Source organism: Defluviimonas sp. SAOS-178_SWC (assembly GCF_039830135.1).
Classification (GTDB): Bacteria; Pseudomonadota; Alphaproteobacteria; order Rhodobacterales; family Rhodobacteraceae; genus Albidovulum.
The window spans coordinates 167,869-222,799 of the sequence record NZ_CP156081.1; the positions used below are offsets into that span (position 1 = coordinate 167,869).

Sequence of the window (54,931 nt, forward strand, 5' to 3'; positions counted from 1 at the left end):
GGGGAATTACCAACAATCGTCACTACTTACACGTGCATATCACCACGACTCGGGGCGATTCCGATACCTGTCTTTTTAGACTAGTCCTTTTCGCCTGAAGGCGGGGAAATGCCTGCCGCGCGGCAGGCCAACCCGCGTTTCGCTCTTCCCGATTCGGCTTCCCCGACCGCACGGGATGCCGAATTTCAGGATCTGCGCGAAACACACCCCACTTTGTAACGAATTGAAAAGTCTAGGATACATTCACCGCAAACATCGCCAGCATGCCAAAGAGCGCGATCACCAAAAGCAACAGAAGCGTGTCGGCGGGAAGCGCTTCATCATCGAATTCCTCGGCGAGCGTAATCCGCCGCCGCAGGGACCGCATCCGAACATAGGCGATAAGAACGACGAGGGCGCCGGATATCAGCAGTGTCATTTCCGACCAGAAATTCGGCGGCCCGCCGCGAAGGCGCTCTGCCGCCAATCCGAAGCCCACGATGGCCACGGCTGTCCGGACCCAGGCGAGGAATGTGCGTTCATTCGCCGAATGGTCGGTATAGTTCCTGATCATTGTCCTTCTCCGTCCCGATGCCTGCATCGTCCGGGGCGCGATCCATTGCTCCGCGGCGGCCACCGCGCCCTGCGCCTTCCCATCAGGGCGCATTTCTCCCACAGTGGTCAATGCGCGACGGGCAGCCCGCGATTCCGGCTTGATCCGTGTCAACGCCTGATCGCGTGCATTGGCGCAAGAACGAAGGGTGTTCGAATCCCCGGCAATCGAAAGATCTCAGGATGGAGTCCCGACACAGGTGCAACCTCGGGCGTTATCTGCCTCGCGGGGTAGCGTCAAAATGACGCCGCCCGCCGCGACAAGGATCGGCCCGCGGGGCGACGCGACGTCCCAGGGACGTGTAACGGCCGTCCGCGGCCCGGTTCTGGACATCGCCTTCGAGGGTCAAAAGCCGGACCTGCGCGAAGCGGTTCTGATCCATGCGGACGACGGGCAGATCGTCACAGAGGTTCAGGCGCATCTCGATGACCGGACGGTCCGGGTCATCGCGATGCGGCCAACGCAGGGCATCTGGCGCGGTGCAGCGGCAGAGCGGACGGGAAAGCCGATCATGGCGCCGGTTGGCGACGGTATTCTCGGGCGGCTCGTCAACATGATGGGCCAGCCTGCCGACAACGGCGCGGCTTTTCCCGCCGGTACGCCGCTTCGCCCGATCCATCGCGACGCCCCGCCGATGTCGCGGCAAAGCGCAGCGACCGAGATTTTCGCGACCGGGATCAAGGTCATCGACCTGCTGGCCCCGCTCGCCCAGGGCGGCAAGGCCGCGATGTTCGGCGGCGCGGGCGTCGGCAAGACCGTTCTGGTGATGGAACTGATCCACGCGATGGTTGCCGGATACAACGGCATCTCGGTCTTCGCCGGCGTCGGGGAACGTTGCCGCGAAGGCCACGAGATGCTGAACGAGATGAAGGCGTCGGGCGTCCTCGACCAGACCGTGCTGGTCTATGGCCAGATGAACGAACCGCCGGGCGCTCGATGGCGCGTCCCGCTCACGGCCATGACCATCGCCGAATACTTCCGCGACGAAGAGGCGCGGAACGTCCTTCTGCTGATGGACAACGTCTACCGGTTCGTTCAGGCGGGGGCCGAGGTTTCGGGCCTGCTTGGCCGGAAACCGTCGCGGGTCGGGTATCAGCCGACGCTTGAAACCGAGGTCGCCGATCTTCAGGAGCGTATCGCCTCCGTCGGCAAGGCCTCCGTCACCGCGATCGAAGCAGTCTATGTCCCGGCCGACGATTTCACGGACCCGGCGGTTGGGGCGATCAGCAGCCATGTCGACAGCATGGTTGTCCTGTCGCGCCAGCTTGCCGCCGAAGGGATATATCCCGCCATCGACCCGATCTCGACAACGTCGGTTCTGCTTGATCCGCTCGTGGTGGGACAGGAGCATGCCGATATTGCCGGAAGGGTCCGCGAAGCGATCGAGCACTATATCGAGCTCAAGGACGTCATCGCCCTTCTCGGCGTGGAGGAACTCGGCACCGGGGAGCGCCTGTCGGTCGGCCGTGCGCGTCGTTTGCAGCGGTTCCTGACCCAGCCCTTCTTCGTCGCGTCGGCGTTCTCGGGGATGGAGGGGCGGTCGGTGCCGATAAAGGACACCATCGCCGGATGCCGAGCGATCCTTGAAGGGGAGTGCGACGACTGGGAGGAAAGCGCCCTCTATATGGTCGGCACCCTGGACGAGGCGCGGCAGAAACAGGCGGCGATGCACCATGCCCCCCAGAAGGCTGAGAAGGTGGGCGCATGACGGGTTCAACGCTGACCCTCGTCATCTCCACGCCGCTCGACGTGATCTTTCGCGCCGACGACGTGTATTCTGTCCGCGCCGAGGATGAAAGCGGCGGGTTTGGAATCCTGCCGAGGCATGTCCCGATGCTGGCGGTGCTGCCGGCTTGCGTACTGCGCTGGCGGCGGAAGACCGGCGACTGGTCCTTTTGTGCCCTGCGCGGCGGGGTCCTCAAGGTCGAGGGCGGGAAAGAAATTCGTGTGGCCTGCCGACAGGGAGTGCTTGGATCGGACCTGTCGACCCTGGAACGCGGGGTTCAGGAACACCTCGAAGCGGAAGACGAAGCGGCCCGCGCGGCGCGGGTCGAACAGGCCCGCATGCATGTCCGGGCGATCCGGCAGATCATGCTCCACATCTCGGACGGCGGAGGGATGGACATGGATGCGGCAATCGACGGTTTGATGCAATGACGGACGACCGGGAAGATCCGACGCTCGACGCCGCCGCGCGAGAGGCGGCCCGCCGCGCGACGCAGGCTGCGAACGATCCCGAGCCCTCGCTGGGCCGCCGGTTCGGACAGATCGGCGTGCTGGGATGGATGATCGTGGTTCCAACCTTGATCGGCGTGATCGCCGGGGGCTGGCTGGACCGGATGCTCGGCACCGGCATCACCCTGACGGCAGCGCTGACGATGGCGGGTGCCGCCCTCGGGCTCTGGCTGGCGTTCAGATGGATGCATGACCAATGACGGATATTTTCCAAACCATAGCCACGTTTCCCGGTGCCTGGCTGGTTCTTCCCCTTGTTGCATTCGGGATCGGCTACATCGCCGGGGCGGTCCATTTCCGGGCGCTCGAAGGGATCGCGCGCCGCATCGTCGCCGGCGATCTCCGCGCCATTGCCTTGCAGGTCGGGCGGATGGTCCTTCTCGGCGCCATGCTTGCAGTCCTGGCGCTGATCGGTGCGCCGACGCTGATCGCCGGCGCGGCCGGTGTCCTCTTGGCGCGGGCGCGGGTGCTTTCGCGGACCAGGGGGGCCGGATGACGGATTCCCCGCTCTCGTCCCAGATCGCCTTCAGCGTCGGGCAGGTTCCGGTCGCGACGCTGGTTGTCGTCACCTGGGGAATCATGCTGGTTCTGGCTCTGGCCGGCTTCATTCTCACCCGCCGGCTCAAGCTCGACGCCGGGCCGGCGCAAACGGTCCTCGAACTCATCGTGACGACGCTCGACGCGCAGATCGAGGCGACGTTGCAGCGCGACCCTGCCCCCTATCGCAAGCTGATCGGCACACTCTTCCTCTTCATCCTCGCGGCGAACTGGGCCTCGCTCGTCCCTGGTGTCGAACCGCCCACGGCGCACCTCGAAACCGACGCGGCGCTGGCCTTCGTCGTCTTCGTCGCGACGATCTACTATGGCGTCCGGTCGAACGGAGCGCTCGGCTACCTCAAGACATTCGCCGAACCGTCCTGGGTCATGATCCCGCTCAACCTCGTGGAGCAGATCACGCGCACCTTCTCCCTGATGGTGCGTCTTTTCGGGAATGTGATGAGCGGGGTTTTCGTGATCGGCATCGTCCTGTCGCTCGCCGGGCTCCTGGTGCCGATCCCGCTCATGGCGCTCGACCTGCTGACCGGGGCGGTCCAGGCCTACATCTTCGCCGTTCTGTCCACCGTCTTCATCGCCTCTGCTGTTGGTGACGCGAAACCGAAAGCCGCGTCATCCGCCGGCGCGGCCCCTGCTCAGAAAGGAAGCTGACTTATGGACTACATAAAACTCGCGAGCATCATCTGCGCCACGCTCGCCGTTTCGTTCGGGGCGATCGGCCCCGCCCTCGCCGAGGGTCGGGCAATCGCCGCGGCGATGGATGCGATCTCGCGGCAGCCTGAAGCCTCCGGCACCATTTCCCGAACGCTTTTCGTCGGTTTGGCGATGATCGAGACGATGGCGATCTACTGTCTTGTCGTCGCGCTGCTCCTGCTTTTCGCCAATCCCTACGCACTCTGAAAGGCGGCGCGCCCAATGCAATTCGACTGGTGGACATTCGCGTTTCAGGTCGTGAACGTCGTGATCCTGATCTGGCTTCTGAGCCATTTCATGTTCCGGCCGGTGGCGAAGATCATCGCCGACCGCCGCGCGGACACCAGCCGGGCACTGGAAGCGGCCGAGGTGGCCAAGCGCAAGGCGGACGAGGCGGAAGCGGCGGCGCGCGCCGAGAAGGAGAAGAACGCCGCCGAACGTTTGACGATCATCGAGGCGGCGCGAGAGGAGGCGGAGGGCCAGAAGAATGCCATTCTGGAAGATGCGCGAAAGGAGGCCGTCGAGACGCTACGCAAGGCGAAGGCGGATGCCGCCCAGGCGGCCGAAGAGGAGCGCAAGGCGCGGGTCAGAAAGGCGGCCGACCTCGCCGTCGTGATCGCGCGTCGGCTGTTGGGGAACCTGCCCGAAGATGGGCGGATTGCCGGCTACCCGAAACGCTTGCAGGCGGCGCTGGCATCGCTTGATGCCGAGCAGCGCGAGGCTCTGGGCGCCGAGACGGGAGCTTTGCGGCTCCGCGCGCCGCGACCTTTGACGAAGGCGGAGCTCGCGGCGGCTGGCAAGGCAATCCGCGCGGCACTTCCGGAGGCGCCGGAGCCTGAAGTCGATGTGGATGACACGCTGATCGCGGGGCTCGAACTGACCAGCCGGCATGGCGTCATCCACAACTCTCTCAACTACGATCTGGGGCGGATCACCGAGGCGCTGGAGAACGATGGCGAGGTCTGATCGCGAACTGCCCGCTGGAAGCACCGATATCGACAGCCTTACGGGGATCGTCGGCAAAGTGGAACTTGGCACCGAGGCCGAAGCGCTCGGCCGCGTGACCGAGATCGCTGACGGCCTCGCGCATGTATCGGGCCTCGGCGCGGCCCGGCTGGGCGAACTCCTGGAATTCGAAGGCGGCAAGCGTGGCTTCGTGCTGAACCTCGAACCCGACTTGCTTCAGGCCGTCCTTCTGGACCACAACGACGGGATCGTGGCCGGGTCGGCGGTCCGGCACACGGGAAAGCTGGCCAGCGTTCCGGTCGGTGAAGGATTGCTCGGCCGTGTGGTCGACCCGCTTGGCCGGCCGCTGGACGAGGGCGGGCCGATCGTCGCCGAGGACTGGCGCCTGGTCGAACAGCCCGCACCGGAAATCATCGACCGCGATTTCGTGAGTGAGCCGGTCGAGACGGGGCTTCTGGTCGTCGATGCGCTTTTTGCTATCGGGCGGGGCCAGCGCGAGTTGATCATCGGGGAACGCGCGACCGGCAAGACCGCCATCGCGGTCGATACGATCATTAACCAGAAGGATTCCGATGTCGTCTGCGTCTATGTCGCCATCGGACAGCGAGCGACGGCGGTGCGCCGGGTAATCGACGCGGTGCGGGAGAAGGGCGATATCGACCGTTGCATCTTCGTCGTCGCCCCGGCCACGGCGGAGCCCGGTTTGCGCTGGCTCGCCCCGTTCGCCGGCACGACCATCGCCGAGTATTTCCGCGACAAGGGCGGCCACGCGCTGATCGTCTATGACGATCTGACCAAGCATGCGGCGACGCACCGCGAACTGTCGCTTCTGGCGCGCGCGCCGCCGGGGCGCGAGGCCTATCCCGGTGACATCTTCTTCCTGCATGCACGGCTTCTCGAACGGTCGGCGAAACTGTCGAAGGAAAAGGGCGGCGGGTCGCTCACCGCTCTGCCGATCGCCGAGATCGAGGAGGGCAACCTTTCCGCCTACATCCCCACCAACCTGATCTCGATTTCCGACGGTCAGATCGTGCTTTCGACAAAACTCTTTGCCGGAAACCAGCGGCCGGCGGTCGACGTCGGTCTCAGCGTCAGCCGCGTTGGCGGCAAGGCGCAGCTTGGTGCCCTCAAGGAGGTCGCGGGCCGGGTACGGCTGGACTATGCGCAGTACCTGGAACTGCGGATGTTCTCACGGTTCGGCGGGTTCGCGGATGCGGGGCTCAAGCGGCGGATCGACCACGGCGACCGGATCAGCGCGCTCCTCCATCAGGCGCGGTATGAACCGCTGCGGCCGATCGACCAGATCGCGCTTCTCGCGGCACTGAATGCCGGTGTGCTGGACGACGTGCCGCTGGACCGTATTCCGGCCATCAAGGCGCGGCTGCGCACCGTGATCGACAGCGAGCCGAAACTGGAGTCGGTCAGGGCGCGTCCGGTTGCGTTGTCAGAGGCTGAAAAGGCCGCGCTTCTCGGCTGCGTCAACCATGCGATCGCCGATACCGCGCCGGACGGGTCCTGATGCGTCGGCCGGAGGACATCAAGGCCCGGATGGGCAATATCGAACAGGTCGAGGGCGTCGTGGTCGCAATGCGGGCCTTGGCGGCGGCGCATGCGCAGGAGGCGAAAAAGCATCTGGTCGCGATCCGCGAGCAGGAAGCCACGGTCGCACGCGCCATGGTCGATGCGCTTGCGCTGCTCGACACCCCGCTGCACGCGCCCGCGGAACCGGCGACGGGCAAGCACCTCAGGATCGTTGTCGGAGCCGCGCAGGGGTTCAGCGGATCCTACAGCGAGCGCATCGTTTCCGGCGCGATGGCAGATGAAGGGACCGCGCCCTCCACGACGTATCTTCTGATCGGCCAGCGCTGCCTCTCCGAGTTCGAAAGCCGGGGTGTGTCGCCTGTCTGGTCCGCGCATATGGCCGCCCATGCCGCCGAAGTGCCGGCCCTGGCGAGCCGCGTCGTCGACGCCGCCTTCGCGCTGCTTGGCAAGGGTGCGTTCACGCATGTGAGCATCGTCTACGGCGAACCGGAGGGGTCCGGCCAGACGTTGACGATCCGGCAGCTCATGCCCTTCGACTTCACGCGGTTCGAAACGGCTTCCCGCCCGTTTCCGCCGCTGGTCACGATCGCGCCTGCGGTCCTCGTCACGCGACTGGTCGAGGAATACGTCTTCACCGAGATCTGCGAAGCCCTGATGCTGGGCTTTTCCGCCGAGAACGACGCCCGGATGACGGCCATGTCGCGGGCGCGGAGCAACGTGCGGCAGATCCGCGAGGAGCTGCGGCGAGAGTTCGCGCAGGCCCGGCAGGAGCAGACAACGACGGAAATCATCGAACTCTCGGACGACGCCGACTGACGCGCAGCACCACGCCAACCGCAGGCGGATGCTGAAGATCGTGTACGTCGACGACGCTAGAGTTCGACCGCGTCGTGAAGCGTGGGGCAATAGGGATCGAGGCCGCGCTTCGTCAGTTCCTTGCGCATCTTCTCCATGCCTTTCTCCTTGTCGCCATGAACGAGGAAGACCTTTTTCGGCGCCCCGGCCGGCGCGATCCAGTCGAGCAACTCCCTTTGGTCAGCATGGGCGGAAAAGCCGTTGATCGTGTGGATGCGCGCGTTCACCTGGATATCCTCTCCATAGATCCGGACCGACTTCGCGCCGTCGATGATCTTCCGCGCCAGCGTTCCCTCGGCGGCGAAGCCGACGAAGACGACGCTGGATTCCGGCCGCCAGAGATTGTGTTTCAGATGGTGCTGCACGCGCCCGCCGGTGCACATGCCCGACCCGGCCATGATCACCGCGCCGCCGCGGATATTGTTGATCGCCATGGAGTCCGCCACCTGCCGCGTGAACCGCAATCCGGGCAGTTTGAACGGATGCCGCCCCTCTCGCATCTCGTCGCGCAAGGCGGACCGGAAGCCTTCGGCATGGCGGCGGAAGATCTCGGTTGCCGACACCGCCATCGGGCTGTCAAGGAAGACGGGGAGGGCGGACGGAAGCTCGCCGTTCTCGATTGCGCGTTTCAGGTGGAACAGGATTTCCTGGGCGCGCTCCAACGCAAAGGTCGGAATTACGGTGTTTCCGCCGCTTGCGATGGTCTGTCGGATAGCATCGACAAGCTCTGCGACGGACTCGTCCAGATTCTTGTGAAGACGGTCGCCATAGGTCGTTTCCATCACGACGTAATCCGCTTCGGGCGGCGGCGTCGGATCCGCCAGAACCTCATGACCGCGATTCCCGAGATCGCCGGAAAAGACGATCCTCCGGCTTTCGCCGCTCTCCGTCGCGTCGATCACGATCGAGGCCGAACCGAGGATATGCCCCGCGTCTTCGAAGCGCGCGGTGACCTGGTCGCTCAAGTGAAGCACTTCGCCGTAGGCGACGACGCGCCCGAAATAATCGAGCGTCGTCAGAACATCGGGCACGTCGTAAAGCGGCTCTATCTGCTTGTTGCCACGCCTGCGCGCGCGCCGCGAGGCGTGGGTCGCGTCCTCTTCCTGGATATGGGCGGAGTCCATCATGATGAGCTTCGCGAGATCGCGGGTCGCGGCCGTGGTGATGATCTCGCCCTTGAACCCGCGTTTCACGAGCAGCGGGATACGCCCGCAATGGTCGAGATGGGCATGGGTCAGCAGGAGGAAGTCTATCTCGGCAGGGTCGAATCCGAATGGCTCTGTGTTATCTTCGTCGGCATGCCGGCTTCCCTGGAACATCCCGCAGTCGATCAGGATGCGAAGACCCGCGCAGGTCAGCAAATGGCAGGAGCCGGTGACATTTTGTGCAGCGCCGTGAAACGATAGCTCCATCTTGAAGGCTCCTTCTTTTCAGCTGTCCGGTATTGGCGGCAGGTTCATCGATCTTGGGCCGGCGCCCGAAATACAGATCTGCCGCTGGCGGCGTACCATCCGACGATCTGGTCGCGGATTTCGTCGGCCGTCTCCGCATAGGAGAACAGGTCTTCATCTTCGGGGTCGATCACGCCCTCGGCGACGAGGAACGGGAAATCGACCGCCCTTTCCCAGAATTCGCGCCCGACGAGAACAATCGGCAGGGGGTCGATCTTGCGCGTCTGCACCAGCGTCAGCGTCTCGAACAACTCGTCGAACGTGCCGTAGCCGCCGGGAAAGGCGACAAGGGCGCGGGCCCGGTGCAGAAAGTGCATCTTGCGGAGCGCGAAATAGTGAAACCGGAAGCAGAGACCGGGGGTGAGGTAGGGATTGGGGTATTGTTCGTGCGGCAACGTGATGTTCAGCCCTACGGATTTGGCGCCGACATCGAAGGCGCCCCGGTTGGCCGCCTCCATCAGGCCCGGCCCGCCGCCGGTCATGAGGGCGATGGTGCCGCCGTCCTGCGCGTCGAGGCAGCCGCTGATCCCGGCCGCGAATTCGCGTGCCACCGCGTAGTAGCGGCTCTTGTCGACGATCCGTTCTGCGATCGCATGCGCCTGCCGCAGCTTCGGATTGTCCGGATCGTCGGCCAGCCGCTTCCGCGCCGCCTCCTCTCGCGTCCGTGCAGCGGATGGTTCGGAGATGCGCGTGCTCCCGAACACCACGATGGTGTGACAGATATCATGCTGGTTCAGACCGTATTCTGCCTTGAGGAAGTCGAGTTGAAGACGGACGGAACGAACATCGTCCGACTGGAGGAACGAGACATCCTCGTCGGCCTGCCTGTATGCATCGCTGTCCATGATCGCCCGGATCCTGACGGCAGCGTTGGGATCGTCGGAATCCGGCTTCGGGGTTTGCCAAGGAAGCGGAACCTCTCGCGGGGCCGCCGCCTTCCGCATTTCAGGGCGGTCCGGATCGGTCTTCACCATCTGGCATCTCCCAAGACGACATGGGCAGGTCGGGCCATCCGCCCGGGGACCAGCATCCCTCAGAGAGCCGGCCTTCAAGCAAAATAGTCCGGCAACCGGGTGCGGGAGATGACCGAGATCAATCGCCCGTGCCGATCAGTGTCCGCTTGCCAAGCGACCGGCGCCGAGCAGTCGCTTGGTTGAGCGGGCGATCACGCATTCCTCGTCCGTTGGCAGGACAAGCACGTCGCAACGCGACCCGGCCTTGCCGATGCGCGTGGCATTTGCCGTATTGGCATCGGGATCGAGGCTGACGCCGAGCCAATCCAGCCGCTCGCAGATAAGACGCCGGATACGCGCCGAGTTCTCGCCGATGCCGGCTGTGAAGACGATGGCGTCAAGCCCGCCAAGCGCGGCGACCAGCCCGGCCAGGGTCATGGCGGCGCGATAGCAGAATAGGTCGATCGCCTCCCTGGCCTTTGGATCGTCGCTGTCCTCAAGCACGCGCATGTCCGGGCTGATACCGGAGACTCCGAGCAGGCCGGACTGCCTATAGAGAACATCCTCGATCTCGTCGGCGGACATTCCCATTTCGCGCTGCATGTAAAGCACGACACCGGCGTCGAGCGTTCCGCAGCGCCGCCCCATGACCAATCCGTCGAGCGCGGTGAAACCCATGCTGGTTGCGACGCTTTTCCGCCCATGCATCGCACACATGCTCGCCCCGTTGCCGAGATGCGCGACGACAACGCGTCCGTCGGCCCTATCGCCCAGATGGCGTGGCAGTTCCCCCGCGATGAATTCGTAGGACAGGCCGTGGAAGCCGTAACGCAAGACGCCACGCGCGGCGAAGCGGCGCGGCAAGGCGAAGAGCCGTGCGAGTTCACCTTGGCTTTGGTGGAAGGCCGTGTCGAAACAGGCGATCTGCGGCAGGTCGGGATGGCGGGCGGCGACCGCACGAATGGCGGCGAGGTTGAAGGGCTGATGGAGCGGTGCCAGCGGTTCGAGCGCGGCGAGGGTTTCGAGGACCCGCGCGTCAATGCGGACCGGCGCGGAAAATTCCGTTCCCCCATGGACGACGCGGTGACCGACGCCGACGACGGGACCGAGCGCTGTATCCGCATCCAGCCATCGCAGCAGCCGGACGGTCAGGTCTTCCTGCCCCGCATCGGCCGAGATCGGGCCGAACGTGGCGGCATCCATACCCGCTCCGGAAAGCGTAAACCGGGGATCGGTGCCGATCCCGGCAATCTTTCCGCGCAGCATCGGCGTTTCGTTCCCGCCGGCGGGATAGGCGGCGAACTTGATGCTCGACGAGCCGACATTGAGAACGAGGATGATGGATGTCATACCGCGCCTTTTGCCCGATAGGCGGTGTAAAGCTGCGCCATCGCGCAGGACGCGAGCCGTGACATCACGCCGTCCGCCCGGCTTGTCAGCACGATCGGCACCCGCGCGCCAAGGGCGATCCCAGCCGATTCGGCGCCGGCCAGATAGATGAGCTGCTTGGCGATCATGTTGCCGGCCTCGAGGTCGGGCACGACGAGAATATCGGCGTCGCCCGCCACTTCGGACCGGATGCCCTTCGCCTCGGCCGCCGTCCTGGACACGGCATTGTCGAAGGCGAGCGGCCCGTCGATGATCCCCCCGGTAAGCTGCCCACGGTCGAGCATCTTGCAAAGCGCGGCGGCCTCGATCGTCGACGGGATCTTCGGATAGACCGTCTCGACCGCCGACAGAATCGCCACCTTGGGCCGGGCGATGCCGAGCGCGTGGGCAAGGTCGATCGCGTTCTGGACGATGTCGCGCTTGGTATCGAGGTCAGGAAAGATGTTGATCGCCGCATCGGTGACGAAAAGCGGCTTGGGGTAATGCGGCACGTCGAGCGCGAAGATATGGCTTATCCGACGCTCGGTCCTGAGGCCGGTGTCGCGGTCTACGACTGGCGCCATGAGTTCGTCGGTGTGGAGCTTGCCCTTCATCAGCACGTCGGCCTTGCCCTCGCGGACAAGGGCCACGGCGCGCTCCGCCGCGGCATGGCTGTGCGGTGCGTCGACGATCTCGACGCCGTCGAGGTTCTGGCCCGCATCCTTCGCCACCGCCACGATCTTGTCGTGCGGTCCGACGAGGATGGGAACGACCATGCCCTGCGACGCCGCTTCCAGCGCGCCGGTCAGCGAAAGCGCGTCGCAGGGATGCACGACGGCCATCCGCACGGGCGGCAGGTCATGCGTCGCCGCGAGCAGGTCACGGTAGCGGGCGCCCTGTTCGTGCAGGTGCACCTCCGGAAGGACCGCGCGGGGCCGGCGCACCTTCTCGGTCGGCGCGATGACCACCGCTTGGCCCTCGATGACGATCTCACCCTTCTGGTTGGTGCAGCGACAATCGAGCGTGAGCTGCTTGCGCGCCGCGTCCTTCGCCGCGACGGTGACCCGCACCTCCACCGTGTCGCCGATCCCGACCGGGTGACGGAACTTCAGGTTCTGATCGAGATAGATCGTGCCCGGTCCCGGCAATTCGGTCCCGAGCACGGCGGAGATCAGGGCACCGCCCCACATGCCGTGGGCAATGACTTTGTGGAACATGTCAGAATGGGCGTATTCCTCATCGACATGGGCCGGGTTCACATCGCCGGACATCACCGCGAAAAGCTCGATGTCCTCGGGCTTCAACGTGCGGACGATCTGCGCCGTGTCGCCGATCCTGATCTCGTCGAAGGTCCGGTTCTCGATATACTGCATGCTTCTTTCCTGTTCGGCTCAGGCTTCGGTGCCGACCGGTGGGCACGGGTCCGGCCATCGACGCTATTGCTGGAATACGTAGGTGCCGGGCGCATCGCAGATCGCCGGTCCTATCGGCGGCGGTGCGACCGGATCGCCCGACCGCGCGGCGAGCCAGTCGGCGAGCGCCGGCCACCACGACCCATCCTTGGCGGGCGTCTCTTCGACCCACCGCTCGGGATCCACATACTTGGCGTCGTGGTCGCGGGTCTGGATCCGGAATCGGCGCCCGGGATGACCGGGTTCGGAGACGATGCCGGCATTATGCCCGCCGCTGGTGAGGACGAATGTCACCTCGGTGTCCGACAGAAGGTGGAACTTGTAGACCGAATGCCACGGCGCCACATGGTCACGCTCGGTCCCGACAAGGAAGACCGGCGCCCGGATGTCGATCATGGCGATCGGCTCATTGTCGACCAGATACCGCCCTTCGGCCAGGTCGTTGTCGAGAAAGAGATGCCGCAGATATTCGGAATGCATCCGGTAGGGCATCCGCGTCGCGTCGGCGTTCCAGGCCATCAGGTCGTTCATCCGCTCCGGCTCCCCCATGAGGTATTGCCGCACGATACGCGACCAGATCAGGTCGTTCGAGCGCAGGATCTGGAACGCCCCGGCCATCTGCTGGGTATCGAGGTAGCCTTTTTCCCACATCATGTCCTCGAGGAAGGCGATCTGGCTTTCGTTGATGAACAGCATCAGTTCGCCGGCCTCGGTGAAGTCGGTCTGGGTGGCGAGAAGCGTCACGCTTTTCAGACGGTCATCGCCATCCCGTGCCATCGCGGCGGCAGCGATCGACAGGAGCGTTCCACCAAGGCAGTAGCCCATCGCATGGACCTTTTCCGCGCCGCAGCCCTCGCCGATCGCGTCGAGGGCTGCCATGATCCCCAACTCGCGGTATTCCTCCATCCCGAGGTCGCGATCCTTTGCATCGGGGTTTCGCCACGAGATCATGAAGACGGTGAACCCCTGATCCGTCAGGTAGCGCACGAGCGAATTCTCCGGCGACAGATCGAGGATGTAATACTTCATGATCCAGGCTGGGACGATCAACACAGGTTCTGGGCGGACCTTCTCCGTCGTCGGCGCGTATTGAATAAGCTCGATCAACCGGTTGCGGAACACGACCTTTCCGGATGTCGCGGCAATCGTTTTGCCAACCACGTAGTCTTCGGCACCGGCAGGCTTCTCGCCACTGAGTCGGCGCTGCACGTCCGTGAGGAAGTTCTGCCAGCCGAGGACGAAGTTCATCCCCCCGGTCTCTTGCGTCCGCGCGACGACCTCGGGATTGGTCCACGGATAGTTCGACGGCGAGAAGACGTCGAGCATTTGCCGCGCAGCGAATTCCACCACGTTCTCATGCTGCTTGGTGACGCCGCGAACCCCCGTGGTCGCGTTGTGCCACCACTGCTGGTTCAGCAGGAAAGCCTGTGACATCACGTTGTGGGGCCATTTCTGCCAGGCCGGATCGCGGAACCGGCGGTCCTGCGGCAGGGGCTCGATACAGCAGTCCGCCTGACCCTTGTGCTTCGCGCAGGCTTCCAGGAATCCGGCCAGCCGCTGCGTCTTGCGGGCCGCCTTCGCTGTCAGGTGAAGCTGCTTGCCGGGCGATGTGGCAAGATGCAGCGCCCAGTCGGCCCAGGCATCCGCCAGCGCAATGGGCGATATGCCGGAGGTGACGCGCGCCGCCAGAGCCTTCAGGCCCTTGTCGTAATCCTCGAGCAGCGATTCCGCGGCTATGGACATGCCCGTCGGTGCATCCCCGTAGCTTGTATCAACCGGCGATTTCCGCGCCGGCCTGATGTCGTGGTCGTCGCGGCGGAGCGGTGTGACGGTGCTGGAAGTGTTCTGGCGAGCCATTCGGACCCTCCGTGACGGAATGAAAGTGTCGGCACCGCGCTTAGACCCGCCTGGTGTCGAAGACCTTGATGCGGATCAATCGACCTGTCGCTGGCATATAGGCGTCGTTGCCCGTGTGGACGAGCGTGCCAAGGATGAGTGGCCGGCGGCCGGTGACCTGGGCACCCGCCGACGTGGCGACCGGCAGCGGTTCGCCGGTAATCATCGACTCGTCGATCCAGCTCTCGCCCTCGATCACCTCGCCGTCGACCGGAACGCGTTCGCCCGGACGGACCTCGATGATATCGCCGGGGGCGACGTCCGCGACCTCGATTTCGATGACGCTAGTAGCGCGCCGCACGCGGGCAGTCTTGGCCTGCAGTCCGACGAGCCGCTTGATTGCCTCGGACGTCCGGCCCTTGGCGCGCGCTTCCAGAACCCGGCCCACGAGGACAAGCGAGACGATTACCGCGGCGGCTTCGTAGTAGACGTTGACCGTGCCCACGGGCAACAGGCCCGGCGCGAAGGTCGCGACAAGAGAAAAGGTGTAGGCCGCCAACGTACCGACGGCGACGAGGCTGTTCATGTCGGGTGCGGCGCGCAGGAGCGCCGGGATGCCTTTCTGGAAGAAGCGGATGCCGGGGAAGGCGAGCACGAGTGTCGTCAGCGCGAACTGGATCAGCCAGCTCGCAGTCATGCCGATGGTCGAGGCGATCAGGTGGTGCATCCCCGGAATGACATGGCTGCCCATTTCGAGCAGGAAGACTGGCGCCGTCAGAGCCGCTGCGACCCCCAGGTCGCGTGAGAGGACGCGGCGCTCTTCCTTCTGCGCCTCCGCCTCGGCACTGGCTGTATTACTCCGATCTACGAGGCGTGCCTCATAGCCGACTTCCGAAACCACCTTGATCAGCGTGGCGGCATCGACGCTACCCTTCACGGTCGCCCGTTCGGTGGCAAGGTTCACGGTGGCGTCGGTGACACCCGGCGCGGAGCGCAACGCGCGCTCAACGCGACCGACACAGGAGGCGCAGGTCATGCCGTCGATCGCCAGTTCCGCGGTCGACGCCGTAACGGTGTATCCGGCATCCTCGACCGCACGGATCAGACAAGCACGCTAGACAGGCGCGGCAAGGCGGACGTCTGCGCGCGCGTGATCCTCTAAGCGAAACCGCGCAAAACCGGCTTCTGAGTGAGCCCGAAAAGATTCTGAAACTCCCCACTTGACCCTCCAATGCCGGGAATGCCCACGTCTTGTCTCGCCAAGCAAACAAAGGAGGCAAACATGCAATTCCACATCGAAAACATGACATGCTTCGGCTGCGCCCGGAGCGTGACCAAGGCGATCCAGCCTGTCGACAAGGGTGCGGTCATCAAGGCCGATCCCGAGAACCGCAAGGTCGAGGTCGAGACGTCGGCGGCACGCATCGAAATCGAGGCCGTTCTCGCCGAGACTGGTTACCCCGCCACACGCGAAGCCGCGTGACGGAGGTGCGCCATGCCACGTCTTTCTACCCTGTTTCTCGGAACCGCGTTTGCCGCCGCGTTCAGCCTGACGCGTCTTCAAGTCCGGACCACCGTGGCCGGGACTGGCGAGGACGATCGGCAGGATCAGACACAAGTCCAGACGACCGGGCATGGCGCAGGTCATCTGGGAAACTGATGCGGCGATGGATGGGCTACTCCAAGAACGAGTGGCCCATCCGAACGACAAACGGAGACTTGATTCCGTGTTGATCGCAAATGCCATAATACTGCTGCGATGAAGCGACTCTGGGTTCCGGCTCTATCAATTCTGCTGATGGCGACACTCGGGTCGGCACAGAGGGTTCATGCTCAACCGACGACTGCTGTGGAGCAGCACCTGGTCATGGATTGTGGGCATCATAACGCAGAATACGTCCAGGACGACACCGGGAAACACCGCGGAGTCATAGACTGCCAACTCTTCTGCGCCGCGATCGCGGGGTTTCATCCGGTTCGACCAATTCTCCTTCGGCGACTGTGGCGCGAGGACAGATTTGTCGTCGGCCTTGGTGTTCTACCGAGTGGAACGACGCCCGAAGCAGTTGAACGCCCTCCGAAACATGTCTTCGTCTGATCGGATGCGGTCGCAAGCGACCGGGCAAACCCAATTCATTCGGACCCTTTGAGGTCCAAGGAGACGAAGATGACGACATTCACGAGACGCGGCCTCCTGGCCGCAGGGGCCGCCGCCTGCGCGGTTTCCCAACTGCCCGCTATCGCGCGGGCCCAGACGTCAGCGCCGATCGCCCTTGCGGCGGCGCGCAGAACCATCGAGGTCGACGGCCGTTCAGCCAGCGTCTGGGGCCTCGTGCGCCCAGACGGAGGCCAGGGCCTCGTGCTGGACCCGGGCGCACGGTTTCATGTGGCGCTGACAAATGATCTCGACCAGCCCACGATCGTACATTGGCATGGACAGATCCCGCCCAATGCGCAGGACGGTGTGCCCGACATGCCCATGCCAGTGCTCGCGCCGGGCGAAATCCGCACCTACGACTTTTCCCCACGTTCGGGCACCCATTGGATGCACAGCCACATCCCTACGCAGGAAATGCGGTTACTGGCCGCGCCGCTGATCGTGCGCTCGGCCGAGGATGTCGCGGCGGACCGGCAGGAGGTCGTCCTGTTCCTGCACGATTTCTCGTTCAAGGAACCCGAAGAGGTTCTGTCCGAAATCACCGGCGGACATGCCGGAGGTGGACATGCCGCGCACGGCACGGCCCCGGCCACGCCCGCCGATCACACGGCGACGGGCCACGGCATGCCGGGGATGAAAATGGCTGGCATGTTGATGGGGAGCATGGACGGCATGGCAATGGATCTCAACGACCACGACTGGGACGCCTATCTCGCGAACGATCGCTCGCTGGCCGATCCGGAGGTGGTAACCGTCGAGCGCGGCGGGCGCGTCCGCTTGCGAGTGATCAATGCGGCCGCGGCGACCGTGTTCTGGATCGACACTGGCACGGCCGAGTCTCGCCTCGTGGCGGTGGACGGACACGCAGTAAGGCCGCTCTCCGGCGGCCGGTTCGGCCTGGCGATGGGGCAGCGGCTTGATCTCGAGATCGATCTGCCAGGCGAAGCCGGTGCCTGGCCGATCCTGGCCCTGCGGGAAGGCGCCCGGGAGCGCACCGGGCTCATACTGGCAACCGCGGGTGCCGAAGTCCGGCGGATCGTCTCTCTGGCCGAAGCTGAGGCACCGGCCTTCGACACCGATCTGGCGCAGGAGGCGCGCCTGATCGCCGAAGCCGGCTTGCCCGAGCGCCCGATCGACCGCAGCCGGATGCTGATGCTCGGCGGCACGATGCAGCCCTATGTCTGGACGATCGACGGGCAGACCTGGGGCAGTCATACACCCGTGCTTGCGAGACCCGGCGAGCGGGTGGAACTGATGTTCCACAACATGTCGATGATGGGTCACCCGATGCACCTGCACGGTCACGTCTTCCAGGTGGTCGAGATCAACGGCCGGCGCTTCGCAGGCGCCCTTCGCGACACCGTCTACGTGCCGCCGATGTCGATGGTGGCTGTTGCGCTCGACGCCGGAGAAGCCGCGCGCTGGATGCTCCACTGCCATCACATGCCGCATCTTGCCACGGGCATGATGACCGAGTTCCAGGTCACCGCATCGGCCTGAGAACGGCGGCGCAAAAGTCGGCCACTTTTGCCCTTTCTGGCGACAGGGAGGGCGGGAGGATTTTCACCGTGGACTTGTATCGGAAGGTGCGCCTGACTGAACATATGCACGATCCGATTGAACGAGCTTAACATTTCCACCGAAGTCGTCGGAAAGAGGACATTCGCTGCGCGCCGCATAAATGTCCGCTTGCGCCATCCGCCAGATATGCAACCTGCGTTCGCTTCATACCTCTACAGACGGGTGTAATAGATCCCCTGACAAAAGATCGTCCGGCATGTTCTGGTAGCAGACCGGTCTGAGGAACCTTCGGATGGATAGGGTTCCGACCGAGGTGGCGCCGAAATTGGTCGAGGCGGGGTAGGGTCCGCCGTGGACCATCGCGTCGCAAACCTCGACGCCCGTCGGAAAGCCGTTCGCCAGCACCCGGCCGGCTTTCCGTTCGAGAACGGGCATCAGCTTCTGGCCGAGCGCCGTGTCGCCGGCGTCGAGGTGCAGGGTGCAGGTGAGCTGTCCTTGCAGGCTTCGCGCAATCTCTTCCATCTCGGCGGCATCGGCGGCGCGCACGATCAGGCCCAGAGGCCCGAAGACCTCCTCTCCAAGCGCGTGGTTGGAAAGCCACTCCCGGCCGGTCGTCGCGAACAGGTAGGGCGTCGCGTTTCTCAGGTCGCACATCGAGGTCAGAACCTCCTGCACGCCCTGTGATCCCGCGATCCGGTCCCGCCCCTGCCGGTAAGCGGCGGCGATGCCGTCGGTCAGCATGACCTGCGCGCCGATGTGTGAAAGTGCCTCGGTCGCGGCGGTGGTGAAAGCGTCGGCGTCGGGTCCGTGGATGACGACGGCGATCCCGGGATTGGTGCAGAACTGGCCCGCGCCCATCGTCAGCGACCCGGCCCAGCCCCTGGCGATCTCCGGCCCCCGCGCCTTCAGCGCCGACGGCAGGAGGAACATCGGGTTGACGCTGCCGAGTTCGCCGAAGAACGGGATCGGGTCGGGACGGGAGGCGCAAAGGTCGAAAAGCGCGCGGCCGCCGGCGAGCGAGCCGGTGAAGCCCACGGCGCGGATGCGCGGATCGGTGACGAGCGCCTCGCCGACGTCGCGGCGGCCGCCCTGGATCAGCGAGAACACCCCGGCCGGCATTCCGGTCGTACGGATCGCGGCATGGATCGCCTCGGCCACGATCTCGCCGGTGCCGGGATGGGCGGAGTGGCCCTTGACCACCACCGGGCAACCGGCGGCGAGCGCTGCGGCGGTGTCGCCGCCCGCCGTCGAGAAGGCGAGCGGGAAGTTCGAGGCGCCGAAGACCGCGACCGGCCCGATGGGCCGCTGGATCATCCGCAAGTCGGGGCGCGGCAGGGGCTGGCGGTCGGGAAGCGCCGCGTCATGGCGGCGGTCGAGGTAATCGCCCTTGAGGATGTGGGACGCGAAGAGGCGAAGCTGGCCGGTGGTGCGCCCGCGTTCGCCGTTCAGACGCGCCTCGGGCAGGCCGGTCTCGGAGGTGCCGATTGCGGTGATCGCCTCGCTCCGCGCCTCGATCTCGTCGGCGATGGCGTTGAGGAACGCGGCGCGCTCCTCTCGCGTCGAATAGCCATAGGACCAGAACGCCTCCTCCGCGGCGGCGCAGGCCCGGGCGACAAGGTCCGGCGTGCCGACGGCGAAGGCGCGCGCGGCCCCGTGCGCGGGGGAGGAGGCGAAGGTCGCCGCACCTGCGGTCCAGTCGCCGGCAATCAGGTGACGCCCATGAGGGGTATAGGCCATATCGTCACTCCTCAGCGGCCGGTTTTCTTGCGCCACTCTTCGTATTTCTTTTGGTTCTCTTCCTTTGTGCAGGGATAGAGACCGATGATCGGCGCGCCCGCCAGAACCTCTTCCAGCACGAAATCCTCGAAGCTTTCCATGCCGGCGCAGACCTCGGCAATCTCGTCGGCAAGATGGGCCGGGATCACCATTACCCCGTCGCGGTCGCCGACCAGCACGTCGCCGGGAAACACCGCGACATCGCCGCACGCTACGGGGATGTTCAGGTCCAGCGCTTCGTGCTTCGTCAGGTTGGTCGGTGCGGACGGGCCGGCGCAATAGGCCGGCATGTTCAGCTTGCCGATCCCGTCCGCGTCGCGGAACCCGCCATCCGACACGACGCCGGCACAACCGCGCACGGCAAGCCGCGTGACCAGGATCGACCCCGCGGTCGCGGCCGAGGCGTCCTTGCGCGCATCCATTACGAGCACATGACCGGGCGGACAGGTTTCCACCGCGACCCGCTGCGGGTGATCGGCATTGCGAAAGACCTCGAGCGGGTTGCGGTCCTCGCGCGCCGGGATGTAGCGCAGGGTAAACGCCTGACCGACCATGTTCTCGCTCTTCGGCGCGACGGGGCGCACGCCCTGGATGAACTGGTTGCGCAGGCCGCGTTTGTATAGCTGCGTGGCGATGGACGCGGTGGAGACCCGCTTCAGCTTCGCGCGGGTCTCGTCGGAAAGGATGTAATCGGTCATGGTCTGGCCTCAGAAGATGTCGGGTTCGCCGGCGGTCTTGCCGAAATCGGATTGCAGAAAGTCGAAATCACAGCCCTGATCGGCCTGCGTGACATGGCGCGCGAACATGTAGCCGTAGCCGCGTTCATAGCGCGGTTTGGGTGCGCTCCATTCTGCGCGCCGGCGGGTGAGTTCGGCGTCTGCGACCAGCATGTCGAGGCGCCGGTTGGGCAGGTCGAGCCGCACGGTGTCGCCTGTCTGCAGAAGCGCGAGCGGCCCGCCGACGAAGCTTTCTGGCGCGACATGCAACACGCAGGCGCCATAGGACGTACCTGACATGCGGGCGTCCGAGATCCGCAGCATGTCGCGGTGGCCCTGCTTCAGAAGCGCCTTCGGAATCGGCAGCATGCCCCATTCCGGGAAACCCGGCCCGCCCTGCGGCCCGGCATTGCGCAGGACCATCACGGTATCGGGCGTGATCTCCAGATCCTCGTCGTCCACGGCCTTCTTCATTTCGGGATAGCTGTCGAAGACGAGGGCCGGGCCCTCATGCATCCAGAACTTCGGATCGCAGGCGGCGGGCTTGATGACCGCGCCGTCGGGGCAGAGATTGCCGCGCAACACGGCAAGCGAGCCCTCGGCATAGACCGGGTTCGAAAGCGGCCGGATCACGTCGTCATTGTAGACCTCCGCCCCTTCGAGGTTTTCGCGCAAAGTCTTGCCGGTCACGGTCAGGCAAGTGGTATCGAGCCTTCCTTCGATCTGCTTCATCAGGGCGCGCAGGCCGCCGGCGTAGAAGAAGTCCTCCATCAGATAGTCCTTGCCCGAGGGCCGAACATTGGCAATGAGCGGCGTTTCGCGCCCCAGGTCGTCAAGGTCGTCAAGCGTGAGATCGACTCCCGTACGCCGCGCCATGGCGATAAGGTGGACGACGGCATTCGTGGAACAGCCCGTCGCCATGGCGACGATCGCGGCGTTGCGGCAGGCGCCGTCGGTGATGATCCGGTCGGGCGTCAGGTCTTCCCAGACCATCTCGACGATGCGGCGGCCGCAGTCGGCCGACATCCGCTGGTGGCCGGAATCCACGGCCGGGATGGACGAGGCGCCGGGCAGCGTCAGCCCCATCGCGTCGGCGATCGCCGTCATGGTCGAGGCCGTCCCCATCGTCATGCAGGTGCCCGCGGACCGCGCGATCCCACCCTGCACGCCCAGCCACTCGGCGTCCGAAATGTTGCCCGCGCGCCGCTCGTCCCAGTATTTCCAGGCATCCGATCCAGAGCCGAGGATCTTGCCCGCGTAGTTGCCGCGCAGCATCGGACCGGCGGGGAGGTAGATCATCGGCACACCGGCCGAGATCGCGCCCATGACCAGCCCCGGCGTGGTCTTGTCGCATCCGCCCATCAGCACCACCCCGTCCAGGGGATGGGCGCGGACCATCTCCTCGGTCTCCATCGCGAGCATGTTGCGGTAGAGCATCGAGGTGGGTTTCAGGTAGCTTTCATCAAGCGACAGCGCCGGCATCTCGACTCCGAAACCTCCGGCCTGAAGGACGCCGCGCTTCACGTCCTGAACGCGCTCGCGGAAATGCGCGTGGCAGGTGTTCAACTCTGACCATGTGTTGAGAATCCCGATCACCGGTTTGTCGCGGAAATCCTCCTCGGCATAGCCGAGCTGCATCATTCGGCTGCGGTGGCCGAAGCTGCGCAGGTCGTCGGGGGCGAACCAGCGAGCCGAACGGAGGTCTTTGGGGTCTTTGCGGGTCATGCGATTATCCGGTCAATGCGAAGGTCAGCCAGAAAAGAAACGCGGTCAGCAAGAACCCGAATACCTCGGGCCAGTTGCCGAACTCGTGCTTGTCGCGCGTTTCTTCGGAGGCGAATTCAGGCGCGGAGATGTCCTCGTCCTGACGGGTGAACTTGTCGTCGGTCATCTTGAGGCCTCCTCAATCCAGAAGTGACGGCAACCAGAGGGCGAGGTCCGGGAAAAACAGCACCAGGAACAGCCCCGCCGCCTGAAGTGCCATGAAGGGCAGGACCGCGACGAAGATGTGCTGCAACTCGATCCCCTTCGGGGCGACCGATTTCAGGAAGAAACAGGCGGGACCGAAGGGCGGCGACAGGTAGTAGATCTGGATGTTCATCGCGAAGAGAACGCCGAACCAGACCGGATCGAAACCGAGGTCGATGACCACGGGGGCGAAGATCGGGACCGTGATGAAGATGATCGCGATCCATTCCAGGAAGGTGCCCAGCACCATAACGATCAGCATCATCACGATGATCACCATGATCGGCGGCACGTCGAGCCCGACGAGCATTCCGCGCAGGAAGTCCCCGCCACCGATACGGTTGTAGATCCCGATCAAGGACACGGCACCGAGCACGAGCCAGATGATCGAGCCGACGGTCAGCACGGTCTGGCGCATCGCGTCGCGCGCCATCGTCCAGGTCAACTCACGGCGGAGCCCGGCGACCACGACCGCTCCGACCGCTCCGATCGCCGCCGCCTCTGTCACCGTCGCCACGCCCGAATAAATGACGCCGAGCACCGCGCCGATCAGCAGGCCAGGCAGGATCACGCCGGAGAGGAACTTCAGGCGCTTGAGGAACGGCAGCCCGGTTTCGGGGATGTCGTAGATCGGCGCCATCGCGGGATTCAGCCGGACGCGTACGAGGATGTAGGCGATGTAGAGCGTGGCGAGGATGAGGCCGGGCACTGCCGAGGCCGCGAACAGCTTGGTGATCGAGACCTGGGCCGCGAGCCCGTAGATGATCAGCACCACCGAGGGCGGGATCAGCGTGGCAAGAGCACCGGCCGCGCAGATGATGCCGATCGACAGTTTCTTGTCATAGCCGAGGCGGAGCATCTGCGGCAGGGCGATCAGGCCGAGCATGACGATCTCGCCGCCCATGATACCCGACATCGCGGCCAGCACGACCGCCACGATGCAGGTCTGCACACCGACCGAGCCGCGGAAACGCCCGCCGAGAATGGCCATCGAGTCGAAGAGCGACTTCGCGATGCCCGATCTTTCGAGAACGTTCGCCATGAAGACGAAGAACGGCACCGCGATCAGTTCGTACTTGTGCAGAACTTCGCTGACATTTGCCGCGACGATGAAGAACCCGGCCCGCGTTCCGAAGTAGAGGATCGCCGTCGCAAGGGATACCGTCAAAGTGGTGATCCCGAGGGGAACGCCGATCGCCATCAGCGCCAGAAGCGAGACGACGATCAGAAGGGTGATGATCTCAATGCCCACCGGTCACGTCTCCCTCGGTATGCTGGACCCAGCGGATGATGTTGGCGGCGAGTTGCGCCATGTAGAGCAGACAGCCGACCACGATCAGGACCTTGAAGATCGTCGGCTGGATCGAATTGAAGGCGGTGCCGGAATATTCGGTTCGCGCCAGAACCTTGGCCGCTGGTCCCCAAAGCGCCATCGTCAGAACCAGGACCGCACAGAAGGCGACGACCATCTGGAGCAAGCGGAACAGGCGCCAGATGCGCGGACCGACGACAAGTTCGAGCATGGTGATCGAGATATGGCGATGGCGCTCGGTCACGAAGCCGACCGACAACACCCAGGCACTTGCGCAGAGGGTCATGGCGAGTTCGGTCGACCAGACGGTCGGGCGATCGAAACCGTAGCGCATCACCACCTCGAGGGCCGATATGATGACGCAAGCAAAGAACAGGACGGAGCAGCCCCGGCCGATGAAGACGCTCACGCTGTCCATGACATCGGCATATCGGGCCAGAAGGCTTTTCATCGCTTCCCCCGGGCAAGGTTGGAGGGCGCCGCCCCACCGCGTTCGGCGAGGCGGTGCCAGATGGCCGCGATCTTACTTGAAGAGGCCGATCTCGGTCATGTACGCGATGTTGGCGTCAAGCGCCTCTTTCGCCAGGGGCGACTTCTTGGCGTATTCTTCCCACTGCTGGCGGGCGACCTCGCGCAGCTGGTCGCGGTCTTCCTGGGCCCAGTTGATCACTTCGATCTTGTCGCCGGCATCGTCGCGGGCCGCGAGCTCGGCGTCCTGCTTGGCAACCTCGTCGGCCATGGCGAACATCGCCTCGTACCACCAGTCCCGCAGCGCCTTCTGGTCCTCGGGCGACAGTGAGTCCCACTTCTCCTTGTTGATGGTGAACTGCATCGACGGCATCGAGTGGATGCCCGGATAGAGCGGGTACGGTGCCACGTCGTGAAGGCCGGTGGCGTCGTTGTTCACATAGGCCGAGGCATCGGCGGCATCGACAATGCCCTTTTCCAGAGCGCCGAAAACTTCCGAAAACGGGATGGAAACGGGCGATGCGCCTGCAGCCTCGAACACCGCGGCAGCCAGACCCTCGGGCGAACGGATCTTCTTGCCTGCGAGATCCTCAAAGGTGCGGATTGGGGTGCGGGCCGGAAGCGCCTCGCGCGAATAGGGGCCGCAAGCCACGACATGCACTTCGCCGCCGGTCACGCTGTCGGCGGCCTTTTGCATCATTGCCTCGCCACCGCCGTCCTTGCAGAAGCCCAGCATCTGCTGGGGCGTGTCGTAGCCGGAGATGAGGTCGCCCATGATCGCGTAGGCGGGTTCGAGGCCGGCGAAGTAGTTCACCGACGTGAAGTCGCCATCCAGAACCCCGGCGGCCACCGCCTCGGGCGTTTCCTTCGCGGGCACGACGGAGCCGTTCGGCGTGAGCACGATCTCGATGCGGCCGCCCGTCATCTCGCTTATCTTGGGTAGCCAGTTTTCGGTCAGGTACTGGGTCGAAAAGTCACCAGCGTTGAACGAGGTCTGCACGTTGAATGTCTCGGCCGCCGCAATGCCGGCGGTCATTGAAACGGTCGCCGCCAGCAAGGCAGTCGTGGTGAGCTTCATTTGATCCTCCCAAAAAGTGTCGCGCGGGCATTTTCCCGCTCAAGTGATACACTAATATATTAGTGCATCGACTGCAAGTGTGTAGTATCGTCAAGCTCGGAAAGCAAAATGAAGCGTTCAGAGCATTGTAAATGAACAAGAAAGCCATAGACGTACTGGCGCCTTTCTCGGTTGAGCAGGCAGAGATTGTCCGCGAACAGATTCGCAAGACGAGCGTAAGCCAGCAGATTCACGACGCCCTTCGCCGCCGAATCCTGACGCTGGAGCTAGCCCCCGGTGAAAACCTCTCGCGGAACGAAATCGCGGTTTACTACGGCGTCAGCCAAACGCCCGTGCGCGATGCGCTGATGAAGCTCGAGGAAGAGGGACTCATTGATATCTTCCCGCAGTCCAAGACCGAAGTGTCACGAATAGACGTGGCTCAGGCGCGGGAGACCCAGTTCCTCCGCATGTCGCTCGAAATCGAGATTGCCAGAAGACTTGCCGCTGCGCGCGAGCCCGATCGCATTGCCGCTGCCAGCGCTATACTGGCGCGTCAGCGCACCGCACATGAGGCTGGAGATCTCACCTACTTCGCGGATCTCGACCGCACCTTTCACCGGGAGCTCTTCAAGGCCGTGGGCGTTGGAAATCTCTGGGAGCTTATCACAGATCGGTCGGGACACATCGATCGGCTTCGCAAACTGAACCTTCCCGATCCGGGTAAAGTGTCCGAGATCCTTGACTATCACGAGCGCATCCTGGGAGCGATTGCAGACGGAAAACCGGAGCTGGCGGAAAAGCTGGTACGCGAGCATCTTTCGGGGACCCTGGCGCAAGTCGAGCAGATCGTTGCGCGCCATCCGGAGTACTTCTGATCTTGGCCGACGTCTTTGTCTATTGACGAGGACGCCAGCCGCATGAAAGTCGCGGGTGAAAAGTCGGCTTCGGGCCGACAACAGTCTTGCCGATGCAAACGATTGCACACGCGATAGTTATGACGAAAGAATAAAGAACGAGTGCGTCGCAGTCATGCGGCGCAGTCAAGTCAGAGAGCGGCGTAGTCGCGCGGGGCGCTTTCATAGGTGAACTTGATCGGCACCGGCAGCGACGTGCGCCACACCTGCGCCGGCCCGCCGCCGATCAGCGACACAGCCCGGCCGTTATCGCAGACCGCGCCGTCGTAAAGCCGGTTCGCCATGTTCAGGACGGCAGTTTCGTGCATCGCCGGACTGCCCGACCCGCAGGCGTTCTTGACAAGGAGGATATGCGTTCCGCGCTCCACCCCGTCCTTCAAGGTCGCCGCGCCGCAGGCCGCGGACCAGCCGCCGCCGACGATCAGCCAATCGATGCCCCGCAGTTGCATCGCCTCGACGAAATCAGGCGAGGTGACCCGGCGCAGCTCGTGCCAGAGCCAGCCCGACATGGCTCCGGTTTCGAAGCCGATGCGTCGGGCCTGTGGTACTTTCTTCGCCAACAACGCAGCCAACGCGCCGGGATCCGACTTCGCCCGTCCCCGAAAGACCGGCTTGCCGTCCTGATCCACCACACAGACCGATCTCTCCTTCTGAGACACGTCCAATCCGACATACTGCTTCATCGGGGGGGGCTCCTCTGCCAGAACCTCCAGCTCAGTCTGCGCGCGTCTGGTCATGGGGACCAAGGGCCCTTGGACCTTGGGCGTATCCAGAGAACGCGAAAAGTCAAAAATCCCAATGACAAGTGGCTGTTGGGCGGATGAAAAGGTGGATTGAAAAACGCAAAAGCCGCCCAACTCACTGAGTTAGAACGGCTTTTTGAATTTAAGTGGTGCCCAGGAGAGGACTCGAACCTCCACGCCTTGCGGCACACGGACCTGAACCGTGCGCGTCTACCAATTCCGCCACCTGGGCAGGTGTCGTGACGGGCCATGTATAGCCGGCGCCCGGTACTGTCAACGGGGGTCCACGCGAATCCCGGCCCGCGCGCATTCGCGCCTTGTTCGATGGGCCACGGGGCGTTAATCAGGGCCCGAGAAAGCGATTGCCCGGAGGCTGCCCATGTCCAAGCTCGTCACCATCTACGGCGGTTCGGGATTCCTCGGGCGCTACATCGCACGGCGGATGGCGAAGGAGGGCTGGCGTGTCCGTGTCGCGGTCCGGCGCCCGAACGAGGCGCTTTTCGTCAAGCCCTACGGTTCCGTGGGCCAGGTCGAGCCGATCTTCTGCAATATCCGCGATGACGCCTCCGTGCGGGCGGCGATGACCGGGGCGGACGCGGTGGTGAACTGTGTCGGCACTTTCGACAAGCGCGGCCGCAACAATTTCGACGCCGTGCAGGCCGAAGGCGCGGGCCGCATTGCCCGCATCGCGGCCGAGACCGGGGTTGCCCGAATGGTTCATGTCTCCGCCATCGGCGCGGATGCGGCAAGCGACAGCGACTATGCCCGCACCAAGGCCGAGGGCGAGGCGGCAGTGGCGGCCGCATTTCCGGGCGCGATGATCCTGCGCCCCTCGGTCATGTTCGGGCCGGAAGACGGGTTCTTCAACCGTTTCGCCGGAATGTCGCGCATGGGGCCGGTTCTGCCGGTCGTGGGCGCCGGGACGAAGTTCCAGCCGGTCTATGTCGACGACGTGGCGCAGGCGGCCGTCAAGGGCGTGATGGGCGAGGCGGCCGGCACATATGAACTCGGCGGGCCCGACGCGGCGACGTTCCGCGCGTTGATGGGCGAGATGCTGAAGGTCATCAACCGCCGCCGGCTGGTCGTGAACATGCCGTTCTGGGTGGCCCGGATCATCGCCGGGCTTCTCGATTTCGGGTCGATGCTGACCGGCGGGCTGATCTCCAACACGATCCTGACCGGCGACCAGGTCAAGTCGCTGCGCCACGACAACATCGTCGCCGACGGTGCGCGCGGTCTTGCCGATCTCGGGATTGCGGCGACGCCGATGCATGCCGTGCTGCCGGACTATCTCTGGCGCTTCCGGCCGTCGGGCCAGTACGAGGCGATCAAGGCCTCTGCAAAGAACCTGCGCCGGCACGGTTGACCGACCCGGCTTGCCGCGATGCGGCATGGAGCTTAAAGCTGTGCCCGTCCCTGATCCCTTCAAGGAAGGCCGCCAGACATGAACGATGCGACGCTGAGTGCCCTGTTCCTCGGGCTCTTGGAAGGTTTGACCGAGTTCATTCCGGTCTCCTCGACAGGTCATATCCTGCTGGCCGGCCATTTCCTCGGCTTCGACAGCGCCGGCAAGACCTTCGAAGTGGTGATCCAGCTCGGTGCGGTTCTGGCGATCCTCGGGGTTTATGCCGCGAAGATCGGGCGGACCGTCGCGGGGCTGCCCAGCGACCCGCAGGCACGGCGGTTCGCGGGCTCTGTGCTCATCGCCTTCCTTCCGGCGGTGGTCGTCGGCGTTCTGGCGCATGATTTCATCAAAGACGTGCTGTTCGAAAGCCCGCGCCTCATCGCGTCCATGCTGATCATCGGCGGTATTGTGCTCCTGATCGTCGATCGTCTGCCGCTAACCCCCAGGCACCACGAGGCGGACCGTTTTCCGCTGCCGATGGCGCTCGGCATCGGCGTGATCCAGTGCCTGGCAATGATCCCCGGCGTGTCCCGGTCCGGCGCCACCATCGTCGGCGCGCTGGCCCTTGGCGCCGACAAGCGCGCGGCGGCGGAGTTTTCCTTCTTCCTGTCGATGCCGACAATGGCGGGGGCCTTCGCCTACGATCTGTACAAGAACCGCGACGTTCTTGACTGGAGCGCGCTGGGCGAGATCGCGATCGGTTTTGCCGCGGCCTTTGTCGCAGCGATTCTCGTGGTGCGCTGGCTACTCGGCTTTGTCAGCCAGCATGGATACGGGCTTTTCGGATGGTGGCGAATCATCGTCGGGTCTATCGTTCTGGCCGCCCTGAGTATGGGTTACTGACAAATAGGTATCTATTGCTGACCTAAATTTGGTCAAAAAGCCTGTCATAAATCCGAAACCAGGCAAAAATCTTGAAAATAGGTAAGCTATTCTGACTTTTATTTCCGACGAGCCGGGAGTAGCAATGCGCACCCTGATCTTCTGACGGAAAGACCACCCGATGGCACAGCAACGCATGCTTCAATTCGTGACCGTCTCGAAAGAGATGCCGGAGAAACGTGCGGCCACTGTGCGCGCGCAGGATTTCAACGAGATTTACCGCGAGTACGCCGAAGCGAAGGCGGAAGAGCAGGCGGGGCGGTGCAGCCAGTGCGGCGTGCCCTATTGCCAGAGCCATTGCCCGTTGCACAACAACATCCCCGACTGGCTGCGGATGACCGCAGAAGGCCGGGTTCAGGAAGCCTACGAGATCAGCCAGGCCACCAACACCTTCCCCGAGATCTGCGGCCGCATCTGCCCGCAGGACCGGCTGTGCGAGGGCAACTGCGTCATCGAGCAGTCCGGCCACGGCACCGTCACCATCGGCGCGATCGAGAAGTTCATCACCGACACGGCCTGGGACAACGGCTGGGTGAAGCCGATCAAGCCGGCGCGGGAGCGCACCGAAAGCGTCGGGATCATCGGCGCCGGTCCGGGCGGCCTTGCCGCCGCCGATCACCTGCGCCGTCAGGGCCTTCAGGTCACGGTCTACGACCGCTACGATCGCGCGGGCGGCCTTCTGACCTATGGCATCCCCGGCTTCAAGCTCGAGAAGGATGTCGTGATGCAGCGCATCAAGCAGCTCGAGGATGGCGGCGTACAGTTCGTCCTGAACTGCAACGTGGGCGAGGACATCACCTTCGACGCGATCCGGGGCAAGCACGACGCCGTCATCATCGCCACCGGCGTCTACAAGAGCCGTGATCTTGGCGGGCCCAACGCCACGGCCACGGGCATCGTGCGCGCCATCGACTACCTCACCGCCTCGAACCGCAAGTCTTTCGGCGACGACGTGCCGGAATACGACTCGGGCGAGCTGAATGCCGAGGGCAAGCGCGTCGTGGTGATCGGCGGCGGCGATACGGCGATGGACTGCGTCCGCACAGCGATCCGCCAGGGCGCGCAGTCGGTGAAGTGCCTGTACCGCCGCGACCGGGCAAATATGCCCGGCTCGCAACGCGAGGTCGCGAATGCCGAGGAAGAGGGCGTCGATTTCGTCTGGCTGACCGCGCCGAAAGGCTTCACCGCCGGAGATGCCGTCGAGGGCGTCCTGGTGCAACAGATGCGGCTTGGCGCGCCCGACGCGACCGGCCGGCAAAGCTCCGAGATCATCGAGGGCGCGGATTACGTCGAGGATGCGGACCTGGTAATCAAGGCGCTTGGGTTCGAGCCGGAGGAGCTGCCGAAGCTCTGGGGCGTCGACGGGCTGGACGTGACCCGCTGGGGCACCGTGAAGGCCGATTTCCGCAGCCATGCGACCAGCCTGCCGGGCGTCTTCGCCGTCGGCGACATCGTGCGCGGCGCGAGCCTTGTGGTCTGGGCGATCCGCGACGGGCGCGAGGCGGCAGACAGCATTCTCGACTACCTCGCCGAGGCGCAGTCGGTCGCGGCGGAATAGGGCCGGAATACAAGCGGAACGGCGTCGGTATGCCGTCCCGCACGCGTAGTACATCCGTAGCTACAGGCACCCTACGGGCAAGGCTGCCAGCACGGAGAAAGGGTCAGGGACGCTGACCTGGAGTATGAAGGAAGTCTGAACGTGTCATCGCAGCTTGGCCTCTTCAGCCTCTCGGCCGCCGCGCTTCTGGCGGCCCCTGCGCTTGCCGGCGGGAAATTCGCGCCGCCCGCCGGCTGCGCGGCCTTTGCCACCGTCCAGCTACGCAATTGCCAGGTATCGCAGCATTACCGCTGCGAACATGACGCGCCGGGCGACCAGTGGGCGGTCTACATGGATGGCGACGGTCCGTTCTACATGAGCCGGATCGACGCGGAAACAAGGTGGCTCGACAGCTTCGACCTCGTCACCGGAGAGCGCGACGCGCTTTTGTCGGAAACCGATCCGGCCTCCTTCACGACGTTGATTACCACGGGGCGCGACGACTACGACTTCACCACCGAAAGCAACACCGGCGAGGTCCGCCGCTACACCGGCTTCGACCAGTTGACCGGCGAAAAGACGGTGATCGACGGTGTCGTGCTGGAGCGCACGAAGTTCGATCTGACCGCCTGGACCGCGGAGGGCGAGATGATCTGGCGCCGGGTCGGGCGGCAGTTCATCCACCGCGACTGGCGGCTGTTCTGGGCCGATACCGAGGATTTCGAGAACGGGTTCGGCGACCGGGACACCGTGGTCGACACGCCGGTCGCCTTCGCGCAGCCGGGCGACAAGGGATTCCTGTCGTCCGAGCCGCTTTACGACTGCGACATGATGATGACCGATACGCCGCCACATGGCGAAAGGCCACGGTCATGACCGGGGCGAAGGCACTGAGCGGACAATGTCTTTGCGGCGCCGTCACGGTGACGATGGAGGCCAGGCAGCCTGAACTGCACGCCTGCCATTGTGACATGTGCCGGCGCTGGACCGGCTCGGCCTTCCTGGAGATCGACGCGGCACCCGGCACGATCAAGGCCATGGGGCCGGTCAAGGTGTTCACGTCGTCGGACTGGGCCGAGCGGGCGCATTGCGACACCTGCGGGACGCCCCTCTGGTATCACCTGACGGTTCCCGGCACGGACCATTACAGCGTGTCGGCGGGCCTCTTTGACAATCTCGGCGGCTTCGCGCTGACCAAGGAAATCTACGTGGATCAGAAGCCCAAGGGCTTCGCCTATGCGGGCGATCACCTCAGGCAAACGAAAGCGGAATTCATGGCGACCATCGCCCCCCAGATCGCGGGAGAGGAAAAATGAGCGGATTTGACTCTGACTGGCTCGCCTCGGAAGAGGCACGGCGCGCCTGGATGGCGGAAAACAGTCTCTATCGTGCCGAGGACGAACATTCGTCGTGCGGCGTCGGTCTGGTCGTGTCGATCAACGGCAAGGCCAGCCGCAAGGTGGTGGAGCACGGGATCGACGCCCTGAAGGCGGTCTGGCATAGGGGCGCGGTCGATGCCGACGGCAAGACCGGCGACGGGGCGGGCATCCATGTGCAGATCCCGGTGCCGTTCTTTTACGACCAGATCCGCCGCACCGGGCACGAGCCCGACATGAAGGCGCTGATCGCCGTCGGTCAGGTCTTCCTGCCGCGCACCGACTTCGGCGCGCAGGAGACGTGCCGCACGATCGTGGAGACCGAAGTCCTGCGCATGGGCTATTACATCTACGGTTGGCGCCACGTTCCGGTGAACACCGAGGTGCTGGGCGAGAAGGCCAACGCGACGCGGCCCGAGATCGAGCAGATCCTGATCAAGAACTCCAAGGGCGTCGACGAAGAGACGTTCGAGCGTGAGCTTTATGTTATCCGGCGGCGGATCGAGAAGGCGGCGGCGGCGGCCGGGATCGCGGGAATGTATCTTTGCACGCTCTCGTGCCGGTCGATCATCTACAAGGGGATGATGCTGGCCGAGCAGGTGGCGGAGTTCTATCCCGACCTGAAGGACGAACGCTTCGAAAGCGCGTTCGCGATCTATCACCAGCGCTATTCGACCAACACCTTCCCGCAATGGTGGCTGGCCCAGCCCTTCCGCACCCTCGCCCATAACGGCGAGATCAACACGCTGAAGGGCAACCTCAACTGGATGAAGAGCCACGAGATCCGCATGGCCTCGGCCACGTTCGGAGAGCAGGCGGGCGACATCAAGCCGATCGTGGCGCAGGGGTCGTCGGACTCCGCCGCGCTCGACGCGGTGTTCGAGGTGCTGGTGCGGGCCGGGCGGTCGGCGCCGATGGCCAAGACCATGCTGGTGCCCGAGGCCTGGTCCAAGTCGGCGGTGGAGATGCCGCAGGCCTGGCAGGACATGTACGCCTATTGCAACGCGGTGATGGAGCCCTGGGACGGGCCCGCCGCGCTCGCCATGACCGACGGGCGCTGGGTGTGCGGCGGGCTCGACCGCAACGGCCTGCGTCCCTTGCGCTATGTCGTGACCGGCGATGGCCTGCTGATCGCGGGATCGGAAGCCGGGATGGTGCCGGTCGACGAGGCCGTGGTGCGAGAGAAGGGCGCGCTGGGGCCGGGGCAGATGATCGCGGTCGATATGGCGGAGGGCAAGCTCTACCACGATGCCGAGATGAAGAACCGGCTCGCGGGCGCGCAGCCCTATGCCGACTGGCTGGCCAAGGTCGTCGACCTCAACGCGATCATGCGCGACGTGCCGGAAAAGGCGCTGTTCGAGGGCGGAGAACTTCGCAAGCGGCAGATCGCGGCGGGCTATACGCTGGAAGAGCTGGAACAGGTGCTCGCGCCGATGGCCGAGGACGGCAAGGAAATGATCGCGTCGATGGGCGACGACACGCCGGCCGCGGTGCTGTCGAAGCAGTATCGGCCGCTCAGCCACTTCTTCCGGCAGAACTTCAGCCAGGTCACGAACCCGCCGATCGACAGCTTGCGCGAAAGCCGGGTGATGAGCCTCAAGACCCGGTTCGGCAACCTCAAGAACGTGCTCGACGAGAACAGCTCCCAGACCGAGATCCTGGTCCTGGAAAGCCCGTTCATCGCCAATGCCGAGTTCGACGAGATGGTGCGGCAGTTCGGCAGCTCGGTCGCGATGATCGACTGCACCTTCGCGGGCGGCGAAGGCGAGGCGCTGCGGCTGGGGCTGGAGCGGATCCGGGCCGAGGCCGAGGATGCGGTGCGCTCCGGCGCCGGGCATATCGTCCTGACCGACCAGCACCAGTCGGCGGACAAGGTGCCGATGCCGATGATCCTCGCCACCTCGGCGGTGCATTCGTGGCTGACGCGCAAGGGGCTTCGGACCTTCTGTTCGCTGAACGTGCGGTCGGCCGAATGCATCGACCCGCATTACTTCGCGGTCCTGATTGGCTGCGGGGCGACCACGGTCAACGCCTACCTCGGGCAGGACAGCATCGCCGACCGCATCCGTCGCGGTCTGATCGAAGGCTCGCTCGTCGATGCAATGCGGCGGTACCGCGATGCCATCGACGCGGGGTTGCTGAAGATCATGTCGAAGATGGGGATCTCGGTCATTTCCTCTTATCGCGGGGGTCTGAACTTCGAGGCCGTGGGGCTTTCCCGCGCGATGGTCGCCGAGTATTTCCCCGGCATGCATTCCCGTATCTCCGGGATCGGGGTTTCCGGCATCCAGCACAAGCTGGAGGAGATCCACGCGAAGGGCTGGAAGGGCGGCACCGACGTCCTGCCGATCGGCGGCTTTTACAAGGCGCGGCGCTCTGGCGAGAAGCACGCCTGGGAAGCGCAGACGATGCACATGCTGCAATCGGCCTGCGACCGGGCGTCCTATGACCTGTGGAAGCAGTATTCGGCCGCGATGCGGGCGAATCCGCCGATCCACATCCGCGACCTTCTCGACATCAAGCCCTTGGGCAAGCCGGTGCCCATCGAGGAGGTGGAAAGCATCACCTCGATCCGCAAGCGGTTCGTGACGCCGGGCATGTCGCTCGGGGCACTCAGCCCCGAGGCGCACAAGACGCTGAACGTCGCGATGAACCGCATCGGCGCGAAGTCCGACTCGGGCGAGGGCGGCGAGGATCCGGCGCATTTCCTGCCGGAACCCAATGGCGACAACCCGTCGGCCAAGATCAAGCAGGTGGCGTCGGGCCGGTTCGGCGTGACGGCGGAATACCTGAACGCCTGCGAGGAGCTGGAAATCAAGGTCGCCCAGGGCGCCAAGCCCGGCGAGGGCGGCCAGCTGCCGGGGATGAAGGTCACGGCGCTGATCGCGCGGCTGCGCCATTCGACGCCGGGTGTGACGCTGATCAGCCCGCCGCCGCACCACGATATCTACAGTATCGAGGATCTGGCGCAGCTGATCTACGACCTCAAGCAGATCAACCCGCGCGCCAAGGTGACGGTCAAGCTGGTGTCGTCCTCGGGCGTCGGCACGATTGCGGCCGGTGTGGCGAAGGCCAAGGCCGACGTGATCCTGATTTCGGGTCACAACGGCGGCACGGGCGCGTCGCCTGCGACCAGCATCAAGTATGCCGGCCTGCCTTGGGAGATGGGCCTGACCGAGGCGCATCAGGTTCTGGCGATGAACAAGCTCCGCGAGCGGATCACGCTCAGGACCGACGGGGGTCTACGCACCGGGCGCGACATCGTCATCGCGGCGATGATGGGGGCCGAGGAATACGGCATCGGCACCGCCGCTCTGATCGCGATGGGCTGCATCATGGTGCGCCAGTGCCAGTCGAACACCTGCCCGGTGGGCGTCTGCACGCAGGACGAGGATCTTCGCAAGAAGTTCACCGGGTCGGCGGACAAGGTGGTGAACCTCATCACCTTCTACGCCCAGGAGGTGCGCGAGATCCTCAGCCAGATCGGGGCGCGGAGCCTTGACGAGGTGATCGGGCGCGCGGACCTTTTGAGCCAGGTCAGCAGGGGTTCGGCGCATCTCGACGACCTCGACCTCAACCCGCTTCTCATCACCGTCGATGGCGCCGACAAGATCGTCTACGACCGGTCGAAGCCGCGCAACGCGGTGCCGGATACGCTCGACGCGGAGATCATTCGCGACGGCGCGCGGTTCTTCGAGGACGGCGAGAAGATGCAGCTTTCCTATGCGGTGCGGAACACCCACCGCACCATCGGGACGCGGGCCTCTTCGCTGATCGTGAAGAATTTCGGCATGCGCAACGCGCTTCAGCCGGATCACCTGACCGTCAAGCTGACCGGCTCCTGCGGCCAGTCGCTCGGCGCGTTCGCGGCGCCGGGGCTGAAGCTCGAAGTGTCGGGCGATGCCAACGACTACGTGGGCAAGGGGCTGTCGGGGGGCACGATCGTCGTGCGGCCGCCCATGGTCTCGCCGCTGACCGCGTCGGAGAACACGATCATCGGCAACACCGTGCTTTACGGCGCGACCGACGGCTACCTCTTCGCCGCCGGCCGCGCGGGCGAGCGCTTCGCGGTGCGGAACTCGGGCGCCAAGGTGGTGATCGAGGGCTGCGGCTCCAACGGGTGTGAGTACATGACCGGCGGCGTCGCGGTCATCCTCGGCCGGATCGGGGCGAACTTCGGGGCCGGCATGACCGGGGGCATGGCCTATGTCTACGATCCCGACGGGACCGCCGAGGAGCTGATGAACCTCGAAACGCTCGTCACCTGCGCGGTGAACCACCCGCATTGGGAGGCGGAGCTGAAAGCGCTGGTCGAGCGGCACGCGAACGAGACCGGCAGCCTCAAGGCGAAAGGCATCCTGCAGCACTGGACGGCGGAGCGGGCGAATTTCCTGCAGATCTGCCCGAAGGAAATGCTGGTCCGCCTGCCGCATCCGCTGAGCGCGGATTCGGAGGCCGTTCCGGCGGAATAGAGCCGGACTCGGGCGAACGACAGACAAAGGGCCGGACGCCAGTTCGGCCCTTTGTCTTTGATACAGCCATACCCTGCGACAGCGGGCTTTTTGCCACGGTCGGTAGGGCACTTATCAGAACACGACTTTGCCTGTTTCTTGGTGCAAACCATCTGATAACGTACCGCGCAAACAAAGCACGAGGCAGGCATGGCGACTTATGAGCTAACCGCCCAAAAAGTGAACGGCGATCCGTTCCTTTCCGGCGGCAACATCGTCATCGTGAACAACTCGTTCACGTCGCTGGTCTTTCTGGAAGTCGACAACACGATCGATGACCCGCTTGCCGGTGAGTTTGTTTCGCTCGATGGCGGCCTGACCTGGCTGAGCTATGACTACCTGGGCAGCGGAGCGGTGCGCGGTGATCCGACCCAATCGGGCGCCTTCCTCCGCATCGACATGGGAAACGGCACGTTTCAGACCGTCGCGATCGACCTCAATGCGGACGGGGACGGCGTTCCCGACCTCAGCAACGGCAATACCCAGCTGACCGTTGCGGGACTGAATACCACCGCCCCGCAGCCATGGCCGGTGCCGCCCTGCTTCGTGGCGGGAACCCTGATCGCGGTCCCGGGCGGCGAGCGGCCCGCCGAGGAGATCGCGCCGGGCGATCTGGTGGAAACGCTGGATCACGGACCGCAGGTGGTGCGCTGGGCCGGGCGGCGGCGGGTCAGCGGTTTCGGACGCGTCGCGCCGATCCGCATCGCGGCGGGCGTGCTGGGCAACGACCGAACCCTTCTCGTTTCGCCGCAGCATCGGATGCTGGTCCGCGGCGGGCAGGCGGAGCTTCTGTTCGGAGAGCCGGAAGTGCTGGTCGCGGCGAAGCATCTGGTCGGGGTGCCGGGCATCGCGGAAGTGCCGGTCGCCCAGGTCGAATACGTCCATCTGATGTTTGACCGGCACGAGATCGTCTTTGCCGAGGGTGCTCCGAGCGAGAGTTTCCATCCGGGCAGCGCTCTCATGGAGCGTGACCGGGCCCTTCTGGACGAGATCCTGTCGATCTTCCCCGAATTCGCCGCTCTGGTGGAGGCGCGCGTTCCTGCGGCGCGGCGCATCCTGTCGGAGTGGGAAGCGCGGGCGCTCGCGGCCTGACGGGCGCCGGCGCGCAAGGCCTTGACCGCGGCCCGCGCCGCATGATTGATCTCGCGCGATGGCAAAGAGCAGAAAACCGGCAACGAGATCGAAGCGGAAACCCGCGGCGAAGCGCGACGGCTTCACGCTGCGCGATATCCTGCGCTGGAGCGGCCGCGGTCTGGCCGCTCTTGCCGGGGTCTGGTTTTTCTTCGTGCTTCTGTTCACCGTCGTGAATCCGGTCTTCACGCCCTACATGATCGCCGAAAGCTGGCGGCATGGCGGGATCAGCCGGGACTGGGTGGCGATCGAGGACGTGACGCCCGGGATGGCGCGGGCCGTGGTCGCGGCGGAGGATGCCAATTTCTGCCTGCACTGGGGCTTCGATATCCGCGCGATCCGCGCCGCGCTCGACGAAGGCGCCGGGCGCGGCGCCTCGACCCTCACCCAGCAGGTGGTGAAGAACGTCTTTCTCTGGCAGGGGCGGAGTTGGCCCCGGAAGGCGCTGGAGGCGCTGATGACGCCGGTCGTGGAACTCATCTGGTCGAAGCGGCGGATCGTCGAGGTCTATCTGAACGTGGCCGAAACCGGAAAAGGCGTCTTCGGCGTCGAGGCGGCGGCGCAGGCCTATTTCGAGAAGCCGGCCAGCGCGCTCTCGGCCACGCAGGCCGCGCTGATCGCGGCCGCGCTGCCCGATCCCAAGGGCCGCAACCCGGCGCGTCCGTCGGGCTTTCTGCGCCAGAAGGCCGCGCAGATCACCGACGGGGCGGCGACGATCCGCGCCGACGGGCGCGCCGCCTGTTTCGAGGATTGATCCCCATGGGCGGCGCCGGTATCACGGGTTCGCAGCCGCGACACGAGCCCGCATCCATGACCCGCCTCTATCACGTTCCGCTTTCGCCCTTCTGCCGCAAGGTTCGCCTGACGCTGGCCGAGAAGAAGATCGAGGTGGAACTGGTCGAGGAGCGGTACTGGGAACAGGGCCCGGAGTTCCTGCGCCGCAATCCGGCCGGGAAGATCCCGGTGATCCGCCTCAACGGCAAGGTCATGACCGAGAGCCAGGCGATCTGCGAATACCTTGACGAGACGGTGCCCGAGCCGAAGCTGATGCCGCGCGATGCCGAGGGCCGCTACGAGGTGCGCCGGCTCTGCGCCTGGTTCGACGACAAGTTCCACGACGAGGTGACCTCCAAGCTTCTCTACGAGCGGGTCAACAAGAAGATCACCGGCCAGGGATACCCGGACTCGAAGAACGTCAAGTTCGGGGCGAACCGAATCAAGTATCACCTCGACTATCTCAGCTGGCTGCTCGATCAGCGCCGCTGGATCGCGGGGAACGAGATGACGCTGGCCGATTTCGCGGCGGCGGCGCATCTGTCCTGCCTCGACTATATCTCGGACGTGGACTGGAACCGCAGCCAGAACGTCAAGGACTGGTACCAGAAGATCAAGTCGCGGCCGTCGTTCCGGTCGCTTCTGGCCGATCAGGTGCCCGGATTCCCGCCGCCGGCGCATTATGCCGATCTGGATTTCTGAACCGGGCCGGAGAACCGGGGGTTTCACACCCCCGGACCCCCGTGGAGTATTTCCGAACAGAAGAAGGCGGGGGGCATGAGCATGCCCGGCTTCAGGGAGCGTCTCGTGGAGAGGGCGCTGGCGGAGGGGTTTTCGGCGGTGGGCTTTTGCGCGCCGACGGCGATCCCCGAGGCGGCGGGACGGCTCGCGGCCTTCGTCGCGGCGGGGCGGCACGGACAGATGGGCTGGATGGCGGAGCGGATGGGCTGGCGCGGCGATCCGGCGGCGCTCTGGCCCGAGGCACGGACGGTGATCGTGCTGGCGGAGGTCTATACGCCGGAAACCGATCCGCTGGAGGTCCTGGCGCAGCGCGACCGGGGGGCGGTCAGCGTCTATGCCCAGGGAAAGGACTACCACGATCTGGTGAAGCGGCGGCTGAAGCGGGTCGGGCGGTGGCTGATCGAGGAGGCAAAAAAAGGCTCTGTTCCGGCGGAAATCAAGGTTTTCGTCGATACCGCACCGGTGATGGAAAAGCCCTTGGGCGAGGCGGCGGGTCTCGGCTGGCAGGGCAAGCATACCAACCTCGTCAGCCGCGACCTCGGGAGCTGGTTCTTCCTTGGCGCGATCTTCACGACGCTCGACCTGCCGAAGGACGCGGCCGAGACGGATCATTGCGGGTCGTGCCGGGCCTGTCTGGACATCTGCCCGACGAAGGCGTTCCCGGCACCCTATCAGCTCGACGCGCGGCGCTGTATTTCCTACCTCACCATCGAGCACAAGGGGCCCGTCGAGGAGGAGTTGCGGGCGCTGATGGGCAACCGGATCTACGGCTGTGACGATTGCCTCGCGGTCTGCCCGTGGAACAAGTTCGCGGTGGCCGCACACGAGGCGGGCTATGCCGCGCGGGTGGGCGCGCCACCCTTGGCGGAGCTTGCGACGCTTGACGATGCGGGGTTCCGGGAGCGGTTTTCGGGAAGTCCGATCAAACGGATCGGGCGGGACCGCTTCGTGCGCAACGTTCTTTACGCGATCGGAAATTCCGGCGACAGGGCGCTCCGGGACGTGGTTGCCGGGCTGGAAGGCGATCCCGATCCGGCCGTCGTGGATGCGGCGCGATGGGCGCTTCTTCGGCTGGCGGAGAGCGGCGGCGGCTGAGCCGATCAGCCCAAAGGGGTGGCATTCGTGGCGATTCGCCCCCATCTTTGAACCATCCCCGCGTCTGGATGCGGCTCATACAGAAGGAGGAGAAAACCATGGCCAAGGGCAAGACCGGCTCTGACAGCGCTGCCGATAACAGCCGTCTGAAGCATTTCGTGGAGGTCGAGAAGACCCATGGCGCAGAGGGCACTAATCCCGCCGCGAAGAAGGTGCACGAGCGTCCCGCGGAGCGCGACGAAGGCGCGCGGCTGCGCGAATACACCCGGATCGAGCGCGGCCGCACTGCCTGAGGCGGTGCCTGTCCGCTCAGGCCCGTTTTTCCCCAATCCGCGTTACGCCGAGCGTGTCGAGCACCTTGGCCTCGATGTCAGCGGCGTTCATGCCGGCGGTGGCATACATATCCTCGGGTGAGGACTGGTCGATGAAGGTATCGGGCAGGACCATCGAGCGGAACTTGAAGCCGCGGTCGAAGATTCCTTCCTCGGCCAGAAGCTGGGCGACGTGGGAGCCGAAGCCGCCGATGGCGCCCTCCTCGATGGTGATCAGGGCTTCGTGATCCGACACGAGCCGCAGGATCAGGTCGCGGTCGAGCGGCTTGGCGAAGCGCGCGTCGGCGACGGTCGGGGCAAGGCCGCGCTGGTTTAGGCTTTCACGGGCTTTCAGGACTTCCGCAAGACGGGTGCCGAACGAGAGGATCGCGACGCGGCCGCCTTCGGCGATGATGCGTCCCTTGCCGATCTCCAGCGGCTGGCCGCGCTCGGGCATCTCGACGCCGACACCGTCGCCGCGGGGGTAGCGGAAGGCCGAGGGGCGGTCGTCGATCGCCGCGGCAGTGGCGACCATGTGGACAAGCTCGGCCTCGTCGGCCGCCGCCATGACCACCATGTCGGGCAGGTTGGCGAGGAAGGCGATGTCGAAGGAACCGGCATGGGTGGCGCCATCGGCGCCGACGAGGCCTGCGCGGTCGATGGCGAAGCGGACGGGCAGGCGCTGGATCGCGACGTCGTGGACGACCTGGTCGTAGCCGCGCTGCAGGAAGGTCGAATAGAGCGCGCAGAACGGTTTCATCCCCCCGGCGGCGAGCCCGGCGGAGAAGGTCACGGCATGCTGCTCGGCGATGCCCACGTCGAAGCAGCGGCGCGGGAAGCGTTCGGCGAAGAGGTTGAGGCCGGTCCCGTCCGGCATCGCGGCGGTGACGGCGACGATCTTGTCGTCCGCCTCCGCCTCCCGGATCAGGCTTTGCGCGAAGACCTTGGTGTAGGAGGGGGCGTTCGATGGCGCCTTCTTCTGCTCGCCGGTGACGACATCGAACTTGGCCGTGGCGTGGCCCTTGTCCGCCGCCCGCTCGGCCGGGGCATAGCCCTTGCCCTTCTTGGTGAGGACGTGGATCAGCATCGGTCCGGTCGCACGGTCATGCGCGGTGCGCAGCACGGGCAGAAGCTGGTCGAGGTCGTGGCCGTCGATGGGGCCGACATAGGTGAAGCCGAGCTCTTCGAAGAGGGTGCCGCCGATGGTCATGCCTTTCAGCAGTTCCTTCGCCCGCCGCGCGCCTTCCTGGAAGGGCTCGGGCAGGAGGCTGACCGCGCCCTTGGCGGCGGCCTTGAATTCCTGGAACGGCGCGCCGGCATAGAGCCGCGAGAGATAGGCCGACATCGCGCCGACCGGGGGCGCGATCGACATCTCGTTGTCGTTGAGGATGACGAAGAGCCGCTTTTTCAGGTGCCCTGCGTTGTTGAGCGCCTCGTAAGCCATGCCGGCGCTCATCGACCCGTCGCCGATCACCGCGATGGCGTCGCCGGGTTCTCCGCCGAGATCGCGGGCGGCGGCGAAGCCGAGTGCCGCCGAGATCGAGGTGGAGCTGTGGGCGGCGCCGAAGGGGTCGTAGGGGCTTTCGGAGCGCTTTGTGAAGCCCGATAGGCCCCCCTTCATCCGCAGGGTGCGGATGCGGTCGCGCCGGCCGGTCAGGATCTTGTGCGGATAGCACTGGTGGCCGACGTCCCAGATGATCTTGTCGCGCGGCGCGTCGAAGACGGCATGAAGCGCGACGGTCAGTTCGACCACGCCGAGCCCGGCGCCCAGGTGACCGCCCGTCACCGATACCGCGCTGATCGTTTCGGCGCGCAGCTCGTCGGCAAGCTGACGCAGGTCACGGTCGCTCATCGCCTTCATGTCGGCGGGAGTCGTCACGCGGTCGAGCGTCGGCGTGTTCGGTCGGTCGGTCAAGCTTATCTTCCCGGTTTGAACCTGCGCCGGTTTAGTCGGAAACGCTGCCGGGAACAATGACCTTGGCCGGGCGGGGCCTGCGGACTATCCGCCGTAATGGGCGCGAAAGGCCGCGATGGCATGGGCAAGGCCCGCATCGTCGATGTCGCGGTGCAGGACCATGCGAATTTCACCCGACCCGCCGCCGATCAGAAGACCACGTTCCGAAAGCCTCTTGCGGAGGTGCGCGTTGGCGCCATCGGCGGGGGTGAAGAAGACCATGTTGGTTTCGCAACGGACCCTGCCCGCGCCGAGCGCGGCGAGCGCGTCGGCAAATGTCCTGGCGCGGGCATGGTCGGCGGCAAGGCCCGCGACGTGGTGGCGGAGCGCGTGGCGGCCTGCCGCCGCCAGTACGCCGGCCTGACGCATCCCGCCGCCGAGGATCTTGCGGTGCCGTCTGGCCCGATCGATCAGGCCGGCAGGCCCCGCGAGGACCGAGCCCACAGGCGCCCCGAGCCCCTTCGACAGGCAGACCGAGACGGTGTCGGCGAGACCGGCGAGATCGGTCGCGGGGCAGCCGAGTGCGGTGATCGCGTTGAAGAAGCGCGCGCCGTCGAGATGGACGGCGAGGCCCGCCTCACGCGCGGCCGCGGCGGAAGCGCGCATGTCGTCGAGCGGGATGGCCCGGCCACCGACGGTGTTCTCCAGGCTCAGGAGACGGCTGACCGGATAATGTGGATCGTCGGGGCGGAGCGCGCGCCGGATCGCGTCGGGCGCAAGCCCGCCGGTCGCGGTCAGCGGCAGCGGATGGAGCGCGACGCCCGCCAGCACCGAGGCGCCGGCCGCCTCGTCATGAAAGACGTGGTAGTCCGCGCCGACGATCACTTCGTCGCCGCGCCCGCAATGACACATGATGGCGACGAGATTGCCCTGGGTGCCCGACGGGACGAACAGCCCGGCCTCCTTGCCGAGCATCGCGGCCAGTTCGGCCTGAAGCAGGTTGACCTCGGGGTCGTCGCCATAGACGTCGTCGCCGACCTCGGCTGCCGCCATTGCCCGTCGCATCGCAGCGTCGGGCCGGGTGACGGTGTCGCTGCGCAGGTCGCACAGGATATTCGGGCGGGCGGCGGGGTCGGTCAGGCCGGAATAGACACTCATTTTGCCTCCTCAGGCGTCGCGGGCGATGACGTAGCGGGCTGCCGCGCGCAGAGTTTCGGCGCGCGCGCCATAGGGTGCGAGCGCGGCCTCGGCCCCGGCCACCAATTCGGCCGCGCGGGCGCGGGCTCCGTCGAGGCCGAGCAGCGACACGAAGGTGGCCTTGCCGGCCGCCGCGTCCTTTCCCAACCTCTTGCCGGCCTTCCCGGGGTCGCCCTCCACGTCGAGGATGTCGTCTGCGATCTGGAAGGCCAGGCCGAGAGCGCGGGCGTAGGCGGCGAGCGGTGCGGGATCGGCGCCCGCCAGAACCGGACCGGCGGTTGCGGCGAAGGCGATCAGGGCGCCGGTCTTGCCGGCCTGAAGCGCGGTGATCTCGTCGAGCGTCAGGGGCAGCGGCGCGGTTTCCGCCGCGATGTCGAGCGCCTGGCCAAGAACCATGCCCTCGGCGCCGGAGGCGAGGCTGAGGGTGCGGACAAGGGCGATGCGCCGCTCGGCGAGGCCAAGGACGGGGTCGGTCAGGAGTTCGAAGGCGAGGGTCTGGAGCGCGTCGCCGGCGAGGATCGCCGTCGCCTCGTCCCACTTCACGTGGCAGGTGGGCTGGCCGCGCCGCAAGTCGTCATCGTCCATCGCCGGCAGGTCGTCATGGACGAGCGAATAGGCGTGCAGCGCCTCCACCGCGGCGGCGGCGGGCATCGCCTGTCCGGCACCGATCCCGTGCAGGGCCGCGCTTTCGAGGACGAGGAAGGCCCGAAGCCGCTTGCCGCCGTTCAGCGCGTAGCGCATGGCGTGGACGACAGGCACTTCCGCCCGCGCGGCAAGCGCCGCGACGAGCGCCGCCTGGACGCCATCCTGCGCCGCTTTCAGCCGTTCGGGGAACACTAGAGACCTTCGACCGGAACCGTGCCGGTTGGGGCGCCATCCGGGCCGAGGGTGATCTTGGCGACCTTCTCCTCGGCTTCCTTCAGCTTCTTTTCGCAATGCGCCTTCAACTCGGCGCCGCGTTCGTAGAGGGAGATGGACTTTTCCAGCGCGACATTCCCGGATTCGAGATCGCGCACGACCTCTTCCAGCGCCTTCATGGCGTCCTCGAATGTCATCTTGGCAATCTCGCTCATGCGCCCCGCTCCATCAGCACCCGGATATGCGTGGCGACCGAGGCCGCCAGCGCGTCGAGATCATAGCCGCCTTCCAGGGCAGAGACCACCCGGCCGCCGCAGCTGTCGTCGGCAAGATCGCAGATCGCATGCGTGATCCAGGCGTAGTCGGATTCGGTCCAGTTCAGATTGGCCAGGGGGTCGTTGCGATGCGCGTCGAAGCCGGCCGAGACGAGGACCAGCTCGGGCCGGAACGCGGCGACGCGGGCGAGCGCCCCTTCCCACGCCTCGCGCATCTCGGCGCCGCCTGATCCGGGGGCAAGCGGAAGGTTGATCACCTGACCATGCGCGCCGGTTTCGTCCGCCGATCCGGTGCCGGGCCAGAGCGGCATCTGCTGGGAGGAGACGAACATCGCGCGCGCTTCGTCCCAGAGAAGAACCTGCGTGCCGTTGCCGTGATGGACGTCGAAATCGAGCACCGCGACACGGGCGAGCCCGTGGTGGTCGAGCGCGTATTTGGCGGCAATGGCGACGGTGCCGAACAGGCAGAATCCCATCGACCGGGCACGCTCGGCATGGTGCCCCGGCGGCCGCATGGCGACGAAGGCGTTCCTGGCGTCTTCGGCCAGAACCGCATCGACGGCGGCCTCGACCCCTCCGATCGCGCGCAAGGCGGCCTCCCACGAGCCGGGCGACATGTAGGTGTCGGGATCGAGCTGTTCCCAACCGGCTTCGGGCCGCGCGCGGCTGATTTCGGCGAGGTATTTTGGGCTGTGGCCGCGCAGCACCTCGGCCTCGTTGGCCAGAGGTGCGCTGCGGCGGTCGAGGGCCGCGAAATCATCCTTGCGAAGGGCGGCATAGATCGCCTCAAGCCGCTCCACCCGTTCGGGGTGGCCGGAGGGCGTGACATGCTGCAATGCGGAGGGGTGGGTGAGGAAAAGCGTGGTCATGGCCGGACCTTAGCGCAGCGCACGGCACACGCAAGGCCGGCAGATTCTTTCAATCCATTGATGCATATCAATTCTGGAATGTGTCTTCCAACGTAACGTTCCCTCCGGGCAATACATGCGAACGGAGGAAGGACAGCAATGCGCAAGTCAGGAATGATCATCAGTGCAGGGGTTTCGGCCCTGGCGGTCGCGGCCGTGGTCGGCTTTTCGAACGGGTCGGGTCCGACCGGTTTCGGCGTGACGGCCGCGATGGCGCAGCAATCGGGTGCACAACAGGGCAATCAAGGCGGCCAAGGCGATGGCAGCAAGGGCTCACAATCCGGCCAGGGCAACCAGGGCGGTGAGGGAACCGGCCAGGGCGGGCCGGGCCCGGATTCCGATTCCAAGGGTCCGCAGGCGGGAAGCCCGTCGTCCTCCGGTTCCGGCGGCGGCAAGCCGGTCTGGGCACAGGAGGGGATCCCGGAGGTCGAGCTTGGCCGCCTGAGCGTGGCGCGGTCGCCCGATCAGGTGTTGCAGCGCGCCTACGATGAGGCGCTGGCGAGCATTTCGCCCGAGATGGTCGATTTCTATTCGCTGTCGCTTAGCGAGATGATCCTCGAACTGTCGACCAATTTCGACAATGTCAGCTTCATCGACTCGCCGCTTCAGAACCTCGCGCTGTTCCAGGACGCGCTGGACGGCACCTCCACGCTGACATCGCTCGGTGTGACGAACACGACCGACACGCTTCTTGCCACCTTCCTCGGCGTGGCGTCGGACAAGACGGTTCCGATTTCGCCCGACACCGTGCTCGCGGTCTCGACCATTCTCGGGACGCCGATCACCGGTACTGCGGCCGATGACCTTGCCGCAGACGCGGAGGCGATCCGGATCGCGGTGCTGGCCGGTCACGGCTGACAGGGTCTGGCGGGGGCGGGGACCCGCCCAACCCCGGCGCACGAACCGGTGCGCCGGGGCATTTTCGCAAATGCGAAGATCGCGGGGGCGAACCATGGAGACAGGCAGAATGAAATTCGACACGACAACCACAGGCGCCGCATTTGCACGCGGCGTTTCCGTTCTGGCCCTCGGCGCCGTGGCGCTGGTGTTCTGGCCCGGCGCTCAGCCCGGCAGCTTCGGCGACGGCCCTGCCGCATGGGCCCAAACCCATACCGGCGGCTCTGGCGGTAGCGGCGGGCACGAAGAAGACCATGACGACCATAACGCCGATGACGGTCACTCGGGCGGCAAGGGCGGCAAGGGTGGCAGCGGCGGGCATGACGGCGAAGACGGAGAACACGAAGACGATGGCGGTCATTCGGGCGGCAAGGGCGGTCAGGGAGGCCACAAGGGCGGCAATCCCAATCCCGGATCCGGGCAGGGCGCGGGCCAGGGACAAGGGCAGGGTCGGGCCGGTTCCGCAGGCGGCAAGCCGGTCTGGGCGCAAGAAGGCATTCCCGAGGTCGAGCTTGGCCGCCTGAATGTCGCACGCTCGCCCGATCAGGTGTTGCAGCGCGCCTACGACGAGGCACTGGCCAGCCTGTCGCCCGAGATGGCGGATTTCTACTCGATGAATCTCAACGAGATGATCCTCGAACTGTCGACCAATTTCGACAATCTCAGCTATATCGATTCGCCGCTTCAGAACCTCGCGCTGTTCCAGGACGCGCTTGACGGGGCATCGGTCCTGACGAGTACCGGGGAAATCACCAACAGCACCGATACGCTGATGGCGGCGTTCCTTGGCGTCGCCTCGGACAAGAACCTGCCGATCAGCGCGGACACGGTGACGGCCGTTTCGACGATCCTCGGGGCCCCGGTCACCGGTTCCGCGGCCGCAGCGCTCGCCGCGGATGCCGAAGCGGTCCGGATTGCGGTGCTTGCCGGCCACGGTTGAGCGTTTTTCGCCGCCGGCCTGGCCCCAAGGGCAACCGGGCGGCGGTTTTCTGTGTCAAAATTGGCCGAATTCGAGCAAGACCGGCGGTCTGCCGGCAGTGAAGGAGAGGCAATGCGAACAGGATACGCGGTCGCGGCGGTATGTGCAGCCGGAATGTTCGCCACATCCGTCCATGCGGGCGACACGGCGGGAAACATTGTCGGCACGCTGTTCGGCAGGACATCGGCAAGCGTCACCTACGGGCCCTATCTGCGGTTCGAGGCCGGGCCGAGCGCGACCGACCTGTCGGATGCCAACTGGCTGCCGCCCGGGGGCTCCGACCCCAGGGTCTTTTTCGATTTTGCCGATCAGGATAGCGCGTTTGTCGGCGCTGCGGTCGGTTTCGACTGGATGAACGGGTTCCGCGCCGATGTCGGCCTCGTGTCGGCCGGTGAGGTCGATGCGACCGGACCGTGGAGCTACGCGGTGCCGGCCGATCCCGGCCCGCATGCCAGCATCACCGACGCGCGGGTGCGGACGACCGCGCTCATGGGCAACGTCTTCTATTCGCCGCTCGAGCAGCGCGGGGTGAATTCCAGGGTCCAGCCCTATGTCGTCGCCGGGCTCGGTTTCGCCAGGAACGAGATGAGCGACTGGACGCGCAGCAATCCGGCCTCCTCGAACCCGGTGCGGAGTTTCGCCGGCGACAGCTCCATCGACCTGGCCTGGTCGCTCGGCGCCGGCGTGTCGGTGCAGGTGACGCGGCCGGGGCAGCACCCCGTGCTGCTGGACCTGTCGCTGCGATACTATGACTTCGGCACGGCCGAGGGCGGCACCACGCCGATCGGTGGAGCGGGCAGCAGCGTCCCGCGCGAGGGATTGCAGGTCGATCGCAGCGATACCGTGGTGACGATCGGCGTGCGGGTTCCCCTGAAGCGGTACTGAGGCCTATTCCGGCGCGAGCATGTAGCCCGCGCCGCGCACCGTCTGAAGGTAGCGCGGTTGCTTCGGGTCCGTCTCGAACTTGCGGCGAAGGCGCGTGATCTGCACGTCCACGGCGCGCTCCTGCGCCTCGCCCCGCCCCGATCCCCGGCCGAGATCCTCGACCAGCTGGGTGCGGCTGATCGGTTCGCCGGGCTTCGCCGCGAAGATCCGCATCAGCGCCGCCTCGGTCGCGGTCAGGCGAACGAGATCGGTGCCGCGCCACATCTCGCCCCGGTCGACATCGTAGCGCACGGCGCCCATGTTCAGGACCTTCGGCAGCTTCGGCTCCGCCTTCGCCGGGGTCCGGCGCAGGATGGCGTTGATCCTGAGGAGAAGTTCCTTCGGTTCGAACGGCTTGGCAAGGTAGTCGTCCGCCCCCGCCTCCAGTCCCGCGATGCGATCGGCGGTTTCGCCCTTCGCGGTCAGAAGAAGGATCGGCGTTGTCATCCGCGCCCTGAGGTCGCGGGTCAGGCTGATCCCGTCCTCGCCCGGCATCATGACATCCATCACGATGAGGTCGAATTCCAGCCCGTCGAGCAGGCGCCGCGCATGCGCCCCGTCGCGGGCGGCGGTCACCCAGAACCCGTTGCGTATCAGGAATTTCTGGAGGAGCGAGCGGATCCGTTCGTCATCGTCGACGATCAGGAGGTGAACCTCGGGCTGGGCTGTCATGCGGTACCGTCCTTGATCGACTGGTAATGGCGGCGGATTTCCGGATCCATCATCGCCTCGAGCACCTGGCGGAACCCGGCGACCGCGGCCGGCCCGGCCGCGCGATAGGCGGCGCGCATCCGGGCGCGCTGGGCATCGCTGAGTTCCCGTTCCAGCGTGGCGCCCTTGTCGGTGAGGAAGAGGTTCCGCTCGCGCTTGTCCTTGCGGCCGACGCGCGCCTCCACCAGACCATCCTCCACGAGGGTCCTCAGCACCCGGTTCAACGATTGCTTGGTCACGCCGAGCATGGTCAGAAGCGTGTTCACCGTCAGCCCCGGCTGGCGGTTGATGAAGTGGATGGCGCGGTGATGGGCGCGGCCATATTCGTAGTTCTCGAGAATCCGGTCTGGATCGGACGTGAAGGCGCGGTAGGCGAAGAACATCGCCTCGATTCCCTTGCGCAACTGTTCGTCGGTCAGGAACAACAGGCTTTCGCCGCCCTGCGTTCCCGGGCTGCCTGCGGCCATACTCATGGTCCCTCGCTACCTTTACGCCTCGGTCCGGATTTTATGTCAGCCATGTTGACTTTCCAAGACTCAACTGTTAGCGATTGCCGGATTTCGCGCAATATTGTGTCCGATGTGGACTTTATTTGCGCAACATTTGCAAATCGGGTGCGCCCGGGGAGGATATGATGGCTGGTGCCTACGACGATCGCGACGGCAAGATCTGGATGGATGGCAAGCTGGTGGAGTGGCGCGATGCCAAGGTCCACATCCTGACCCATGCGCTGCACTACGCGTCGTCGGTCTTCGAAGGCGAGCGGTGCTACAACGGCAAGATCTTCAAGGGCCACGAACATTCCAAGCGGCTTCTGCGCTCGGGCGAGCTTCTGGACATGCCGATCCCCTATACCGCCGAGGAGATCGACGCCGCCAAGGACGCGATGTTGAAGGCCAACGGCTGGACCGACGCCTATGTCCGCGCGGTCGCCTGGCGCGGGTCCGGTGAGGACATGGGGGTTTCGGCCAAGCGCAACCCGGTCCGCCTTGCGGTCGCGGGCTGGGAATGGGGCAACTACTACGGCGACGCGAAGATGAAGGGCGCCAAGCTCGACATCGCGAAATGGAAGCGCCCGTCGCCCGAAACCATCCCGTCGGAGGCGAAGGCGGCCGGCCTTTACATGATCTGCACGATGTCGAAACACGCGGCCGAGGCGAAGGGCTGTTCGGACGCGATGATGTTCGACTTTCGCGGCTATGTCGCCGAGGCGACCGGTGCCAACATCTTCTTCGTGAAGAACGGCGAGGTGCATACGCCGCTCGCCGACTGCTTCCTCAACGGCCTGACCCGGCAGACGGTCATCGGGATGCTGAAGGACATGCAGATCAAGGTGCATGAGCGGCACATCCTGCCCGAAGAGCTGGAAAGCTTCGAACAGTGCTGGCTGACGGGCACCGCGGCCGAGGTCACGCCGGTTGGCCAGATCGGGGACTACATGTTCGAGGTCGGCGATCTGGCGAAGCGGGTCGTGACCGAATACGAAAAACTCGTGCGCAGCTGACCTGCGCACGAGTCCCCGAGATCGGGACGAGGCAACTCGTTACAAAAAAACAGCGCCCGCACTTACGGGCAAGGCGCGCGATAGGTCGCGCCGTTCGAATAGCGGTAAATGCACTGCTTCGGTTGGTTGGCAGCAGAAACGAGGCTGCCGACGGCCGCACCCGCAGCGCCGCCCAGAACCGCGCCTTCGAATTTGTCGCCGTCATCGGATGCAATCGCGCCGACGGCGGCACCGGTGAGGGCGCCGGTGGTGACGTTCTGGTCGGTCGTCGTTTCGCAGGCCGCAAGGCTGGCGGCGAGCGGCAGCATGAGCAGAATCTTGTTCATCGCGGTCTCCCGGTTTAGCGGAATGTCGCGATGACAACGCGGATGGGATGGGTTCGGTTCCGCCTCAATCCTCGGTGTCGAGAAGCGCGCGAAGGCCCGTCCGATAGTCCGGGTAGCCGAGCGTCACCCCGAGTGCATTCTTGATCCGGTCGTTCCGCACCCGCTTCGACTCGGCGTAGAAGCTGCGCGCGAGCGGCGTCATCTCGGCATCCTCGAAGGCGATCTCGGGCGGCAGCGGTAGACCGAGCAGGCGCGCGGCCTCGGCCAGAACGTCTTCGGGCGGCGAGGGGTCATCGTCGGCGACGTTGTAGATGGCGCCGGGATCGGGCCGGGCGATGGAGGCGGCCAGCACCGTGGCGATGTCCTCGACATGGATGCGACTGAAATACTGGTTCTCGCGCACGATCCGGCGGGCGGTGCCGTTCCGGACCTTCTCGAACGGGCCGCGCCCGGGCCCGTAGATGCCGGCAAGGCGGAAGATGTGCAAAGGCAGGCCGGCGCGGGCAGCCAGCGCCTGCCACTGGCTTTCGGCAAGAACACGCATCCGTCCGCGTTCAGTCGTTGGCGCCAGCGGCGTGTTCTCATCGACCCAGTCGCCGCCATGATCGCCGTAGACGCCGGTCGTGGAGAGGTAGCCGACCCAGCGAAGATGGGGCGCGGCCTTGGCAATGGCGTCCGCTTCCGTCGCAAGGATCGGGTCCCCGTCCGCTTTCGGCGCAATGGAAATGAGAAGATGCGTGGCATCGGCGAGTGCAGGGCGAAGATCGTCGCCGGGCCAGATCAGCGCCTCCAGGCCCTCGTTGCGCAGCCGCTCGGCCTTGTCGTCCCGCCGGGTGGTGCCGATGATGCGCCAAGTCGGGCCGAGTTTGCGGCCGAGCGCGGCGGCGGAATAGCCGTGGCCGAGGGAAAGAAGCGTCGACGTCATGGCGCGACTATTCCGGCTTGCATCGGCGGGCGCAAGGGCCGCCACGCATTCCGAGGGTTGACGGGGACCACGCCGCGTGGCCGGATGCCGGGATGAGCGGAAAGAGCCACGATCTTGACGGCGCCTATGCGTTGCGGACACCCGAGGATTCGGTCCGCTATTACGGCGACTGGGCGACATCGTACGACAGCGATTTCGCGGCGGACATGGATTACCGCAGTCCCGACATTGTCGCCGGGGCCTTCGTGTCCCTCGGCGGGGCAGGGCCAGTTCTGGATGTCGGCGCGGGGACCGGGCTTGTCGCCGAGGCATTGGCGCGGCGGGGTATCGCGCCGGTTGACGGAATCGATATCTCGGAAAAGATGCTGGACATCGCGGCGGCGAAGGGAGTCTACCGCACGGTGATCCAGGCCGATCTGACCCGGCCGCTACCCATCGAAAACAGTATCTATTCCGGCATCATCAGCGCGGGAACCTTCACGCACGGGCATGTCGGGCCGGCGGTGTTCCACGAACTGTTGCGCGTCGCGGCACCGGGCGCGGTCTTTGCCGTCACGGTCCACAGCGCGGTCTACGAGGCGGGCGGATTCGCGGCCCGGTTCGCGGAACTCGGCGACCGGATCGAGGCGTTCCGGACCGACCCGTTCAAGATCTACGGTCCCGCCGCCGGGTCGGATCATGCCGACGATGTCGGCTGGATCGTCAGTTTCCGAAAAGCGTGAGGCGGGTGCGCCGGGGTGTCCCGCAAGCCCGTCCTGCCGACAGCGCCGATCAGACCTTGCGAGCCTTGCCGGGGCGTTCCCGCGGGATCGGCAGATACTCGACCCCGCCCGATTGCCGAACCGGCTGCGGATAGAGGGTCATCAGCGTCATCACCTCATCCGGCATGTCGGTGGAGACCGGCAGGCCGAGCGCCTTCGCCTCGGCGGCGGGGATCGGGTAATCGTGCGTCCAGGTGCCGGAGGCGAGTTTTTCGGCCAGGGCCTGCGCCTCCTCGCGCGGCAGACGAACGGCGAGCAGTTCCGCCGCGGCCGCTGTTACCTGGGCCAGTGCCTTGCGGCCGACATCAGCAAGGATCAGGGTTTCGTCATCAAGATCTGCCACCGGTTTCGCCTCCACCGCCTTCACGATCGAGGCGGCGGGGAACTGGCCGATCTGCGGGTCGATCGGGCCGAGGACGGAATGATCGCACATGACGATCTCATCTGCCGCGAGCGCGACGAGGGTGCCGCCCGACATCGCGTGATGCGGAACGAACACCGTGACCTTTCCCTTGTGGGCCTCGACCGCCCGGGCGATCTGCAACGCCGCCAGCACGAGCCCGCCGGGCGTGTGCAGGACGATATCGAGCGGCATCTCGTCATCCGTCATGCGGATCGCGCGCAGCACGTCCTCGCTGTCCTGAATGTCGATGTAGCGCATGAGGGGGAAGCCGAGGAGCTTCATCGTCTCCTGCCGGTGTACCATCAGGATCACCCGGCTGCCGCGCTGCTTTTCGAGATGGGAAATCATCGAAAGCCGCCGCATGTCTGTCAGTTTCCGGGCGAGGATCGGTTGCAGCATCGACAGGATGACGAAGAGCCAGAGCGCGTCGGAGATGGAAAAGGACATGTCTCAACCCTCCTTGGCGGTGCTGCGGTCGGTATGGCCGAGGTCGCGGTCGGGTGCGATGCGGTCACGTACGAGTTGCTTGAGGTGGCGGATGTCAGGAAAGCCGCCGTCGCGCTTGCGCTCCCAAAGCAGTTCGTCGCCCAGCCGGATCTCGAAGATACCACCGGTGCCCGGGCGCAGCGTCACGCCGCCAAGCTCGGTCGAGAAGGTCGACAACAGTTCCTGCGCCATCCATGCGGAACGCAGGAGCCAGTTGCACTGGGTGCAATAGGCGATGGAGACGGTACGTTCCGGCATGGCGATCTGATCCCGCGGTTGCATCCGCACTAGATCACGGCGCGCGAAGGCTGCCAAGTTGCGCCGCCGATGCCGGATGGGCAACAAACACGCCCTCACTGCCGCTTTGATCAGCATATCGGCGCGATGATGCGCGAATCCGCCCCGGCCCGCCGAGCAAATCCTTGGCGCATCGGGTTGATATCTGGCATTGTGCGCGGGGTTGGGGCTGTCTGGCCCAAGCGATTCACCCCGTGACCCCTGCGATCAGGAAAGCGAATTTCGATGCAGAAGACCCTATTTCCCGCCCTCGTCTTGACCTTGACCCTCGCACTGCAGCCCGTCGCCGCACTTGCCTATATCGGTCCGGGGGTCGGTGCCGGCGCCATCGCCGCCGTGCTTGGTGTGCTCGGCTCGATCTTCCTCGCCATCGTCGCCGTGCTCTACTATCCGATCAAGCGGCTGATGAAGGGCAAGAAGTCGAAATCGGCAAAAGCGTCCGGCGGCAGCAAGCCGGCGGAATAAGCAGAGCATGATCTGGATCTTCGTACTTGTCGCGGCCGTGCTGGCCAGCGAGGCTTTCCTGCGCCTTCCCCTGTTGCCGGTGATCCGGCGGGTAACGGAGACGGCGCAGAAGTCGCGGCGGGTGCTGGCGAGCAAGCGAATCTCCGACCACTGGAAGGAAAAGATCCTGCCGTCCTATTCCTGGGTGATCGGCAAGGGATCGGTGCAGTTCTTCGCGATGCTGATGCTGGCGCTGGCGCCGGTCGCGGCCCTTGGCCTGATCTT

At 65.3% G+C, this 54,931-nt stretch carries 56 protein-coding genes and 1 tRNA gene (1 of these 57 cut by a window edge); 30 read left to right on the forward strand and 27 right to left on the reverse strand.

The window, feature by feature from the left end; translation table 11 throughout:
* Positions 1-232 precede the first annotated feature (232 nt).
* Entirely contained in the window at positions 233-553 is a 321-nt protein-coding gene (locus V5734_RS01670) for a YidH family protein (RefSeq protein ID WP_347311799.1), read from the reverse strand.
* A gap of 280 nt (positions 554-833) precedes the next feature.
* Between V5734_RS01670 and atpD the strand changes: the two genes are divergently transcribed.
* Genes atpD through V5734_RS01715 form a run of 9 tightly spaced genes read left to right on the forward strand, consistent with a single transcriptional unit; the run spans position 834 to position 7,399 of the window.
* On the forward strand, positions 834-2,300 hold the full coding sequence (gene atpD / locus V5734_RS01675; protein ID WP_347311800.1) for a F0F1 ATP synthase subunit beta: 1,467 nt from the start codon (positions 834-836) through the stop codon (positions 2,298-2,300).
* On the forward strand, positions 2,297-2,749 hold the full coding sequence (locus V5734_RS01680; protein ID WP_347311801.1) for a F0F1 ATP synthase subunit epsilon: 453 nt from the start codon (positions 2,297-2,299) through the stop codon (positions 2,747-2,749). The genes atpD and V5734_RS01680 overlap by 4 nt, the downstream gene beginning before the upstream one ends.
* Positions 2,746-3,027 carry an AtpZ/AtpI family protein gene (locus V5734_RS01685; protein WP_347311802.1) on the forward strand — a complete coding sequence of 94 codons (282 nt, stop codon included), beginning with the start codon at positions 2,746-2,748 and terminating at the stop codon, positions 3,025-3,027. The genes V5734_RS01680 and V5734_RS01685 overlap by 4 nt, the downstream gene beginning before the upstream one ends.
* Complete coding sequence (locus V5734_RS01690; protein WP_347311803.1) at positions 3,024-3,323, forward strand: N-ATPase subunit AtpR; 300 nt, start codon at positions 3,024-3,026, stop codon at positions 3,321-3,323. Before V5734_RS01685 ends, V5734_RS01690 begins: the two co-directional genes overlap by 4 nt.
* Positions 3,320-4,033, forward strand: a complete 714-nt coding sequence (locus V5734_RS01695) for a F0F1 ATP synthase subunit A (protein WP_347311804.1) — start codon at positions 3,320-3,322, stop codon at positions 4,031-4,033. Before V5734_RS01690 ends, V5734_RS01695 begins: the two co-directional genes overlap by 4 nt.
* 3 nt (positions 4,034-4,036) lie before the next feature.
* Positions 4,037-4,282, forward strand: a complete 246-nt coding sequence (locus V5734_RS01700) for a F0F1 ATP synthase subunit C (protein WP_347311805.1) — start codon at positions 4,037-4,039, stop codon at positions 4,280-4,282.
* 15 nt (positions 4,283-4,297) lie between these two features.
* A complete protein-coding gene (locus tag V5734_RS01705; protein WP_347311806.1) occupies positions 4,298-5,041 on the forward strand; it encodes an ATPase in 744 nt (247 codons plus the stop codon).
* Positions 5,028-6,560, forward strand: coding sequence for a F0F1 ATP synthase subunit alpha (locus V5734_RS01710; protein WP_347311807.1), 1,533 nt, complete (start codon positions 5,028-5,030; stop codon positions 6,558-6,560). Before V5734_RS01705 ends, V5734_RS01710 begins: the two co-directional genes overlap by 14 nt.
* Entirely contained in the window at positions 6,560-7,399 is an 840-nt protein-coding gene (locus V5734_RS01715) for a F0F1 ATP synthase subunit gamma (protein ID WP_347311808.1), read from the forward strand. The genes V5734_RS01710 and V5734_RS01715 overlap by 1 nt, the downstream gene beginning before the upstream one ends.
* 56 nt (positions 7,400-7,455) lie before the next feature.
* Here the strand turns inward: V5734_RS01715 and V5734_RS01720 are convergent, their stop codons facing one another.
* The 6 genes from V5734_RS01720 to V5734_RS01745 all read right to left on the reverse strand — a co-directional run bounded on the left by V5734_RS01720 (position 7,456) and on the right by V5734_RS01745 (position 15,494).
* Positions 7,456-8,850 (reverse strand): MBL fold metallo-hydrolase, encoded by a 1,395-nt coding sequence (locus V5734_RS01720; protein ID WP_347311809.1) that lies wholly within the window; start codon positions 8,848-8,850, stop codon positions 7,456-7,458.
* 44 nt (positions 8,851-8,894) lie between these two features.
* Complete coding sequence (locus V5734_RS01725; RefSeq protein WP_347311810.1) at positions 8,895-9,863, reverse strand: LOG family protein; 969 nt, start codon at positions 9,861-9,863, stop codon at positions 8,895-8,897.
* A 135-nt stretch (positions 9,864-9,998) separates the two neighbouring features.
* Entirely contained in the window at positions 9,999-11,192 is a 1,194-nt protein-coding gene (locus V5734_RS01730; RefSeq protein ID WP_347311811.1) for an acetate/propionate family kinase, read from the reverse strand.
* Complete coding sequence (locus V5734_RS01735; RefSeq protein ID WP_347311812.1) at positions 11,189-12,583, reverse strand: bifunctional enoyl-CoA hydratase/phosphate acetyltransferase; 1,395 nt, start codon at positions 12,581-12,583, stop codon at positions 11,189-11,191. The genes V5734_RS01730 and V5734_RS01735 overlap by 4 nt, the downstream gene beginning before the upstream one ends.
* Positions 12,584-12,646: 63 nt before the next feature.
* Positions 12,647-14,365, reverse strand: a complete 1,719-nt coding sequence (locus tag V5734_RS01740) for a PHA/PHB synthase family protein (RefSeq protein WP_347313702.1) — start codon at positions 14,363-14,365, stop codon at positions 12,647-12,649.
* 154 nt (positions 14,366-14,519) lie between these two features.
* Positions 14,520-15,494 (reverse strand): heavy metal translocating P-type ATPase, encoded by a 975-nt coding sequence (locus V5734_RS01745; protein ID WP_432759656.1) that lies wholly within the window; start codon positions 15,492-15,494, stop codon positions 14,520-14,522.
* A 246-nt stretch (positions 15,495-15,740) separates the two neighbouring features.
* Between V5734_RS01745 and V5734_RS01750 the strand changes: the two genes are divergently transcribed.
* Both V5734_RS01750 and V5734_RS01755 read left to right on the forward strand, forming a co-directional pair.
* The gene (locus V5734_RS01750; RefSeq protein ID WP_347311813.1) at positions 15,741-15,941 is read left to right on the forward strand and encodes a heavy-metal-associated domain-containing protein; all 201 of its coding nucleotides are present in this window, start codon (positions 15,741-15,743) and stop codon (positions 15,939-15,941) included.
* A gap of 684 nt (positions 15,942-16,625) precedes the next feature.
* Positions 16,626-18,116: a multicopper oxidase family protein gene (locus V5734_RS01755; protein ID WP_347311814.1), complete on the forward strand. Its 1,491-nt coding sequence runs from the start codon at positions 16,626-16,628 to the stop codon at positions 18,114-18,116.
* Positions 18,117-18,341: 225 nt separating this feature from the next.
* Here V5734_RS01755 and V5734_RS01760 read toward each other — a convergent pair whose 3' ends face one another.
* The 7 genes from V5734_RS01760 to dctP all read right to left on the reverse strand — a co-directional run bounded on the left by V5734_RS01760 (position 18,342) and on the right by dctP (position 25,455).
* Positions 18,342-19,874, reverse strand: coding sequence for an aldehyde dehydrogenase (NADP(+)) (locus V5734_RS01760; protein ID WP_347311815.1), 1,533 nt, complete (start codon positions 19,872-19,874; stop codon positions 18,342-18,344).
* An 11-nt stretch (positions 19,875-19,885) separates the two neighbouring features.
* Positions 19,886-20,611, reverse strand: coding sequence for a ribonuclease activity regulator RraA (locus tag V5734_RS01765; protein WP_347311816.1), 726 nt, complete (start codon positions 20,609-20,611; stop codon positions 19,886-19,888).
* A gap of 9 nt (positions 20,612-20,620) precedes the next feature.
* On the reverse strand, positions 20,621-22,354 hold the full coding sequence (gene araD, locus V5734_RS01770; RefSeq protein WP_347311817.1) for an L-arabinonate dehydratase: 1,734 nt from the start codon (positions 22,352-22,354) through the stop codon (positions 20,621-20,623).
* Positions 22,355-22,358: 4 nt separating this feature from the next.
* Entirely contained in the window at positions 22,359-22,520 is a 162-nt protein-coding gene (locus V5734_RS01775; RefSeq protein WP_347311818.1) for a hypothetical protein, read from the reverse strand.
* Positions 22,521-22,532: 12 nt separating this feature from the next.
* Complete coding sequence (locus tag V5734_RS01780; RefSeq protein WP_347311819.1) at positions 22,533-23,849, reverse strand: TRAP transporter large permease; 1,317 nt, start codon at positions 23,847-23,849, stop codon at positions 22,533-22,535.
* Positions 23,839-24,360 carry a TRAP transporter small permease subunit gene (locus V5734_RS01785; protein WP_347311820.1) on the reverse strand — a complete coding sequence of 174 codons (522 nt, stop codon included), beginning with the start codon at positions 24,358-24,360 and terminating at the stop codon, positions 23,839-23,841. The genes V5734_RS01780 and V5734_RS01785 overlap by 11 nt, the downstream gene beginning before the upstream one ends.
* 72 nt (positions 24,361-24,432) lie before the next feature.
* Positions 24,433-25,455 carry a TRAP transporter substrate-binding protein DctP gene (gene dctP / locus V5734_RS01790; RefSeq protein WP_347311821.1) on the reverse strand — a complete coding sequence of 341 codons (1,023 nt, stop codon included), beginning with the start codon at positions 25,453-25,455 and terminating at the stop codon, positions 24,433-24,435.
* A 131-nt stretch (positions 25,456-25,586) separates the two neighbouring features.
* Between dctP and V5734_RS01795 the strand changes: the two genes are divergently transcribed.
* A complete protein-coding gene (locus V5734_RS01795; protein ID WP_347311822.1) occupies positions 25,587-26,312 on the forward strand; it encodes a GntR family transcriptional regulator in 726 nt (241 codons plus the stop codon).
* A 170-nt stretch (positions 26,313-26,482) separates the two neighbouring features.
* On the opposite strand, the gene V5734_RS01800 is transcribed toward V5734_RS01795, so the two are convergent.
* The gene (locus tag V5734_RS01800) at positions 26,483-27,088 is read right to left on the reverse strand and encodes an isochorismatase family protein (RefSeq protein ID WP_347311823.1); all 606 of its coding nucleotides are present in this window, start codon (positions 27,086-27,088) and stop codon (positions 26,483-26,485) included.
* A gap of 153 nt (positions 27,089-27,241) precedes the next feature.
* Positions 27,242-27,326 (reverse strand) — tRNA-Leu (locus V5734_RS01805).
* 147 nt (positions 27,327-27,473) lie between these two features.
* Here V5734_RS01805 and V5734_RS01810 point away from each other — a divergent pair.
* From V5734_RS01810 to V5734_RS01860, 11 genes are all read left to right on the forward strand, one after another.
* Positions 27,474-28,460, forward strand: a complete 987-nt coding sequence (locus V5734_RS01810) for a complex I NDUFA9 subunit family protein (protein WP_347311824.1) — start codon at positions 27,474-27,476, stop codon at positions 28,458-28,460.
* A gap of 78 nt (positions 28,461-28,538) precedes the next feature.
* The gene (locus V5734_RS01815) at positions 28,539-29,342 is read left to right on the forward strand and encodes an undecaprenyl-diphosphate phosphatase (RefSeq protein ID WP_347311825.1); all 804 of its coding nucleotides are present in this window, start codon (positions 28,539-28,541) and stop codon (positions 29,340-29,342) included.
* A 160-nt stretch (positions 29,343-29,502) separates the two neighbouring features.
* Positions 29,503-30,939, forward strand: a complete 1,437-nt coding sequence (locus tag V5734_RS01820; protein ID WP_347311826.1) for an NAD(P)-dependent oxidoreductase — start codon at positions 29,503-29,505, stop codon at positions 30,937-30,939.
* 141 nt (positions 30,940-31,080) lie between these two features.
* Positions 31,081-31,794, forward strand: coding sequence for a hypothetical protein (locus tag V5734_RS01825; protein WP_347311827.1), 714 nt, complete (start codon positions 31,081-31,083; stop codon positions 31,792-31,794).
* Positions 31,791-32,234 (forward strand): GFA family protein, encoded by a 444-nt coding sequence (locus V5734_RS01830; RefSeq protein WP_347311828.1) that lies wholly within the window; start codon positions 31,791-31,793, stop codon positions 32,232-32,234. The genes V5734_RS01825 and V5734_RS01830 overlap by 4 nt, the downstream gene beginning before the upstream one ends.
* On the forward strand, positions 32,231-36,766 hold the full coding sequence (gene gltB / locus V5734_RS01835; RefSeq protein WP_347311829.1) for a glutamate synthase large subunit: 4,536 nt from the start codon (positions 32,231-32,233) through the stop codon (positions 36,764-36,766). Before V5734_RS01830 ends, gltB begins: the two co-directional genes overlap by 4 nt.
* 189 nt (positions 36,767-36,955) lie before the next feature.
* Positions 36,956-37,897, forward strand: a complete 942-nt coding sequence (locus V5734_RS01840; RefSeq protein WP_347311830.1) for a Hint domain-containing protein — start codon at positions 36,956-36,958, stop codon at positions 37,895-37,897.
* 58 nt (positions 37,898-37,955) lie between these two features.
* Positions 37,956-38,690 carry a monofunctional biosynthetic peptidoglycan transglycosylase gene (gene mtgA, locus V5734_RS01845; protein WP_347311831.1) on the forward strand — a complete coding sequence of 245 codons (735 nt, stop codon included), beginning with the start codon at positions 37,956-37,958 and terminating at the stop codon, positions 38,688-38,690.
* 56 nt (positions 38,691-38,746) lie between these two features.
* Positions 38,747-39,412, forward strand: a complete 666-nt coding sequence (gene fzlA, locus V5734_RS01850) for an FtsZ-binding protein FzlA (RefSeq protein ID WP_347311832.1) — start codon at positions 38,747-38,749, stop codon at positions 39,410-39,412.
* Positions 39,413-39,493: 81 nt separating this feature from the next.
* A complete protein-coding gene (gene queG, locus V5734_RS01855) occupies positions 39,494-40,546 on the forward strand; it encodes a tRNA epoxyqueuosine(34) reductase QueG (protein WP_432759697.1) in 1,053 nt (350 codons plus the stop codon).
* 98 nt (positions 40,547-40,644) lie between these two features.
* Positions 40,645-40,839, forward strand: coding sequence for a hypothetical protein (locus V5734_RS01860; RefSeq protein ID WP_347311834.1), 195 nt, complete (start codon positions 40,645-40,647; stop codon positions 40,837-40,839).
* 16 nt (positions 40,840-40,855) lie between these two features.
* Here the strand turns inward: V5734_RS01860 and dxs are convergent, their stop codons facing one another.
* The 5 genes from dxs to V5734_RS01885 form a co-directional block, all read right to left on the reverse strand.
* The gene (gene dxs / locus V5734_RS01865) at positions 40,856-42,772 is read right to left on the reverse strand and encodes a 1-deoxy-D-xylulose-5-phosphate synthase (RefSeq protein WP_347311835.1); all 1,917 of its coding nucleotides are present in this window, start codon (positions 42,770-42,772) and stop codon (positions 40,856-40,858) included.
* Between the two features lie 84 nt (positions 42,773-42,856).
* Positions 42,857-43,909 (reverse strand): low-specificity L-threonine aldolase, encoded by a 1,053-nt coding sequence (ltaE, locus tag V5734_RS01870; RefSeq protein WP_347311836.1) that lies wholly within the window; start codon positions 43,907-43,909, stop codon positions 42,857-42,859.
* A 9-nt stretch (positions 43,910-43,918) separates the two neighbouring features.
* Positions 43,919-44,785, reverse strand: a complete 867-nt coding sequence (locus V5734_RS01875) for a polyprenyl synthetase family protein (RefSeq protein WP_347311837.1) — start codon at positions 44,783-44,785, stop codon at positions 43,919-43,921.
* The gene (locus tag V5734_RS01880) at positions 44,785-45,021 is read right to left on the reverse strand and encodes an exodeoxyribonuclease VII small subunit (protein ID WP_347311838.1); all 237 of its coding nucleotides are present in this window, start codon (positions 45,019-45,021) and stop codon (positions 44,785-44,787) included. Before V5734_RS01880 ends, V5734_RS01875 begins: the two co-directional genes overlap by 1 nt.
* On the reverse strand, positions 45,018-45,950 hold the full coding sequence (locus V5734_RS01885; RefSeq protein ID WP_347311839.1) for a histone deacetylase family protein: 933 nt from the start codon (positions 45,948-45,950) through the stop codon (positions 45,018-45,020). Before V5734_RS01885 ends, V5734_RS01880 begins: the two co-directional genes overlap by 4 nt.
* 138 nt (positions 45,951-46,088) lie before the next feature.
* On the opposite strand from V5734_RS01885, the gene V5734_RS01890 reads away from it, so the two are divergent.
* From V5734_RS01890 to V5734_RS01900, 3 genes are all read left to right on the forward strand, one after another.
* Positions 46,089-46,847 carry a hypothetical protein gene (locus tag V5734_RS01890; protein ID WP_347311840.1) on the forward strand — a complete coding sequence of 253 codons (759 nt, stop codon included), beginning with the start codon at positions 46,089-46,091 and terminating at the stop codon, positions 46,845-46,847.
* A 109-nt stretch (positions 46,848-46,956) separates the two neighbouring features.
* Positions 46,957-47,826 carry a hypothetical protein gene (locus V5734_RS01895; protein ID WP_347311841.1) on the forward strand — a complete coding sequence of 290 codons (870 nt, stop codon included), beginning with the start codon at positions 46,957-46,959 and terminating at the stop codon, positions 47,824-47,826.
* Positions 47,827-47,937: 111 nt separating this feature from the next.
* Entirely contained in the window at positions 47,938-48,750 is an 813-nt protein-coding gene (locus V5734_RS01900) for an outer membrane protein (RefSeq protein WP_347311842.1), read from the forward strand.
* A 3-nt stretch (positions 48,751-48,753) separates the two neighbouring features.
* On the opposite strand, the gene V5734_RS01905 is transcribed toward V5734_RS01900, so the two are convergent.
* On the reverse strand, positions 48,754-49,461 hold the full coding sequence (locus V5734_RS01905; protein ID WP_347311843.1) for a response regulator: 708 nt from the start codon (positions 49,459-49,461) through the stop codon (positions 48,754-48,756).
* Positions 49,458-49,967, reverse strand: a complete 510-nt coding sequence (locus V5734_RS01910) for a MarR family winged helix-turn-helix transcriptional regulator (RefSeq protein ID WP_347313703.1) — start codon at positions 49,965-49,967, stop codon at positions 49,458-49,460. Before V5734_RS01910 ends, V5734_RS01905 begins: the two co-directional genes overlap by 4 nt.
* Positions 49,968-50,134: 167 nt before the next feature.
* On the opposite strand from V5734_RS01910, the gene V5734_RS01915 reads away from it, so the two are divergent.
* Positions 50,135-51,004, forward strand: coding sequence for a branched-chain amino acid aminotransferase (locus tag V5734_RS01915; RefSeq protein WP_347311844.1), 870 nt, complete (start codon positions 50,135-50,137; stop codon positions 51,002-51,004).
* Positions 51,005-51,066: 62 nt separating this feature from the next.
* Here the strand turns inward: V5734_RS01915 and V5734_RS01920 are convergent, their stop codons facing one another.
* A complete protein-coding gene (locus V5734_RS01920; protein WP_347311845.1) occupies positions 51,067-51,330 on the reverse strand; it encodes a hypothetical protein in 264 nt (87 codons plus the stop codon).
* A gap of 64 nt (positions 51,331-51,394) precedes the next feature.
* A complete protein-coding gene (locus V5734_RS01925) occupies positions 51,395-52,255 on the reverse strand; it encodes an SDR family oxidoreductase (protein WP_347311846.1) in 861 nt (286 codons plus the stop codon).
* Positions 52,256-52,347: 92 nt separating this feature from the next.
* Here V5734_RS01925 and V5734_RS01930 point away from each other — a divergent pair, with 92 nt between their 5' ends.
* Positions 52,348-52,977 (forward strand): class I SAM-dependent DNA methyltransferase, encoded by a 630-nt coding sequence (locus V5734_RS01930; protein WP_347311847.1) that lies wholly within the window; start codon positions 52,348-52,350, stop codon positions 52,975-52,977.
* 49 nt (positions 52,978-53,026) lie between these two features.
* Here the strand turns inward: V5734_RS01930 and V5734_RS01935 are convergent, their stop codons facing one another.
* Together V5734_RS01935 and V5734_RS01940 are read right to left on the reverse strand one after the other, a co-directional pair.
* Positions 53,027-53,866: an SDH family Clp fold serine proteinase gene (locus V5734_RS01935; protein WP_347311848.1), complete on the reverse strand. Its 840-nt coding sequence runs from the start codon at positions 53,864-53,866 to the stop codon at positions 53,027-53,029.
* Positions 53,867-53,869: 3 nt separating this feature from the next.
* Positions 53,870-54,163, reverse strand: coding sequence for a SelT/SelW/SelH family protein (locus tag V5734_RS01940; RefSeq protein ID WP_347311849.1), 294 nt, complete (start codon positions 54,161-54,163; stop codon positions 53,870-53,872).
* A 264-nt stretch (positions 54,164-54,427) separates the two neighbouring features.
* Between V5734_RS01940 and V5734_RS01945 the strand changes: the two genes are divergently transcribed.
* Together V5734_RS01945 and V5734_RS01950 are read left to right on the forward strand one after the other, a co-directional pair.
* Positions 54,428-54,667 carry a hypothetical protein gene (locus tag V5734_RS01945; RefSeq protein WP_347311850.1) on the forward strand — a complete coding sequence of 80 codons (240 nt, stop codon included), beginning with the start codon at positions 54,428-54,430 and terminating at the stop codon, positions 54,665-54,667.
* A 7-nt stretch (positions 54,668-54,674) separates the two neighbouring features.
* Positions 54,675-54,931: the 5' portion of a hypothetical protein gene (locus V5734_RS01950; RefSeq protein WP_347311851.1), read on the forward strand. Its footprint extends 115 nt past the window's final position; only the first 257 of its 372 coding nucleotides appear in the window; the start codon lies at positions 54,675-54,677; its stop codon lies off the right edge, out of view.

What these genes read in the sequence shown, in the direction of transcription:
- V5734_RS01670 (WP_347311799.1), bottom strand. Translation starts at nt 553, where the DNA reads ATGATCAGGAACTATACCGACCATTCGGCGAATGAACGCACATTCCTC.
- atpD (WP_347311800.1), top strand. Translation starts at nt 834, where the DNA reads ATGACGCCGCCCGCCGCGACAAGGATCGGCCCGCGGGGCGACGCGACG.
- V5734_RS01680 (WP_347311801.1), top strand. Translation starts at nt 2,297, where the DNA reads ATGACGGGTTCAACGCTGACCCTCGTCATCTCCACGCCGCTCGACGTG.
- V5734_RS01685 (WP_347311802.1), top strand. Translation starts at nt 2,746, where the DNA reads ATGACGGACGACCGGGAAGATCCGACGCTCGACGCCGCCGCGCGAGAG.
- V5734_RS01690 (WP_347311803.1), top strand. Translation starts at nt 3,024, where the DNA reads ATGACGGATATTTTCCAAACCATAGCCACGTTTCCCGGTGCCTGGCTG.
- V5734_RS01695 (WP_347311804.1), top strand. Translation starts at nt 3,320, where the DNA reads ATGACGGATTCCCCGCTCTCGTCCCAGATCGCCTTCAGCGTCGGGCAG.
- V5734_RS01700 (WP_347311805.1), top strand. Translation starts at nt 4,037, where the DNA reads ATGGACTACATAAAACTCGCGAGCATCATCTGCGCCACGCTCGCCGTT.
- V5734_RS01705 (WP_347311806.1), top strand. Translation starts at nt 4,298, where the DNA reads ATGCAATTCGACTGGTGGACATTCGCGTTTCAGGTCGTGAACGTCGTG.
- V5734_RS01710 (WP_347311807.1), top strand. Translation starts at nt 5,028, where the DNA reads ATGGCGAGGTCTGATCGCGAACTGCCCGCTGGAAGCACCGATATCGAC.
- V5734_RS01715 (WP_347311808.1), top strand. Translation starts at nt 6,560, where the DNA reads ATGCGTCGGCCGGAGGACATCAAGGCCCGGATGGGCAATATCGAACAG.
- V5734_RS01720 (WP_347311809.1), bottom strand. Translation starts at nt 8,850, where the DNA reads ATGGAGCTATCGTTTCACGGCGCTGCACAAAATGTCACCGGCTCCTGC.
- V5734_RS01725 (WP_347311810.1), bottom strand. Translation starts at nt 9,863, where the DNA reads ATGGTGAAGACCGATCCGGACCGCCCTGAAATGCGGAAGGCGGCGGCC.
- V5734_RS01730 (WP_347311811.1), bottom strand. Translation starts at nt 11,192, where the DNA reads ATGACATCCATCATCCTCGTTCTCAATGTCGGCTCGTCGAGCATCAAG.
- V5734_RS01735 (WP_347311812.1), bottom strand. Translation starts at nt 12,583, where the DNA reads ATGCAGTATATCGAGAACCGGACCTTCGACGAGATCAGGATCGGCGAC.
- V5734_RS01740 (WP_347313702.1), bottom strand. Translation starts at nt 14,365, where the DNA reads ATGTCCATAGCCGCGGAATCGCTGCTCGAGGATTACGACAAGGGCCTG.
- V5734_RS01745 (WP_432759656.1), bottom strand. Translation starts at nt 15,494, where the DNA reads ATGACCTGCGCCTCCTGTGTCGGTCGCGTTGAGCGCGCGTTGCGCTCC.
- V5734_RS01750 (WP_347311813.1), top strand. Translation starts at nt 15,741, where the DNA reads ATGCAATTCCACATCGAAAACATGACATGCTTCGGCTGCGCCCGGAGC.
- V5734_RS01755 (WP_347311814.1), top strand. Translation starts at nt 16,626, where the DNA reads ATGACGACATTCACGAGACGCGGCCTCCTGGCCGCAGGGGCCGCCGCC.
- V5734_RS01760 (WP_347311815.1), bottom strand. Translation starts at nt 19,874, where the DNA reads ATGGCCTATACCCCTCATGGGCGTCACCTGATTGCCGGCGACTGGACC.
- V5734_RS01765 (WP_347311816.1), bottom strand. Translation starts at nt 20,611, where the DNA reads ATGACCGATTACATCCTTTCCGACGAGACCCGCGCGAAGCTGAAGCGG.
- araD (WP_347311817.1), bottom strand. Translation starts at nt 22,354, where the DNA reads ATGACCCGCAAAGACCCCAAAGACCTCCGTTCGGCTCGCTGGTTCGCC.
- V5734_RS01775 (WP_347311818.1), bottom strand. Translation starts at nt 22,520, where the DNA reads ATGACCGACGACAAGTTCACCCGTCAGGACGAGGACATCTCCGCGCCT.
- V5734_RS01785 (WP_347311820.1), bottom strand. Translation starts at nt 24,360, where the DNA reads ATGAAAAGCCTTCTGGCCCGATATGCCGATGTCATGGACAGCGTGAGC.
- dctP (WP_347311821.1), bottom strand. Translation starts at nt 25,455, where the DNA reads ATGAAGCTCACCACGACTGCCTTGCTGGCGGCGACCGTTTCAATGACC.
- V5734_RS01795 (WP_347311822.1), top strand. Translation starts at nt 25,587, where the DNA reads ATGAACAAGAAAGCCATAGACGTACTGGCGCCTTTCTCGGTTGAGCAG.
- V5734_RS01800 (WP_347311823.1), bottom strand. Translation starts at nt 27,088, where the DNA reads ATGACCAGACGCGCGCAGACTGAGCTGGAGGTTCTGGCAGAGGAGCCC.
- V5734_RS01810 (WP_347311824.1), top strand. Translation starts at nt 27,474, where the DNA reads ATGTCCAAGCTCGTCACCATCTACGGCGGTTCGGGATTCCTCGGGCGC.
- V5734_RS01815 (WP_347311825.1), top strand. Translation starts at nt 28,539, where the DNA reads ATGAACGATGCGACGCTGAGTGCCCTGTTCCTCGGGCTCTTGGAAGGT.
- V5734_RS01820 (WP_347311826.1), top strand. Translation starts at nt 29,503, where the DNA reads ATGGCACAGCAACGCATGCTTCAATTCGTGACCGTCTCGAAAGAGATG.
- V5734_RS01830 (WP_347311828.1), top strand. Translation starts at nt 31,791, where the DNA reads ATGACCGGGGCGAAGGCACTGAGCGGACAATGTCTTTGCGGCGCCGTC.
- gltB (WP_347311829.1), top strand. Translation starts at nt 32,231, where the DNA reads ATGAGCGGATTTGACTCTGACTGGCTCGCCTCGGAAGAGGCACGGCGC.
- V5734_RS01840 (WP_347311830.1), top strand. Translation starts at nt 36,956, where the DNA reads ATGGCGACTTATGAGCTAACCGCCCAAAAAGTGAACGGCGATCCGTTC.
- mtgA (WP_347311831.1), top strand. Translation starts at nt 37,956, where the DNA reads ATGGCAAAGAGCAGAAAACCGGCAACGAGATCGAAGCGGAAACCCGCG.
- fzlA (WP_347311832.1), top strand. Translation starts at nt 38,747, where the DNA reads ATGACCCGCCTCTATCACGTTCCGCTTTCGCCCTTCTGCCGCAAGGTT.
- queG (WP_432759697.1), top strand. Translation starts at nt 39,494, where the DNA reads ATGCCCGGCTTCAGGGAGCGTCTCGTGGAGAGGGCGCTGGCGGAGGGG.
- V5734_RS01860 (WP_347311834.1), top strand. Translation starts at nt 40,645, where the DNA reads ATGGCCAAGGGCAAGACCGGCTCTGACAGCGCTGCCGATAACAGCCGT.
- ltaE (WP_347311836.1), bottom strand. Translation starts at nt 43,909, where the DNA reads ATGAGTGTCTATTCCGGCCTGACCGACCCCGCCGCCCGCCCGAATATC.
- V5734_RS01880 (WP_347311838.1), bottom strand. Translation starts at nt 45,021, where the DNA reads ATGAGCGAGATTGCCAAGATGACATTCGAGGACGCCATGAAGGCGCTG.
- V5734_RS01885 (WP_347311839.1), bottom strand. Translation starts at nt 45,950, where the DNA reads ATGACCACGCTTTTCCTCACCCACCCCTCCGCATTGCAGCATGTCACG.
- V5734_RS01890 (WP_347311840.1), top strand. Translation starts at nt 46,089, where the DNA reads ATGCGCAAGTCAGGAATGATCATCAGTGCAGGGGTTTCGGCCCTGGCG.
- V5734_RS01895 (WP_347311841.1), top strand. Translation starts at nt 46,957, where the DNA reads ATGAAATTCGACACGACAACCACAGGCGCCGCATTTGCACGCGGCGTT.
- V5734_RS01900 (WP_347311842.1), top strand. Translation starts at nt 47,938, where the DNA reads ATGCGAACAGGATACGCGGTCGCGGCGGTATGTGCAGCCGGAATGTTC.
- V5734_RS01905 (WP_347311843.1), bottom strand. Translation starts at nt 49,461, where the DNA reads ATGACAGCCCAGCCCGAGGTTCACCTCCTGATCGTCGACGATGACGAA.
- V5734_RS01910 (WP_347313703.1), bottom strand. Translation starts at nt 49,967, where the DNA reads ATGGCCGCAGGCAGCCCGGGAACGCAGGGCGGCGAAAGCCTGTTGTTC.
- V5734_RS01915 (WP_347311844.1), top strand. Translation starts at nt 50,135, where the DNA reads ATGGCTGGTGCCTACGACGATCGCGACGGCAAGATCTGGATGGATGGC.
- V5734_RS01920 (WP_347311845.1), bottom strand. Translation starts at nt 51,330, where the DNA reads ATGAACAAGATTCTGCTCATGCTGCCGCTCGCCGCCAGCCTTGCGGCC.
- V5734_RS01925 (WP_347311846.1), bottom strand. Translation starts at nt 52,255, where the DNA reads ATGACGTCGACGCTTCTTTCCCTCGGCCACGGCTATTCCGCCGCCGCG.
- V5734_RS01930 (WP_347311847.1), top strand. Translation starts at nt 52,348, where the DNA reads ATGAGCGGAAAGAGCCACGATCTTGACGGCGCCTATGCGTTGCGGACA.
- V5734_RS01935 (WP_347311848.1), bottom strand. Translation starts at nt 53,866, where the DNA reads ATGTCCTTTTCCATCTCCGACGCGCTCTGGCTCTTCGTCATCCTGTCG.
- V5734_RS01940 (WP_347311849.1), bottom strand. Translation starts at nt 54,163, where the DNA reads ATGCCGGAACGTACCGTCTCCATCGCCTATTGCACCCAGTGCAACTGG.
- V5734_RS01945 (WP_347311850.1), top strand. Translation starts at nt 54,428, where the DNA reads ATGCAGAAGACCCTATTTCCCGCCCTCGTCTTGACCTTGACCCTCGCA.